Origin of the sequence: Leifsonia sp. 71-9 (genome assembly GCF_001898805.1) — a bacterium.
Classification (GTDB): Bacteria; Actinomycetota; Actinomycetes; order Actinomycetales; family Microbacteriaceae; genus Leifsonia.
The window spans coordinates 1-42,396 of record NZ_MKVJ01000014.1 but is presented as its reverse complement, the minus strand read 5'-3'; the positions used below and the strand labels follow the sequence as shown (position 1 = coordinate 42,396).

Sequence of the window (42,396 nt, the reverse complement as noted above, 5' to 3'; positions counted from 1 at the left end):
GCCCGCCTCTACCACGTGTTCACCCACCCGGGCGACTACTTCTACGCGGGTGCCAACCCGTGGAACGTCTTCGCGATCTGGGAGGGCGGCAACGCCATCTTCGGCTCGCTGATCGGCGGTGCCGTCGGTGTGCTGATCGCCGCGCGCATCACCGGCGTGCGGTTCTGGTCGTTCGCCGACGCCCTCGCCCCGGCCCTGCTGCTCGCCCAGGCGATCGGCCGCCTCGGCAACTACGTCAACCAGGAGCTGTTCGGCCTGCCGACCAACCTGCCGTGGGGCCTCCAGATCGACGCCGGCAACAAGGCGATCCCGGTGGGGCTGCCCGACGGCACGCTCTTCCAGCCGCTGTTCCTCTACGAGATCATCTGGAACGTCATCGGCGTCGTCGTGATCCTCTTCCTGGAGCGCAAGTTCCAGCTGCGCTGGGGCAAGACCCTCGCCGTCTACCTCATCTGGTACGGCCTCGGCCGCTCCTACCTGGAGTCGATCCGCATCGACCCGAGCGAGTTCAACATCCTGGGCATCCCGACCAATGTGTGGGCGGCGTTCCTGGCCGTCATCCTCGGCATCGTGATCTTCGTGGTGCAGACCCGCCGCCACCCCGGACTCGAGCCGAGCGTGTACCGCCCGGGTCGTGAATGGGTGCGACCCGATGCTGAGGTAGACTCTGACGACACGGACTCGGATGACGAGGTCCCCGACGAGGACGACGGGGTACCCGCCGGATCCTCAGGAGCCAAGGCCACAAGCCCAACGAACGGTTGAACCCCGTCGGCTCGAACCACCCGCAACGTCTGTCGAGGCAATCCCGAAAGCATCACCGACCGCACCGAGTCACCAGGCCGCACACAGCCCGGTGAGCGCGGCGGATCCACCTCCTCCCCAGGGCCGATGGCGTCCCCGCACTTACATCCCCACATCCACGACACTGTGAGGACGGTCGAAAGATGGCGTTCACGCCTCCCCGAACCCGGTTCAGCACCCTCCCTGCGAAGCAAGGTCTCTACGACCCCGCCGACGAGAAGGACGCCTGTGGCCTCGCCATGGTGGCGACCCTGCGCGGCACCGCCGGGCACGACATCATCGACGCCGCGCTGCAGGCGCTGCGCAACCTCGAGCACCGCGGCGCGGTCGGCTCCGACGCCGGCACCGGCGACGGCGCGGGCATCATCACGCAGGTGCCCGACGTCTTCCTGCGCGCCGTCTCCGGCGTGGAGCTGCCGGCCGCCGGTCGGTACGCGGTCGGCAACGCCTTCCTCCCCACGGCGGAGGGCGAGCGCGCGGCCGTCAAGGCGGCCGTCGAGACCATTGCGGCCGAGCAGGACCTGACCGTCCTCGGCTGGCGCGAGGTGCCGGTGCGCCCGGACGAGCTCGGAACGCTCGCCCGCGACGCGATGCCGGTCATCGAGCAGCTCTACGTGTCGAGCACCCGCACGGACGAGAACGGCGCCCCGCTCGCGGGGATCGCGCTCGACCGCCTGACGTTCTTCCTGCGCAAGCGGGCCGAGCGCGAGCTGGACCTCTACTTCTCGTCGCTGTCGAGCCGCACCCTGGTCTACAAGGGCATGGTCACGACGCTGCAGCTGGAGCCGTTCTACCCGGACCTCTCCGACCAGCGCTTCGCCTCCAAGCTCGCGCTGGTGCACTCGCGCTACTCCACGAACACGTTCCCCTCCTGGCCGCTCGCGCAGCCGTTCCGGATGATCGCGCACAACGGCGAGATCAATACGGTGCAGGGCAACCGCAACTGGATGCGCGCCCGCCAGTCGCAGCTCGAGAGCGAGCTGCTCGGCGACCTGTCGCCCGTCTTCCCGATCGTCACGCCGGGCGCGAGCGACTCCGCCTCGTTCGACGAGGTCGTGGAGCTCATCTCGCTCACCGGGCGTTCGCTCCCGCACGCGGTGATGATGATGGTGCCGGAGGCCTGGGAGAACCAGACCGAGATCGACCCGGTCCGCCGCGACTTCTACGAGTACCACTCGATGCTCATGGAGCCGTGGGACGGCCCGGCCGCGATCGTCTTCACCGACGGCTCGGTCGTCGGCGCGACCCTGGACCGCAACGGCCTGCGCCCCGGCCGGTACGTCGTCACGAACGACGGCCTCGTGGTGCTCGCCTCGGAGATCGGCGTGCTCGACATCGAGCCGAGCCGCGTCGTGCGCAAGGGCCGTCTGCGCCCGGGCCGTATGTTCCTGGTCGACACCGTCGCCGGGCGCCTGATCGAGGACGACGAGATCAAGTCGGAGCTCGCCGCGGGCGCGCCCTACGGCGAGTGGCTCGACGAGGGCCGCATCAACCTCAAGGATCTGCCCGAGCGCGAGCACATCGTGCACACCCCGGCCTCCATCACGCGCCGCCAGCGCACCTTCGGCTATACCGAGGAGGAGGTCCGCATCCTCCTGAAGCCGATGGCGACCACGGGTGCGGAGCCGCTCGGCGCGATGGGATCGGACACGCCGGTCGCCGTGCTCTCGGAGCGGCCGCGCCTGCTGTTCGACTACTTCACGCAGCAGTTCGCGCAGGTGACGAACCCGCCGCTGGACTCGATCCGCGAAGAGGTCGTCACCTCCCTGAAGCTGGGCCTCGGTCCGGAGCGCAACCTGCTCTCGGCCGGCCCCGAGCACGCCCGCCAGGTCGTCCTCGACTTCCCGGTGATCGACAACGACGAGCTCGCCAAGATCCAGCACATGGATCCGGCGCCCGGCAGCCGCCTGACCACGACGATCCGCGGCCTGTACCGCTTCGACGCGGGGACGGACGCCATGGAGCGCCGGCTCGCCGAGATGTGCGACGAGGTCGACGAGGCGATCGAGGCCGGCGCGCAGTTCATCGTGCTCAGCGACCGCGACTCCAACAAGGACCTCGCGCCCATCCCGTCGCTGCTGATGCTGGCGGCCGTGCACCACCACCTGATCCGGGCTGAGAACCGCATGAAGGTCGGTCTGATCGTGGAGGCGGGCGACGTCCGCGAGGTGCACCACGTCGCGCTCCTGATCGGCTACGGCGCATCCGCGATCAACCCGTACCTGGCGATGGAGACCTGCGAGGAGCTCGTCCGCTCCGGCTTCATCCCGGGCGTGACGCCCGAGAAGGCGGTCAAGAACGTGATCAAGGCGCTCGGCAAGGGCGTCCTGAAGATCATGTCGAAGATGGGCATCTCGACCGTGTCGTCGTACGCGGCGGCGCAGGCGTTCGAGGCCGTCGGCCTCAGCCAGGCCTTCGTCGACCGCTACTTCACCGGCACGACGAGCAAGCTCGGCGGCGTGGGCATCGAGGTCATCGCGGCCGAGAACCTCTCGCGCCACGAGAGCGCCTACCCGGCCGAGAGCGCCATCGTCGCGCACGAGCGCCTGGCGACCGGCGGCGAGTACCAGTGGCGCCGCGACGGAGCCCCGCACCTCTTCAACCCGGAGACGGTCTTCCGCCTCCAGCACTCGACGCGAACGCGCCGATACGACGTCTTCCGCGAGTACACGAAGCTCGTCGACGACCAGGCCGAGTCGCTCATGACGCTGCGCGGGATGTTCGCCCTCAAGACGGGCGAGCGCACCCCGGTGCCGCTCGACGAGGTCGAGTCGGTCGAGTCGATCGTGAAGCGGTTCTCCACGGGTGCGATGAGCTACGGCTCCATCTCGAAGGAGGCGCACGAGACCCTCGCGATCGCCATGAACCGGCTCGGCGCCAAGTCGAACACCGGTGAGGGCGGCGAGGACCTCGACCGGCTGCTCGACCCGGAGCGCCGCAGCGCGATCAAGCAGGTCGCGTCGGGCCGCTTCGGCGTCACGAGCATGTACCTCACGCACGCCGACGACATCCAGATCAAGCTCGCGCAGGGCGCCAAGCCCGGCGAGGGCGGTCAGCTGCCGCCGACCAAGGTCTACCCCTGGGTGGCCCGCACCCGGCACGCGACGGCCGGCGTCGGCCTCATCTCGCCGCCGCCGCACCACGACATCTACTCGATCGAGGACCTCAAGCAGCTCATCTTCGACCTGAAGCGGGCGAACCCGGGCGCACGCGTCCACGTGAAGCTCGTCTCGGAGTCGGGCATCGGCGCGGTCGCCGCCGGCACCGCGAAGGCCCTCGCCGACGTCATCCTGGTCTCCGGCCACGACGGCGGCACCGGCGCCTCCCCGGTCAACTCGCTCAAGCACGCGGGCACCCCGTGGGAGCTCGGCCTGGCCGAGACGCAGCAGACGCTGATGCTCAACGGGATGCGCGACCGCGTGGTCGTGCAGGTCGACGGCCAGCTCAAGACCGGCCGCGACGTGATCGTCGGCGCCCTGCTCGGCGCCGAGGAGTTCGGCTTCGCGACGGCGCCGCTGGTGGTCTCCGGCTGCATCATGATGCGCGTCTGCCACCTCGACACCTGCCCGGTCGGCGTCGCCACGCAGAACCCCGAGCTGCGCTCGCGCTTCTCGGGCAAGCCCGAGTTCGTCGTGAACTTCTTCGAGTTCATCGCCCAGGAGGTGCGCGAGTACCTCGCCGAGCTCGGCTTCCGCAGCCTGGACGAGGCCATCGGCCACGCCGAGCTGCTCGACGTCGACCGCGCCGTGAAGCACTGGAAGGCGTCCGGCATGGACCTGTCGCCGATCCTGAACGGCCCGGAGTTCCCGGACACCGCGCCGCGCAAGAACGGCCGCGCCCAGGACCACGAGCTCGAGCTGCACTTCGACAACCAGCTGATCGAGGCCTCCCGCGACGTGCTCGCGAACGGCGGCACCCTCGAGCTGTCCCTGCCGATCCGCAACACGGAGCGCGCGGTCGGCACCATGCTCGGCCACGCCGTCACCGTCGCACGCGGCGAGAACGGCCTCCCGAACGGCTCGATCGACATCACCCTCACGGGCTCCGCCGGCCAGTCGCTCGGCGCGTTCCTCCCGAGCGGCATCACGCTGCGGCTGGAGGGCGACTCGAACGACTACGTCGGCAAGGGCCTCTCCGGCGGTCAGATCGTCGTGCGCCCGCCGAAGGAGGCCGTGTTCGCGGCCGAGCGCAACGTGATCGCGGGCAACGTGATCGGCTACGGCGCGACGCAGGGCAGCATGTTCATCCGCGGCATCGTGGGCGAGCGCTTCCTGGTCCGCAACTCCGGGGCGACCGCGGTCGTCGAAGGGGTCGGCGACCACGCGCTCGAGTACATGACCGGTGGGCTCGCCGTCATTCTCGGCGGAACGGGGCGCAATCTCGGCGCTGGCATGTCGGGCGGCACCGCCTACGTGTACGAGCTCAAGGAGGACCGCGTCAACCGCGACTCGCTCGCCACCGGTGAGCTGGAGCTGCTGCCGCTCGGCAGCGCCGACGTGGAGATCGTGCGCGACCTGCTCGAGAAGCACCGGGCGGAGACGGGATCGGCGCTGGCCGAGCGCCTCCTCGCCGACTTCGACACGACGGTCGCGAAGTTCGTCAAGGTGCTGCCGCGCGACTACGCGGCCGTGCTGCAGATGCGTCAGGAAGCCGTCGACGAGGGCCTCGACCCCGACGGCGACATTGTGTGGAACCGAATCTTGGAGGTGACTGGTGGCTGATCCTAAGGGCTTTTTGAAGACCACGGAGCGGGAGCTCCCGAAGCGACGCCCGGTCTCCGTGCGCCTCATGGACTGGAAAGAGGTCTACGAGGCCGGCGATCCGGCGCAGCTGCGCCGGCAGGCGGGCCGCTGCATGGACTGCGGCGTGCCGTTCTGCCACCAGGGCTGCCCGCTCGGCAACCTCATCCCGGAGTGGAACGACCTGATGTGGCGCGGGGAGGGTCGCCAGGCCATCGAGCGCCTGCACGCGACCAACAACTTCCCGGAGTTCACCGGCCGCCTCTGCCCGGCCCCCTGCGAGTCCTCGTGCGTGCTCGGCATCAACCAGCCGGCCGTCACGATCAAGCAGGTCGAGGTCTCGATCATCGACCAGGCGTGGCAGAACGGCTGGGTGCAGCCGCACCCGCCGGAGCGCCTCACCGGCAAGACGGTCGCGGTCGTCGGCTCGGGCCCGGCCGGTCTGGCCGCCGCCCAGCAGCTCACCCGCGCCGGCCACACGGTCGCCGTGTACGAACGCGACGACCGCATCGGCGGTCTGCTGCGCTACGGCATCCCGGACTTCAAGATGGAGAAGAAGCACCTCGAGGCGCGTCTGAACCAGATGATGGCCGAGGGCACCCGCTTCCGCGCCGGCGTCAACATCGGCGTGGACATCACCTGGGACGACCTGCGTGCGCGCTACGACGCCGTCGTGGTCGCGACCGGTGCGATGGTGCCGCGCGACCTCCCGATCCCGGGCCGTGACCTGGCGGGGGTGCACTACGCGATGGAGTACCTCGTCCAGCAGAACAAGGCCGGCGCCGGCGACGACGTCTCCGGCCAGATCACGGCGGACGGCAAGCACGTCGTCGTCCTCGGCGGCGGCGACACCGGTGCGGACTGCATCGGCACGGCGCACCGTCAGGGCGCAGCGAGCGTGACGAACCTCGCGATCGGCGTCCAGCCGCCCGCGGAGCGTCCGGACCACCAGCCGTGGCCGACCACCCCCACCCTCTTCGAGATCCAGTCGGCGCACGAGGAGGGCGGCCAGCGCGAGTACCTCGCGTCGACCGTCGAGTTCCTCGCGAACGAGTTCGGCGAGGTCCGCGCGCTGCGCGTGGCCGAGACCGAGTACCTCGACGGCCGCCGCGTGCCGAAGGCCGGGACCGAGCGCGAGATCCCCGCGGACCTCGTGCTCCTCGCCCTCGGTTTCACGGGCCCGGAGCAGGACGACCTCTCCGCGCAGCTCAACCTCCCGTTCGACCAGCGCGGCAACGTGCAGCGCGACGGGCAGTACCAGACCAGCGAGCCGGGCGTCTTCGTCGCGGGCGACGCCGGGCGCGGCCAGTCGCTCATCGTCTGGGCGATCGCTGAGGGCCGGGCGGCGGCAGCCGCCGTCGACCGGTATCTTGAAGGAGAGACGCAGCTGCCGTCTCCGGTCCGTCCGACCGACCGGGGCATCCTCGTCTGAGGTGACCCGACCAGGGCATCACCACGAACCGCGCGCCGTCAGGGGCGCACGAACAACGGAGCGAACGAAAGCATGAGAAGGGCGAAAATCGTCTCGACCCTCGGGCCGGCGACGTCCAGCTACGACAACATCCGCGCGATCATCGACGCGGGTGTTGACGTGGCCAGGATGAATCTGAGCCACGGCAGCTACGAGGTCCACGAAGGGGTCTACGCCAACGTGCGCAAGGCCGCCGCGGACGCGGGCAAGCCGGTCGCGGTCCTGGTGGACCTGCAGGGACCGAAGATCCGCCTCGGCAAGTTCGAGGCCGGTCCCTACGAGCTCGCCGAGGGCGACATCTTCAAGATCACCACCGAGGACATCATCGGCACCAAGGAGATCTCCTCGACCACGTTCAAGGGCCTGCCCCAGGACGTCAAGCCGGGCGACTTCCTGCTGATCGACGACGGCAAGGTCCGCGTCAAGGTCCTCGAGACCGACGGCACCGTCGTGACCACCGAGGTCATCGTCGCCGGTCCGGTCTCCAACAACAAGGGCATCAACCTCCCGGGCGTCGCGGTCAACGTGCCGGCGCTCTCGGACAAGGACGAGGCCGATCTGCGCTGGGGCCTCAAGCTCGGCGCCGACATCATCGCGCTGTCGTTCGTGCGCAACGCCAGCGACATCCAGCGCGTGCACGAGATCATGGCCGAGGAGGGGCGCCGCGTCCCCGTCGTCGCCAAGATCGAGAAGCCGCAGGCCGTCGAGGCGCTCGAGGAGATCATCGAGGCGTTCGACGCCATCATGGTCGCCCGCGGCGACCTGGGCGTCGAGCTGCCGCTCGAGGCGGTCCCGATCGTGCAGAAGCGCGCCGTCGAGCTCGCCCGCCGCGCCGCGAAGCCGGTCATCGTCGCCACGCAGATGCTCGAGTCGATGATCTCCAGCCCGGTCCCGACCCGCGCGGAGACCTCCGACGTCGCCAACGCCGTCCTCGACGGCGCGGACGCGGTCATGCTCTCGGGCGAAACCAGCGTCGGCGAGTATCCGACGGTCACGGTGCAGACCATGGCCCGCATCGTGACCTCCACGGAGGAGCACGGTCTCGACCGCATCGCCCCGCTCGGCACGCGTCCCCGCACCCAGTCGGGCGCGATCACGCTGGCGGCCGTGGAGGTCGCGGACTTCGTCGAGGCGAAGTACCTCTGCGTGTTCACCGAGTCGGGCGAGTCGGCGCGTCGCATGGCGCGCCTGCGTAACAAGATCCCGATCCTGGCCTTCACGCCGGAGGAGTCGACCCGTCGCAAGATGTCGCTCTACTGGGGCGTCGAGTCCTTCGTGGTCGACCGCGTCACCCACACCGACCAGATGGTCGCCCAGGTGGACGAGGCGCTCAAGTCGACCGGCCGTGCCGTGAACGGCGACAAGGTCATCATCATCTCGGGTTCCCCTCCCGGAATCCCCGGCACCACCAACGACATCCGCGTCCACCGCGTCGGCGACGTGATCTAGGTCCGGATGGAGGTAGGCCCCGCGTCGATCGGACGCGGGGCCTTCCGCGTGCCCGGGGCGTTTTTCCCGGTGAGCTCGCAGGGTGGTTCGGAGGGCCGGAGCGTATCCTGACGGTATGAAGCACCGATGGATCCGCTGGGTTCCCGCGGTCGTCGTGCCCGCGGCGATCGCCGCCGGTGCGATCGTCGTCCCGCTCGCCGCCGGGGCCGCCGACCTCCCCGTGAAGACCCCGGAGGATGTCGTCCGGCTCGTCGCCGCGAGCGACACGAAGACGTTCTCGGGAACCGTCGAGCAGAGCTCGGAGCTCGGACTGCCGGACGTCTCCGGACTGTCGGGCGGCGGCTCCGCGAGCTCGTCGTCCTCCGACGAGCAGAGCGAGCTCGAACTCCTGACCGGCGATCACACGGCCAAGGTCTACGTCGACGGCGCGACCAAGCAGCGCGTCCAGGTCCTGGACCAGCTGGCGGAGCGCGACGCGGTGCGTGACGGCTCCGAGGTGTGGCTGTACGACTCGAAGGGGCAGAGCGCCACGCATGTCACCCTCCCGGCCCGCAGCGAGTCCGGCGGCGGCGCCGCCACGCCGACCCCGCTCGCCACGACGCCGCAGGCGCTGGCCGAGAAGCTGATCGCCGCCGCGGATCCGACCACGAAGGTCACCCTCGCGGCGGCGTCGAGCGTCGCCGGACGCGATGCGTACACCCTCGTGCTCACCCCGCGCACCGACGCGACCCTGGTCGGGTCCGTGCGGATCGCGGTGGACGGAGCGACGGGCATCCCGCTGCAGGTGCAGGTCTTCGCGCGCGGTGCCTCGGCGCCGGCGTTCGAGGCCGGCTTCACCACCTTCAGCACGGACCGGCCGGACGCGAGCGTGTTCGCCTTCACCCCGCCGAAGGGCGCGAAGGTCACGGAGCAGACCCTGCCCGAGCGCTCGGCACAGAAGGGCGCGCCCGCCGGCGACCACCCGAAGCCGCAGGTGACCGGCGAGGGCTGGGCGAGCATCGTCACTCTCCCGGCCGGCTCCGCTCCCGCCTCCCTCACGAGCGACCCGCTGTTCGCGCAGCTGACCACGAGTGTGGATGGCGGACGCGCGCTGAGCACGTCGCTGGTCTCCGTCTTCGTCACGTCCGACGGGCGCGTGCTCGCCGGTGCCGTCCCCGTCTCGGCACTGCAGGCCGCCGCGCAGTGAGCGATGCCGCCGCGATCGCGACGAGCGGCCTGACGAAGCGCTTCCGGTCGCGCGCGGTGGTCGACGGGCTCGACCTGGAGGTGCCGCGCGGCTCCGTCTTCGGCTTCCTCGGCCCCAACGGCTCCGGCAAGACGACCACCATCCGGATGCTGCTGGGCCTCGTCGCGCCGTCGGCCGGGGAAGCGCGCGTGCTGGGGGAGCGGATGCCCGACCGTGGCGCGAGCGTGCTGCCCCGGGTGGGCGCACTGGTCGAGGGGCCCGCATTCGCCCCCTACCTGTCCGGGACGGCCAACCTGGTGCGCCGGGACACCGCCGACCGGTACGCGCCCGGAGAGACCCGCACACGCCGCGTGGAGGCCGCTCTGGAGCGGGTGGGGCTGAGCCATGCCGCGGCCAAGCACGTCCGGGCGTACTCGCTCGGCATGAAGCAGCGGCTCGGCATCGCGGGCGCTCTGCTGACCGATCGGGAGCTGCTCGTGCTGGACGAGCCCACGAACGGCCTGGACCCGCAGGGGACGCGCGAGGTGCGCAACCTCGTCCGGTCGCTCGCCGCCGGCGGGACGACCGTCTTCGTCTCGAGCCATCTGCTCGCCGAGATCGAGCAGATGTGCACGCACGCCGCGATCATGCGTGCCGGCCGGCTGGTCGCGCAGGGCTCGCTGGACGAGTTGCGCGGCGGGTCCGGCCCGCGCCTGGTGGTGGAGACCCCGGATGCGTCCCTCGCCGTGGCGGTGCTGGCCGGGCTCGGGCTCGGGGCCGAGCACACGGCCGACGGGGTCGAGGCGCCGCTCTCGCCGGGAGCACCGCAGCCGGAGGAGCTGACGGCCGCGCTCGTGCGCGGCGATGTGCGGGTGCGCGGTCTCGCCGTGCGGTCGTCGAGCCTGGAGGAGCGGTTCGTGGAGCTGACCGGGGAGGGCTTCGATGTCGAGCAGTGACGCCCCTCCCGTGGCCGCCGCGCTGACCGTCCGCCGGTCCCGTGCCTCGGCCGGCTGGGCGCTCCTGGGCTCGGAGCTGGCGGTGCTGTTCCGCCGCCTCCGCACCTGGGCGATGCTCGCCGCGCTGGCGGCCGTGCCGGTGCTCATCGCGGTCGCCGTGCGGATCACGGGCGGATCGAGCCGGGGCCCGGGGTTCCTCAGCCAGATCACCGACAACGGGCTGTTCGTCGCGTTCACGGCCCTGGTCGTGTGCATGCCGCTCTTCCTCCCGCTGACGATCGGCGTCGTGGCGGGGGACACGATCGCGGGGGAGGCGAGCCACGGCACCCTGCGCTATCTGGTCATCGCGCCGGCCGGTCGCCTGCGGCTGCTGGCGGTGAAGTACGCGGGGGCGGCGGCGTTCAGCATCGCCGGCGCTCTCGTCGTGGCGCTCGCGGGCGCGGGGGTCGGTGCGGTGCTCTTCCCGATCGGTCCGGTGACCCTGCTGTCGGGGACGACGGTCGGCGTCGGGGAGGCCCTGCTGCGCCTGCTGCTGATCGCCGCGTTCGTGGTGGTCTCGCTGCTCGGCCTCTGCGCGATCGGGCTGTTCCTGTCGACGCTGACCGACGTCCCGGTCGGCGCCATGGCGGCGACCGCGGTGCTGGCGGTCGTCTCGCAGGTGCTCGACCAGCTGCCGCAGCTGTCGGCGCTGCACCCGTGGCTGTTCTCGCACTACTGGCTCGGCTTCGGCGACCTGCTGCGCGACCCGATCTCGTGGGACGCCTTCGGTCAGAACGCGCTCCTGCAGCTCGGCTACGTCGCCGTGTTCGGGGCGCTGGCGATCGGCCGCTTCACGTCGAAGGACGTCCTGTCCTAGCGCTGCCCGCCGGTCACGGGATGGACTCGGCCGCCGCCTCCAGCTCGGAGCGCGGTCGTTCGCGCTGCGTGGCGATGGCGGCACCCGCGGCGACGCACACGATCACGATGCCCACCAGCTGGACGATCGTGAACGACTCGCGCAGCACGAGCACGCCGAACACGGTCGCGACGACCGGGCCGAAGCTCGTGATGATCGCGTAGAGACGCGGCGAGATGCGCCGCAGGATGAACGTGTCGAGACTGTACGGGAGCGCCGACGACAGCACGCCCAGAGCGAGCAGGAGTCCGAGCACGCCCCAGTCGAGGCGGGCATAGTCGATGACCACGAGGGCGATCGGCACCGTGAGCACGGTGGCGACCACGCTGGCCACGCTGAGCCCCTCCAGTCCCGGCAGACGTGTCGCGACGCGCCGGGTCAGGAGGATGTACGCCGCCCAGGCCGCCGCGGCGGTCAGCGCCAGCACGACGCCGACCGGGTCGAGCGCGCCTTCGGTGATGGTGAGCAGAAGGACGCCGGCCGCGGCCGCCACCGCGCAGAGCCCGTCGAGCACCCGTCGCGAGCCCAGGAGCGCGAGCGCGAACGGGCCGAGGAACTCGATGGTCGCGGCGATGCCCAGCCCCAGCCTCCCGACGGCCTCGTAGAAGCTCAGGTTCATCGCGGCCAGCACGACGCCGAGAGCGAGCGCGGGCCAGAGCCGTCGCCACGTGAGCTCGGCGCGGCGCGGCCGGTAGAACGGGAGCACCGCGATCGCGGTGACCAGCTGGCGCGCGGCGACGACGACGATCGATCCGACGACCGGGATGAGGAGCCCGGCGATCGACGAGCCGAAGTTGATGCTGACCTCCGTCGCGACCTGGGTGCCGGCGCCGATGGCGCGATCGCGTCGGGAGTTCACTCCGTCGAGCTTAGCCCGCGCCGCATGATCGCCCGGGTCGCGGACGGGCGCCGCACCACCTCGAACCCCGCGTCGCGGAACAACGACACCGTGCCGTGGTACCGCTCCGCGGCGGAGAGCGACGGGCGCTGCTCGGGGTCGACGGGGTACCCCTCCAGCACCGTCGCGCCGCGATCGCGCGCGTGGGAGACGGCTCCCGCGAGCAGCACGCGGGCGATGCCGCGCCGGCGGTACTCCGGCCGGACCACGAAGCAGGTGACGGCCCACGGGTCGGCCGGGTCGTCGTCGCGGCGGCGCGTGATCGGCGAGCGGCCCAGGGCCGGGTAGGTCGAGTACGGTTCGACCGCCGCCCAGCCGACCGGCTCGCCGTCGAGGGCGGCCAGCACCCCGGGCGAGCCCTGTTCGACCTGGTCGCGGAGCAGCGCGGCCCTGTCGTCGCGGGTTCCGCCCTCCCACGCCGAGCGCGGGAGTTTGAACCACTGGCACCAGCACCCGCTGGGATCGCCGACCGTGCCGAAGACGGTCCTGATGTCGTCCCACGCGTCCGCGTCGACCGACCGGATGACCACGTCGTCCACCATGGGCTCGACGCTACCGCGCGTGCAGCGCTCCCGCCAGGAGGCTCGGGTGCTCGACGTGCGCGAAGTGCCCGGTCGCCGGCACGGTGATCGAGCGCAGCTGCGGGATGATCCGTGCCAGAGGCGCGTCGTCGGAGGCGGGGGAGAACAGGTCGTGGTCGCCGTGGACCGAGATCACCGGGCAGCGCACCAGACGCCAGCGCTCCGCGGCCGGGTACACGCGCGCGCAGGCGACCGCCCGCACGAACGCGGACGGGCGGAGGTCGCGCGCGAGATCGCTGACCGCCTCGGGGACGTGGCGGCCGAAGAGCGGGGCCGTGAGGAGGCCGAGGAGGCGCATCCGGTCGAGCGCCGCCACGAAGCGGGTGGCGAGACCCGGCCCGAGCGCCATCAGCACCCGCATGGCCACCACGAGCCCCATGAGCGGCGCGTAGCGGAGCAGGAGCTGGGGGAGGCCCATCCGGTCGCCGCGCCCGCCGAAGGTCGTGCCGGAGACGAGGACGACCGATTCCGTGGCCTCCGGCTCCTGCGCGGCGAGCTCCAGCGCCACGAAACCGCCCAGCGAGTGCCCGACGAGCCGCCACCGGTCGTAGCCGAGGGCCCGGACCGTCGCGACGACCGCCGCGGCCAGGCTGGCGGCATCCAGGTGCGACGCGTCGGCGGGGGAGTCGCCCCAGCCGGGGAGGTCGGGCACCACGAGATCGGAGACGTCCCCACCGCTCTCGGCGGCGGCGATGGCGGCGTTCCACGTCGTCCACGATCCGGCGGCGCCGTGCAGGAGCACGGTCGCGGTGCGGCTGTGCCGTTCCGTGTGCCGGACCGCGACCGGTCCGCACCGGGTGTTCACCATCGTCGTCTCCATGCCTGTTGTTCGGAGCGGTGCCCCCGTAGGCTTGCCGCGAGGGGAGACACCGTGAACGCATCCGCTGCATCCATCGACCGTCTCGAGCCGAGCGAGGAGACCCTGGACCGATTGGATGCGTGGTGGCGTGCCGCCAACTACCTCTCGGTCGGGCAGATCTACCTGCTGGACAACCCGCTGCTGCGGGAGCCGCTCTCGCGCGACCACATCAAGCCGCGGCTGCTGGGCCACTGGGGCACGACGCCCGGGCTCAACTTCGTCTACGCGCACCTCAACCGCGCGATCCGCGAGCGCGACCTCGACACGATCTTCATCGCGGGCCCCGGCCACGGCGGTCCGGGCGTGGTCGCCAGCGCCTACCTCGACGGCACGTACAGCGAGGTCTACAGCGCCATCGACCAGAGCGTGGACGGGATGCGCCGGTTGTTCCGGCAGTTCTCGTTCCCGGGCGGCATCCCCAGCCACGCGGCCCCGGAGACGCCGGGCTCCATCCACGAGGGCGGCGAGCTGGGGTACTCGCTCTCGCACGCGTACGGCGCGGCCTTCGACAACCCGGAGCTGCTCGTCGCGGCGGTCGTCGGGGACGGGGAGGCCGAGACCGGCCCGCTCGCCACGGCCTGGCACTCGAACAAGTTCCTCGACCCGGTGACCGACGGCGTCGTGCTGCCGATCCTGCACCTCAACGGGTACAAGATCGCCAACCCGACGGTGCTCGCGCGCATCCCCGAGTCCGAGCTGATGGACCTCATGCGCGGCTACGGCTACACGCCGCACCTGGTCTCTGGCGGCTTCGACGGGGAGGACCCGCGCGAGGTCCACAAGCGCATGGCGGTCGAGCTCGACGTCATCCTGGACGAGATCGCCGAGATCAAGCGCGCGGCCCTCGCGGGCGAGCTGGACGGGCGCCCCGCCTGGCCGATGCTCGTGCTGCGCACGCCGAAGGGCTGGACGTGTCCCGCCGTGATCGACGGCCATCCCGCCGAGAACAACTGGCGCTCCCACCAGGTGCCGCTCGCCGACGCGCGCGACACCGAGGCGCACACCCGGCTGCTGGAGAGCTGGCTCGCGTCCTACCGCCCGGAGGAGCTGTTCGACGAGTCGGGCGCCCCTGTCGCGCTCGTGACGGCCCTCGCGCCCGAGGGGGACCGCCGGATGAGCGCGAACCCCGTCGCCAACGGCGGCCTGCTCCGCAAGGATCTGCGGCTTCCCGACTTCCGCGACTACGCCGTCGACGTGCCGCGCCCCGGCGGTTCCGTGGCGGAGGCGACCCGGGTGCTCGGCGAATGGTTCCGGGATGTCATGCGCGCGAACCCGGAGGACTTCCGGCTCTTCGGCCCGGACGAGACGGCCTCCAACCGCCTGCAGGCCGTGTACGAGGTCACCGGCAAGCAGTGGAACGCCGAGTACTGGCCGATCGACGAGGACAACCACCTCGTCCCGAGCGGCCGCGTGATGGAGATGCTGAGCGAGCACCAGTGCCAGGGCTGGCTGGAGGGCTATCTGCTCAGCGGGCGGCACGGGGTGATCACGTCGTACGAGGCGTTCATCCACATCGTCGACTCGATGTTCAACCAGCACGCCAAGTGGCTCAAGTCGTCGCGCGCCATCGCGTGGCGGCGCCCGGTGGCCTCCCTCAACTACCTGCTGAGCTCGCACGTGTGGCGGCAGGACCACAACGGCGCCTCCCACCAGGACCCCGGCTTCATCGACCACGTCGTCAACAAGAAGGCGGACGTCGTGCGCGTCTACCTGCCGTTCGACGCGAACACGCTGCTGTCGACGTACGACCACTGCCTGCGCTCGACCGACTACGTGAACGTCGTGGTCGCCGGCAAGCAGCCCGCGCCGAACTGGCTGACCATGGACCAGGCGATCGCCCACTGCACGCGCGGCATCGGCGTCTTCGACTGGGCGGGCACGGAGGTCGACGGCGAGGAGCCGGACGTCGTGCTCGGCTGCGCCGGCGACATCCCGACACTGGAGGTGCTCGCCGCGGCGGACATCCTGCGCCACCGCCTCCCGTCGCTCAAGGTGCGCGTGGTGAACGTCGTCGACCTGATGCGCCTGCAGAGCGAGGGCGAGCACCCGCACGGGCTCAACGACCGCGAGTACGACGCGCTCTTCACGACCGACAAGCCGGTGATCTTCGCGTACCACGGCTACCCGTGGCTCATCCACCGCCTGACCTACCGTCGCGAGGGCCACAGCAACCTCCACGTGCGCGGCTACAAGGAGGAGGGCACCACCACCACGCCGTTCGACATGGTCATGCTCAACGACCTCGACCGGTACCACCTCGTCATCGACGTCCTCGACCGCGTGCCGGGGCTCGCCGCACGGGAGACGGTCTTCCGCCAGGAGATGCAGGACGCCCGCCTCGCCGCCCGCCAGTACACGCGCGAGCACGGCGAGGACATCCCCGTGGTCGCCGAGTGGACGTGGGGCGGAGAGACGACGGGCGTGCGGCTCGACACGACCGGCGGGGACAACGACTGAGGGCGGCTACAGCGGCTGCGCCGACGCCGGGTCGACGACGGTCAGTTCGGCGATCTTCGCCTGCCGGCCGTCGCCGGAGGAGCGGCCGGTGAGCCGGCGTCCGATCCACGGGAGCACGAACCGGCGGTAGTACTCGGCGGTGCGGCGGCTGCGCTCGCCGCCGGGGGAAGCCGCGACCTCCTCGACGCCCCACTCCTCGGGCACCGGGACGTCGAACGCGGTCAGCACGTTGCTCGCGACGCGGGCATGGCCGAGGGCGTTGAGGTGGAGGCGGTCCTCCGACCAGTAGCGGATGTCCTCCAGGCCCTCGTCGGCCCAGTTGTCCACGAAGGTGATGCCGTCGCGGGGGAGCATGGCGCGCACCTCCCGGGCGAGCTCGTTTCCGCGCTTGCGGACCAGGCCGCCGAGCGGGAGGTGGGCGGAGGGGTTCGCGCCGCTGAGGAGCAGCATGTGGCTGCCGGACGCGGTGACGCGATCGGCGGCGTCCACCAGGATGCGCGCGACATCCCGGATGGCGACCCGTGGACGCATGATGTCGTTGCCGCCGCCGTTGAGGCTCACGAGCTGGGGATGCTGGGCGATCGCGGGGTCGATCTGCTCGGCGACGATCGGGCCGAGCTTGCGGCCGCGGATCGCGAGATTTGCGTATCGGACGGGTTCGGGCGACGCCGCCGCGAGACCGAGGGCGACGAAGTCGGCCCAGCCGCGCACCCGGCCGTCGGGGAGGTCGTCGCCGACGCCCTCGGTGAAGCTGTCCCCGATCGCGATGTAGGAGGTGAACACACCGCTACGCTACCCGCCGCGCGTAGCATGGGCGGCACGCGACGCGAAGGAGCCCGCACCATGCAGAAGGTCACCACATTCCTCTGGTACGACGACGGGGCGGAGGAGGCCGCGGCACTGTACGTGTCGCTGCTGCCCGACTCCCGCATCCTCTCGGTGAACCGGGCGGCCGGCGTGACGCTCGTGCGCTTCGTCCTCGCCGGGACCGAGTACCAGTCCATGAATGCCGGGCCGCAGTTCCCCTTCACCGAGGCGGCGTCGATCATGGTGCTCTGCGACGACCAGGCCGAGGTCGACCGGCTCTGGGACGCGCTGATCGCCGACGGCGGTGAGCCCAGCCAGTGCGGCTGGCTCAAGGACCGGTGGGGGCTGAGCTGGCAGATCGTGCCCGCGCGCCTGCTCGAGCTGCAGAACGATCCCGACCCGGAGCGCGCCCGCCGCGCCAACGAGGCGATGCTGCGGATGGCGAAGATCGACATCGCCGCCCTGGAGGCCGCGGCCGACGCCTCCTGAGCAGGGGTCGGATCCTGCTACTGGGCGATCAGCTTCTGCCAGCTGAGCAGGTGCTCGACCGTGACGCCGCCGTAGCCCGGAAGCTTCGAGAAGGTCGAGCGCACGATCGCGGTCTCCGACTCGAGCAGGCTCGCGCTGTCGTCGCCGAACGTGGCGCTCGGCCCGCCGGCGACCTCGGGGGTGTCGGTCTCGACGCCGACGCTGAACGGGACCGCGGCGGCGCTCGCCGCACGGGCGGCGGGGCCGGCGAGCGCCAGGATGCCGTCGTCGCCGCGCGCGTGGTCGACGAAGGCGACGATCGCCACCGAGTCGAGGTGGGGGAGCAGGGCGTCGAAGAGGGTGCCGCCGGCGGGGCTCTGCTTGGCGGCCAGCCACCACGGGAGGTCGGCGCCGACGGGGACCGGCCCCGCGACAGCGGTGGCCGCGTCGTACAGCGCGCCGAGCTTGTCGGCGATGCCCGGGAGCTCGCTCTCCTCCGCGCCGACCCACGGCTCCACGTCGAACTGGATCGCGTCGAACGGGGCCGCAGCGAGCGCCGAGCGCGTCCAGGTGGCGGCGAGGTCGGGCTGGTCCGCCCACGCCGGGTCGCCGCCCAGGGCCGCCACGGTCTTCACCCCGGCCTTGTGCAGGGCGGTGATGGCGGCCTTCAGCCAGCTCGAGAACGGACCCTCGTCGGCCGCCCACGGCACCGAGAGGTAGACCGTCTTGAGCTTGTGCGCGCTCGCGAACGCGGCGAGCGCTTTCGGGGCGAACTCCGGGTCGCCTTCGCCGCGCGCGTCGACGGCCGGGTCGATGGGGTTGCCCCACGCCCACATCCCCGTGATCGCGGAGGAGGAGGTCGTGGTCTTCGGTGCGAGGTCGGCGGCCGCGGCGGGGGTGGCGGTCATGATCAGCGATCCTCCCAGCGCGAGCGCGACGGCGCCGCCGAGAAGAGAGGATCGGAGTCGCTCGATACGCATGGCACACCCTTCGCACGGAACACTGATGCGCTGCAGATTCGGGTGTGCAGCGATGCAATCATTTCAGTATTCGTGGGACGTGCACACCCTCTCTTCGGGGTACATCTGGCCGGGGTACAGTTCCGGGATGAGCAGTTCCGCCTCCGAGACCGACGGCGGCCTCGCCTTCGATACCGCAGCCCTGCCGGAGACGCCCGATCTGGGTGTCGCGACCTGCTGGTCCGCCGGCTCGCTGGTCGGGCTGGCGCGTGTCGTCGGTGACGGCGTGACCATCGCGTACCTCCAGGATGTGCTCGTGCACCCGCGCTTCCAGCGCCGCGGGATCGGGCGGCGCTTGGTCGAGCTGGTCTTCGCGGCCCTCGACGACGTCCGGCAGCACGTCCTGCTCACGGACGCCGAGCCGGGACAGCGCGCGTTCTACGAATCGCTCGGCTTCACCGAGGCGCACGACGTGCGTCCGGAGCCGCTACGGTCGTTCGTCCGGTTCCAGGGATGACCGCGAGCCCCGCCCGGCGAGCGCCAGGTGGAGGATCGGGTACGGCCGTCCGTCGCCGTCGAGGTCGCTGCGCCCGACCTGCTCGAACCCTCTGCTGAGGTAGAACCCGCGGGCACCGGCGTTCTGCTCGTTCACATCCACCCGCGTCACGTCGTGCTCGGACGTGGCCACATCGAGCAGGGCCGTGCCGATCCCGTGTCCGCGCGCGTCGTCCGAGACGAACAGCATCTCGAGTCCGCCCTCGGCGACGCCGGCGAATCCCACCGGCCGCCCGTCGCGTTCAGCGACGATGAGGGACACCGCGGGGAAGTAGGTCGAGGCGAGGCCGTCCTCGATCCTGCGGAAGTCCTCCTCCTGGAGGAAGTCGTGCGTGGCGCGGACGGCGCTGCGCCAGATCGCGATCAGTTCCGGGTACTCCGCGGGGCCGTGGCCCGGCCTGATCGTCGGTCCGGGGTCGATGTCGCGCATCGTCTCAGTCTTCCATCGCGAGCGGAACGCTACCGCCAGCCGAGGGCCGGCGCGATCTGCGTCACGACGGTCTCGAGCAGGTGCGCGTTGTAGTCGACGCCGAGCTGGTTCGGGACGGTGAGCAGGAGGGTGTCGGCCGCCTCCACCGCCGCGTCCGTGCGCAGCTCCTCGATGAGGGCCTCGGGCTCGCCGACGTAGCTCTTGCCGAAGCGGGCGATCCCGCCGTCGAGGTGGCCGACCTGGTCGCGGCGGTCCGCCTGGGCGGAGGCGCCGAAGTAGCGGCGGTCGAGGTCGGTCGTGATCGGCATGATGCTGCGGCTGACCGAGACGCGCGGTTCGCGCTCCCAGCCGGCGGCGGTCCAGGCGTCGCGGAAGAGCTGGATCTGCTCGGCCTGGAGGTCGGAGAACGCCGCGCCGGTGTCCTCGGTGAGCAGGGTGGAGCTCATCAGGTTCATGCCCTGCTCCGCGGCCCAGACCGCCGTCGCACGCGAGCCGGCGCCCCACCAGATGCGGTCGCCGAGGCCGGGGGACTGGGGTTCGATGGCGAGTGCCCCGGTGCGGCCGGTCATCTGCGGGTTGGCCTGGGCGATGCCCGCGCCCGCGATCGCGGCGCGGAAGAGCTCCGTGTGGCGGCGGGCCAGGTCGGCGTCGGACTCCTCGTCGTCGGGGTAGTACCCGAACGACTCGTAGCCGCGCAGGGCGGTCTCGGGTGACCCGCGGCTCACGCCGAGCTGCAGCCTCCCCTCGCTGATGAGGTCGGCCGCCGCGGCGTCCTCCGCCATGTAGAGCGGGTGCTCGTAGCGCATGTCGATCACGCCGGTGCCGATCTCGATGCGGCTGGTGCGGGCGCCGATGGCGGCCAGGAGGGGGAACGGCGAGGCCAGCTGCGGCGCGAAGTGGTGCACGCGGAAGAACGCGCCGTCGGCTCCCAGCTCCTCCGCCGCGACGGCGAGGTCGATGCTCTGCCGCAGGGCGTCGCCCGCGGTGCGCACGACCGAGCCGGGCACCTCCTGGTAGTGGCCGAACGAGAGGAATCCGATCTTCTTCACACCGGTGTGCAAGGCGTGGCGGGCCGGCGGTATTCCGGCTACAGTCCGCGGCATGGCCGATTGGTTGTGCGCCGCGTGCGCCGTGGAACAGCCCGAGGGGGAGGCGCCGCCCGCCTCCTGCCCCATCTGCGAGGACGAGCGGCAGTACGTCCCTCCCGGCGGCCAGCGCTGGACGAGCCTGCAGCAGCTGCAGCGTGCGGGCGAGCACGTGGTCGTCACCGAGCTCGAACCCGGCCTCTACGGTCTGCGCAGCGAACCGCAGGTGGGGATCGGCCAGCAGGCGCTCCTCCTGTGCACCCCGGACGGCAACCTGCTGTGGGATCCGACGGGGTACGTCGACGAGGCGGCCGCCGCGGCGGTGCAGGATCTGGGCGGCGCCGCCGTGATCGCCACCAGCCACCCGCACATGTTCGGCGCCCAGACCACGTGGTCCCGGATGCTGGGCGACGTCCCGGTGCTCGTCAACGACGCGGATCGGCACTGGGTGCAGCGGGAGTCGCCCCGCATCGAGACCTGGAGCGGCGAGCGCGAGGTCCTCCCCGGCGTGCTGCTGCGGACGATCGGCGGCCATTTCCCCGGCAGCGCCGTCGTGCACTGGGATCGTGGCGTCGTGCTCAGCGGCGACACGGTCTTCCCGGGGCCCTCGCAGCGCTGGGTCACCTTCCAGCGCAGCTTCCCCAACGACATCCCCCTGTCGGCCGCGGTGGTCCGCCGCGTGGCGGACACGGTGTGCGACCGGCCCTTCGACCGGATGTACGGCAACCTGGGCAACCGCATCCCGGAGGACGCGCGGGAGGCCGTGCTGCGCTCCGCGGAACGCTACATCGGCTGGGTGAGCGGGGCGTACGACCATCTCACCTGACCAGGAGGTCTCAGCCCAGATACGGGGCCAGCGCCATGTCCATCGCGGGCTTGGGCTTCGCCCCCACGATCGTGCCGACCGGCTCACCGTCGCGGAACACCTTCATGAACGGCAGCGCGAGCGCGTGGTACTCGGCCGCGGTGCGCGGGTTGTCGTCGGCGTTGATCTTCACGATCCTCACGGCCCCCTCGCGCTCGCGCGCGACCTGCGCGAGCACGGGGGTGAGGGCGCGGCACGGTCCGCACCACTCGGCCCAGAACTCGACGAGGGTGATGCCGGGCGCCGCGAGGACCTCGTCGGCGAAGGAGGCGTCGGTGACGCTGTCGATGATTGTCATGTCCGCACGCTAAGCCCTGCCCCCGGCGGCAAGGTCAACCTGTGCGAGCATGGAACGCGGAGGTGGACATGGAGAGCCTGACCGAAGAGCAGATCCGCGAGTCGTTCGTCAACATCACGCGCAGCGAGGCCGACGGCATGCCCCTGCCGCCCGGGATGCACGAGATCGACTGGTCGCGGCGGGAGTACCTCGGCTGGCGCGACCCGCGCCTCCCGCAGCGCGGCTACGTCGTCATCCCCACCGACGATGGACCGGTCGGCATCCTCCTGCGCGCGTCCGAGGCGTCGATGCGCTCGCACACGCCGTCGATGTGCGGGTGGTGCCAGGACATCCACTACCCCCGCGACGTCTACTTCTGGTCCGCACGCCGTGCCGGCCAGGCGGGACGCAACGGCGACACCGTCGGCACCCACGTCTGCGGCGAGTTCGAGTGCAGCGTCAACGTGCGCCGCACCCCGCCGCCGCAGTTCATCGGCTTCGACCAGGAGGCCGTGATCGCCGACCGCATCGCCGGCCTCGCCGAGCGCGCGCGCCGATTCGCAGCGACCGTGGTGGGCGCCCGCATCTGAGGTCCGCCGGCCTCCCGGCCGACCGTCGCCAGGTTTTTCGTCGTGCCGCTGGTGGGACTCGAACCCACACGCCCTTTCGGACAAAGCATTTTGAGTGCTCCGCGTCTGCCATTCCGCCACAGCGGCGCACAACAACACCTGAACAATACCGTAGGCTTTCATGCGTGACTGACCAGGAAACCACCCCAAGCGCTCCCCGTCGCGTCGTCGTCGCGGAGGACGAATCGCTGATCCGCCTCGACATCGTCGAGACCCTGCGCGACAACGGATTCGAGGTCGTGGGGGAGGCCGGCGACGGCGAGACGGCCGTCGCGCTGGCGACCGAGCTGCGCCCCGATCTGGTGATCATGGACGTCAAGATGCCGCAGCTGGACGGCATCTCGGCCGCGGAGCGCCTGTCGAAGGGCCACATCGCCCCGGTCGTGCTGCTCACCGCCTTCAGCCAGAAGGAGCTCGTCGAGCGGGCCACCGAGGCCGGCGCGCTGGCGTACGTCGTCAAGCCCTTCACCCCGAACGACCTCCTCCCCGCGATCGAGATCGCCCTCGCCCGCTACCAGCAGATCATCGCCCTTGAGGCCGAGGTCTCCGACATGGTGCAGCGGTTCGAGACGCGCAAGCTCGTCGACCGCGCCAAGGGCCTCCTCAACGAGAAGATGGGCCTCTCCGAGCCCGAGGCGTTCCGCTGGATCCAGAAGGCGTCGATGGACCGCCGCCTCACCATGCACGACGTGGCCCAGGCCATCATCGAGCAGCTCGCCTCCAAGAAGTAGGCGAGCCGCACGCGGGCGAGTCGCCCGCTCGCCTCAGCGGAGCTCTTTGATGAGGTTCGTGATGCGGATGGTGGAGCAGCGGCGGCCCTGATCGTCCGTGACGGCGATCTCGTGGGTCGTCAGCGTGCGCCCGAGGTGCACCGGCGTGCAGACCCCGGTCACGTAGCCACTGGTCGCGGAACGCGTGTGCGAGGCGTTGATCTCGATGCCGACCGCGAGGCGGTGCTCGCCGGCGTACAGGTTCGCGGACATCGAGCCGAGGGACTCGCCGAGCACCACGTACGCGCCGCCGTGCAGGAGGTCGGCGGGCTGCGTGTTGCCCGCGACGGGCATGCGCGCGACGGCACGTTCGACGGTGAACTCCACCATCTCGATGCCCATCTTCTCGGCCAGTGCGCCGAGCCCCCTCTGCTGCACGTACGCGAGCGCGTCCTCGGTCATCTCGGCCTTTCCCTCACCGTCGTCGGTCGTCGCCTGGAGTGTCACCGGCGGCTTGTAGGCTGGTCCGGTGTCAGACTCCGAAAAGCCTACCCTTCTGATCATCGACGGCCATTCGCTGGCTTTCCGGGCGTTCTACGCCCTCCCGGTGGACAGCTTCGTCAACCGCGAGGGTCAGCACACCAACGCGATCCACGGCTTCATCGCCATGCTGATCAACCTGCTCCAGCAGCAGAAGCCGACCCACATCGCCGTGGCGTTCGACATCTCCCGCTACTCGTTCCGCACCCGCGAGTACCCCGAGTACAAGGGCACCCGCGGCGAGACGCCGCCGGAGTTCGCCGGCCAGGTGCCGCTGCTCGAAGAGGCGCTCCACGCGATGAACATCACCACCATCGCCAAGGAGGACTACGAGGCCGACGACATCCTCGCGACCCTCGCCCGCCGCGGAGCCGAGGAGGGCTTCCGCGTGCTCGTCGTCTCCGGCGACCGGGACACGATCCAGCTCGTCAACGACGACGTCACGCTGCTCTATCCGAACGTGCGCGGCGTCTCCGAGCTCAAGATCTACGACCCCGCCGCCGTGCGCGAGCGCTACGGGATCGAGCCGCACCAGTACCCCGAGATCGCGGCCCTCGTCGGCGAGACCAGCGACAACCTGATCGGCATCGACAAGGTCGGCGAGAAGACCGCGGTCAAGTGGGTGCAGCAGTACGGCACCGTCGAGAACATCGTGGCGCACGCGGACGAGATCAAGGGCGTCGTGGGGCAGAACCTCCGTGATCAGCAGGAGAACGCCCTCCGCAACCGCCGCCTCAACAAGCTCCTCGACGACGTCGAGCTGCCGGTCGGCCCGGCCGACCTCGAGCGCAAGCCGCTCGACGAGGGCGCCGTGCGCGACATCTTCGCGCGCCTCCAGTTCAAGACCCTGCTCGACCGCCTGATGAAGACCGCGGCGGAAGAGGGACTGCTCGATGGGTCGACGTCGGTCGCCGATGCGGGCGACGCGGGTGCGGTCGGCGCCCCGGTCGTCCGGACACTCGTGGACGAGGAACTGGCGCACTGGCTGTCGAAGGCCTCCGCCGACGGCGCACCCGTTGCCGTCCAGCTCGAGCTCGGACCGGCGGGCATCACCGGTTTCGGGCTCGCGGCCGCCGATGACACGGTGTACGTGCCGTGGGCCGCCGACCGCAAGGACTACGAGGCCCTCGAGCAGTGGCTCGCGAGCACCGCGCCGAAGTACTTCTTCCACGCGAAGCCGCAGTACAAGGCGCTCAGCCGCGCCGGGCTCATCGTGGACGGCATCGCATTCGACACCCGCGTCGCCTCCTGGCTCGTGAAGCCGGGCGCCGCGCCGCAGTCGCTCGCCGAACAGGTGTACGAGGTGCTCGGCGAGACCCTCCCGGTCTCGGACCCGAACCAGCTCGTGCCGCTCACCGACGCGGTGAGCCCGGCGACCGAGGCCTGGTACCTGCGCCGCGTCGCCGAGGGGCAGATGATCGCCCTCGACGCCGGAACCCGCGCGGTCCTCGACGACATCGAGCTTCCCCTCGTGGCCGTGCTCGCCGAGATGGAGCTGAACGGCGTCGCCATCGACTCCACGGTCCTCGCGCGGCTGCGCGGCGAGCTCACCGACAAGGCCAACGACTACGCGGCGCAGGCGTACGCGCAGATCGGCCACGAGATCAACCTCGGTTCGCCCAAGCAGCTCCAGCAGGTGCTGTTCGAAGAGCTGCAGATGCCGAAGACGCGGTCGACGAAGACGGGGTACTCGACCGACGCCGCCTCCCTCGCCGACCTGCAGGAGAAGAACCCGCACCCGTTCCTGGGGCTCCTCCTCCAGCACCGGGACGCCACGAAGCTCAAGCAGATCGTCGAGACGCTGGAGCGCTCGGTGAACGGCGACGGCCGCATCCACACCACCTACGACCAGACCGGCACCTCCACCGGCCGCATCTCGTCCAACGACCCGAACCTGCAGAACATCCCGATCCGCTCCGAGGAGGGGCGCGAGATCCGCTCGGCGTTCGTCCGCGGCGAGGGGTTCGACACCCTGCTGACGGCCGACTACTCGCAGATCGAGATGCGGATCATGGCCCACCTCTCCGAGGACCCGGGGCTCATCGAAGCCTTCAACGCGGGGGAAGACCTGCACCGGTTCGTGGGCGCGCGCGTCTTCGGCGTCGAGCCGGCCGACGTCACGCCGCTGATGCGCACCAAGGTCAAGGCGATGTCCTACGGCCTCGCCTACGGCCTCAGCGCCTTCGGCCTCTCCAAGCAGCTCCGGATCACGACGACCGAGGCGCAGTCGCTGGTCGACGGCTACTTCGAGCGGTTCGGCGCCGTGCGCGACTACCTCATGAACGTGGTCGACCAGGCCAGGGTGGACGGCTACACGGAGACGATCTTCGGCCGCCGGCGCCCGTTCGGCGACCTAAACTCGACCAACCGCGTCCTGCGCCAGAACGCCGAACGGCAGGCGCTGAACGCCCCGATCCAGGGCTCCGCCGCCGACATCATGAAGATCGCGATGCTCGGCATCGCGGGCGACCTCATCGACCAGCAGCTGGAGTCGCGCATGCTCCTCCAGGTGCACGACGAGCTCATCTTCGAGGTGGCGCCCGGCGAATGGGACGCGCTCACGGCCGTCGTCCGCACGCGGATGTCCGGTGCGGCCGACCTCCGGGTCCCGCTCGACGTGCAGGTCGGCCGCGGCCCGAACTGGGACGCCGCCGGGCACTGACCCCGACCCGGGCCGTGGATGGCCGACGCGCGACCCGGGCTTCGGAATAGGCTCGGAGCATGACGAACGCAGAGAAGCGCGAACCCACGCCGATCGACACGATCGCTGACGCATGGGTCGACACCCAACTCGAGCTCAACCCCGAGTTCCACGTCTGGCTCGGCCGACCCGGCCGTGAGGGCGAGTACTCGGACTACTCGCCGGCCGGCTCGGAGCAGACCATCGCCGAGGTGAAGAAGGCGCTGGCCGCCATCGAGGCCGCCGAGCCCGTCGACGAGATCGACCGGATCACCAAGCTCGACCTCACCCGCGAACTGCAGCTGACGGTCGAGAAGCACGAGGCCGGCTTCGCCCAGCGCGACCTCAACGTGATCGCGTCGCCGGCCCAGGGCCTGCGCGAGATCTTCGACCTCGTGCCGACCGACACCGAGGACGACTGGGGCAACGTCGCGAAGCGGCTCCACAACCTCCCGGCCGCGATGGACGGCTACATCGAGACGCTCCGCAGCGGCATCGCCGCGGGCAACGTGCCCGCCATCCGCCAGGTGCGCGAGGTGCTCGCACAGGCCAACAAGCAGGTCGCGGACACCGGATTCTTCTTCGAGCTGGCCTCGGGTGCGAAGACGGCCGAGGGGGCCCTTCCCGACTCGCTGGCGTCCGACCTGGGCGCCGGTGCGAAGGAGTCCGCGGCCGCGTACGCGAAACTCGCCGACTTCCTCCAGAACGAGCTCGCCCCGCACGCGCCCGAGAAGGACGCGGTCGGCCGCGAGCTCTACGCCCTCGCCTCCCGCGACTTCCTCGGCGCCACCGTCGACCTCGACGAGACCTACGAGTGGGGCATCGACGAGCTCAGCCGCATGGTCGCCGAGCAGGAGGCCATCGCCAGGGAGATCAAGCCCGGCGCGAGCGTCCACGAGGCCATCGCCTTCCTCGACGGCGACCCGGCCCGCAAGCTGCACGGCACGGACGCCCTGAAGAAGTGGATGCAGGAGACCAGCGACCGCGCGATCGAGGAGCTCGGGAAGTCGCACTTCGACATCCCGACCGAGATCCGCCGCCTCGAGTGCATGATCGCCCCCACGCAGGAGGGCGGCATCTACTACACCGGCCCCAGCGACGACTTCGCCCGCGCCGGTCGGATGTGGTGGAGCGTGCCCGAGGGCGTGACCGAGTTCGACACCTGGCGCGAGCTGACGACCGTCTACCACGAGGGCGTCCCCGGCCACCACCTGCAGATCGCCCAGGCGACCTACAACAAGGCGCAGCTGAACTCGTGGCGCCGCATCGCCGGCACCTCGGGCCACGCCGAGGGCTGGGCGCTCTACGCGGAGCGGCTGATGGAGCAGCTCGGCTACCTCGACGACCCGGCCGACCGCCTGGGCATGCTCGATGGCCAGCGGATGCGTGCGGCGCGCGTCGTGCTCGACATCGGCGTGCACCTCGAGAAGCAGCTGCCCGACGGCTCGGGGCCGTGGACGGGGGAGTACGCCTTCGAGTTCCTCGGTCAGAACGTCAACATGAACGACGGCTTCGTGCGCTTCGAGGTCAACCGCTACCTCGGCTGGCCGGGTCAGGCGCCGTCGTACAAGATCGGTCAGCGCATCTGGGAGCAGCTGCGCGACGAGTACGCGCGCCGCGAGGGGGCGTCCTTCGACATCAAGGCGTTCCACAAGAAGGCGCTCGACATCGGCGGGGTCGGCCTCGACACGCTGAAGTCCGCTCTGCTCGACTGAGTGGGAGCGCGTCGAAAGGAGGGCCGGGACGTGCGCGCACGCCCCGGCCCTCCCGCGTCGAGACCGCGGGTTGCTGCACGAGGCGTCGGCTGGGTAGACTAGACCGTCACTTGTGTGACATCCACATCCACCTGCCGTTCGCGGGAAACACGACTTCGAGTTCGCGTCCGGCCTGATTTCTGTCCATTACGGAGCATCCACTACATGACAACCGCAACGACCGACAAGGCGCCGAAGCAGGTCGCCGTCAACGACATCGGGTCCGCAGAGGACTTTCTTGCCGCGGTCGAAAAGACGCTGAAGTTCTTCAACGACGGAGACCTCATCGAGGGCACCGTCGTCAAGATCGACCGCGACGAGGTCCTCCTCGACGTCGGTTACAAGACCGAGGGTGTCATCCCCTCGCGCGAGCTTTCCATCAAGCACGACGTCGACCCCACCGAGGTCGTCGAGGTCGGCGACACGGTCGAAGCCCTCGTTCTCCAGAAGGAGGACAAGGAAGGCCGCCTCATCCTGTCCAAGAAGCGTGCGCAGTACGAGCGCGCGTGGGGCGACGTGGAGAAGATCAAGGAGGCCGACGGTGTCGTCACCGGTACGGTCATCGAGGTCGTCAAGGGTGGTCTCATCGTCGACATCGGCCTGCGCGGCTTCCTCCCGGCGTCGCTCATCGAGCTGCGTCGCGTCCGCGACCTGACCCCGTACCTGGGCCAGGAGATTGAGGCCAAGATCCTCGAGCTGGACAAGAACCGCAACAACGTCGTGCTGTCGCGCCGCGCCCTGCTCGAGCAGACGCAGTCCGAGTCGCGCACCACGTTCCTCAACAACCTCCACAAGGGCCAGGTCCGCAAGGGCGTCGTCTCCTCGATCGTCAACTTCGGTGCGTTCGTGGACCTCGGCGGCGTCGACGGTCTCGTCCACGTGTCGGAGCTCTCCTGGAAGCACATCGAGCACGCCTCCGAGGTCGTCGAGGTGGGCCAGGAGGTCACCGTCGAGATCCTCGAGGTCGACCTGGACCGCGAGCGCGTCTCGCTGTCGCTGAAGGCGACCCAGGAGGACCCGTGGCAGGTCTTCGCCCGCACCCACGCGATCGGTCAGGTCGCGCCGGGCAAGGTCACGAAGCTGGTTCCGTTCGGTGCCTTCGTCCGCGTCGCGGACGGCATCGAGGGTCTGGTGCACATCTCCGAGCTCTCCGGCAAGCACGTCGAGCTCGCCGAGCAGGTCGTGTCGGTCGGCGACGAGGTCTTCGTCAAGGTCATCGACATCGACCTGGAGCGCCGCCGCATCTCGCTCAGCCTCAAGCAGGCCAACGAGGGCGTCGACCCCGAGGGCACCGAGTTCGACCCGGCCCTCTACGGCATGGTCACCGAGTACGACGACCAGGGGAACTACAAGTACCCCGAGGGCTTCGACCCGGAGACGAACGAGTGGAAGGAAGGCTTCGACACCCAGCGCGAGGAGTGGGAGCAGCAGTACGCCGCCGCTCAGGCTCGCTGGGAGGCGCACAAGCGCCAGGTCGCCAAGGGCCTGGAAGAGGCTGCTGCCGACAGCGGCACCTCGACCTACTCGAGCGAGACCGGCAACGGCGGAACCCTCGCCGACGACGAGTCCCTCGCCGCCCTGCGCGAGAAGCTCAGCTCCAACAACTGAGTCCCGTCTCCTCGGAGCACGTCTCAGCGAACGGCCGGTCCCCTCGGGGGCCGGCCGTTCGGCCGTTAAGCTGGTCGGGTGCAGCTGATCGGACTCACCGGCGGGATCGCCTCCGGCAAATCGACCATCGCGTCCCGCCTCGCCGAGCACGGCGCCGTGGTCGTGGACGCCGACCGCATCGCCCGGGAGGTCGTCGAGCCCGGCCGGCCCGCCCTGGCCGCCATCGCCGAGCGCTTCGGCCCGAACGTGATCGCGGCGGACGGGAGCCTCGACCGGCCCGCTCTCGGGGCCATCGTCTTCGCCGACGAAGAGGCCCGTCTCGCTCTCAACGCGATCACGCACCCGGCGGTGCTCGCCGAGTCGACGGCCCGTTTCGAGGCCGCGGGCGCGGCGGATCCCGACGCGATCGTCGTCTACGACGTGCCGCTCCTCGTGGAGTCGGCGAACGAGTACCCGTTCGAACTCGTGGTGGTGGCGCACGCCGCCGCGGCCACACGCGTCGAGCGCCTGGTCGCGCTCCGCGGGATGGACAGGGCGGAGGCCGAGCGCCGTATCCGCTCGCAGGCGACGGACGAGGAGCGCCTCGCCGTCGCGGACGTCGTGATCGACACCGACGGATCTCTGGAGCACACCCGGCAGCAGGTCGACCTGCTCTGGGAGCAGCTGCGCTCGCGCCGCTGACCCGCGTTCCGCTCTGAGCGAGAGCCGGTCCTGGTGTCGGTGGTCCGGCCTAGGCTTGAAGCATGGAACCCACGCGCGCCGTCCGCCCCTTCGAGGTCGTCAGCGAGTACACCCCGAGTGGTGACCAGCCGCAGGCGATCGCCGAGCTGGCGGGCCGGATCAACGCCGGCGAGACCGACGTCGTGCTGCTCGGCGCCACCGGCACCGGCAAGTCGGCGACGACCGCCTGGCTGATCGAGCAGGTGCAGCGGCCGACCCTCGTCCTCGCGCACAACAAGACGCTCGCCGCGCAGCTCGCTAACGAGTTCCGCGAGCTGCTGCCCAACAACGCGGTCGAGTACTTCGTCTCGTACTACGACTACTACCAGCCCGAGGCCTACGTGCCGCAGACGGACACCTTCATCGAGAAGGACTCGTCGATCAACTCGGAGGTGGAGCGCCTCCGCCACTCCACCACCAACTCGCTGCTGAGCCGGCGCGACGTAGTGGTCGTCTCCACCGTGTCGTGCATCTACGGACTCGGTGCGGCGGAGGAGTACCTGGAGGCCATGGTCGCGCTCCAGGTGGGCCAGACGATCGGCCGCGACGCCCTGATCCGCCGATTCGTGAACATGCAGTACGAGCGCAACGACGTCGACTTCTCCCGCGGCAAGTTCCGCGTGCGCGGCGACACCATCGAGATCATCCCGGTGTACGAGGAGCACGCGATCCGCATCGAGATGTTCGGCGACGAGATCGAGGCGCTGTACTCGCTGCACCCGCTCACCGGCAACGTCATCGCGAAGCTCGACGCCGTCTCCGTCTTCCCGGCGACGCACTACGCCGCCAGCCCGGTCACCATGCAGCGCGCCATCGGCACCATCCAGACCGAGCTCCACGACCGACTCGTCGAGCTCGAGCGCGAGGGCAAGCTCCTGGAGGCGCAGCGGCTGCGCATGCGCACCCAGTTCGACCTCGAGATGATGGAGCAGATCGGCTTCTGCTCCGGCATCGAGAACTACTCGAGGCACATCGACGGCCGGCAGGCGGGCGAAGCGCCCAACTGCCTCCTCGACTACTTCCCGGACGACTTCCTCGTCGTGATCGACGAGTCGCACGTGACGGTCCCACAGATCGGCGCGATGTACGAGGGCGACGCGTCGCGCAAGCGCACGCTCGTCGAGCACGGCTTCCGCCTGCCGAGCGCCCTGGACAACCGGCCGCTGCGCTGGAACGAGTTCAAGGACCGCGTCGGCCAGACGGTCTACCTCTCCGCGACGCCGGGACAGTACGAGATGGGGATCGCCGACGGAGTCGTGGAGCAGATCATCCGCCCGACGGGTCTCGTCGACCCCGAGATCGTCGTCAAGCCCACCAAGGGCCAGATCGACGACCTCCTCGAGGAGATCCGGGTGCGCGTGGAGCGCGACGAGCGCATCCTCGTGACGACCCTCACGAAGAAGATGGCGGAGGAGCTGACCGACTTCCTCGCCGAGGCGGGGGTGAAGGTGCGCTACCTCCACTCGGACGTCGACACCCTCCGCCGCGTCGAGCTGCTCACCGAGCTCCGCGCCGGCGTCTACGACGTGCTCGTCGGCATCAACCTGCTGCGCGAGGGCCTCGACCTGCCCGAGGTGTCGCTCGTCGCGATCCTCGATGCCGACAAGGAGGGCTTCCTGCGCTCGTCGACGTCGCTCATCCAGACGATCGGCCGCGCCGCGCGAAACGTGTCGGGGCAGGTCCACATGTACGCGGACGTGCTCACCGACTCGATGAAGCGCGCCATCGAGGAGACCGACCGGCGCCGCGAGAAGCAGGTGGAGTACAACCGGGTCAACGGGATCGACCCGCAGCCGCTGCGCAAGCGGATCGCGGACATCACGGACGTCCTCGCCCGCGAGGAGGCCGACACGGCCCGGATGCTCGCCGGCCGGGAGCAGAAGCGCAAGAGCCCGACCCCCAACCTGCGCAACGGCGGGATCGCGGCGCAGGGTGCGGCCGAACTCGAAGGGCTGATCGCCGACCTCAACCAGCAGATGCTCGCCGCGGCCGGCGAACTGAAGTTCGAGCTCGCGGCACGACTGCGCGACGAGCTCTCCGACCTCAAGCGCGACCTGCGGCAGATGGAGAAGGCCGGGCACCTGGGCTGACGCTACGGTGGCAGGGTGAGCTCGAAGAAGGCGTGGCAGCGGTGGGTCGCTCCCGCCGCGGCCGGCGCGCTGCTCGCCATCGCCGCCGTGGCGATCGCGACGCAGGGCGCGCCGACGTTCAGCCCGCCTCGCGTCCTCCTGCCGGACGTCGAGGTGACGCCGCCTCCCCAGAGCGCCGATGTCATGTCGGGGAGTCCTGAGCCCCAGGAGCCGCCCCACACCCTCCACCTGGATCTCTCGTGGTTGGCGATCGCGCTCATCGCCATCGCGGTCGCGGTCGCGCTCGCGGTGCTCTGGCGCTACATGCGCCGCCGTCTCCAGCCTCGGGCTGCTCCGCCGGTCGCCGATCTCGGCGCCGTGACGGAGGGCGACCTCCTGCCGGCCCCGGAGGAACCGCGCCCGGAATCGGTGCGGCGCGGACTCGACCGCGCACTGGACGCGCTCGATGCACCCCGTGAGCCGCGCGGCGCGATCGAGCGCGCCTGGCTCGGACTCGAGGAGGGCGCTGCCGACTCAGGTGTGCGCCGGCTCCCCGCCGAGACCCCGGGCGAATTCGTCACCCGGGTGATCGCCCGGGTCGCCCCCGACCGCACCGCCGCCCGGTCCCTTCTCGAGGTCTACCAGCGGGTCCGGTTCGGCGACGGTCCCGTGACCGCGGCCGACGTGCAGGTGGCGCGGGATGCGCTGGCCTCGCTCCGTGCGTCGTGGCGAGGCGAGCCGGCCACGAACTCGTCGGGGGAGTCGCGGTGACCCGGGGCCGGATGCTGCGGCGCCTCATCGGGAGCGCCGTGCTGGGCATCGCGGTCGCATTCCTGGCCTGGTGGCTCGGGATGGACGCGCCGCACGCGGTCGGTCTCGGCGGCGTGGTCATCGCCCTCGCGGGTTGCCTCTCCCTCGTCGGCGAGCAGGCGGACGTCGGCTGGCCGCCTCCCGACCCCGCCCTGCGACCGGGCTCGCGGCGCGACGTCGCCCAGCTCGCGTGGTCGGTCGGCGCGCGGTCACGCGGGCTCCGCGGAGGATGGGTCTCGTCGGACGCCGTCCGTCGGCTGCGGACCGCAGCGGCGGGGGCGCTCGCGGTGCGCGGGGTAGACCTCGACGATCCCGCGGCGCAGGACGACGTGCGGCGACTCCTCGGGGACGCGGCTCCCGTGCTGCTGCGCCGCGGAAGCGCCGCGTCTCCGAGCACGGCCGAGTTCGTCGCCCTGCTCGGCCGGGTGGAGGGGCTGGTCGGCGCCATCGACCGCGGCGGCGGTTGACCGGACGCCACGTCCGCCACATCCCACCCGTCCCACCCTCGATCACAGGAGCACCATGACCGCCACCCCCGCAGCACTGCCCGTCGCCGATGTGGCCCGGCTCGGCGCCGCCGTCCTCGAACGCGTCGAGTCCGTCGTCGTCGGGATGCGCGAGCCGCTCACCCTGGCGCTGGCCGCGATCCTCGCCGGCGGCCACGTGCTGTTCGAGGACGTCCCCGGTCTCGGCAAGACGCTCGCCGCGCGGTCGATCGCGTCGGCCGTCGGGCTCGGGTTCCGGCGGCTGCAGTGCACGCCGGACCTCCTGCCCTCCGACATCACGGGCTCGTTCGTCTACCTGCCCCAGACGGCGGAGTTCGAGTTCCGGCCGGGGCCGGTCTTCACGGGGCTGTTCCTCGCGGACGAGATCAACCGCACCTCGCCCAAGACCCAGTCGGCCCTGCTGGAGGCGATGGCGGAGGGGCAGGTGTCGGTGGAGGGGAGCAGTTTCGCGCTTCCGCGCCCGTTCCACGTCGTGGCGACCGCCAACCCGATCGAGTCGGAGGGCACCTACGCCCTCCCCGAAGCACAGCTCGACCGGTTCATGGTGCGGCTGAGCGTCGGCTACCCGGACCAGGCGGGGGAGCAGCGCGTGCTCCTGGCCCGCGTCGCGCGCCGTCACGAGGTCGCGACGGTGGAGGCGGCGACCGACGCGGACACGCTGCTCGCCATGCAGGCCGGGGTGGAGCAGGTGGACGTCGACCCCGACATCGTCGCGTACTGCGTCGCCCTCGCCGCCGCGACGAGGCGGCATCGGTCGGTGGAGGTCGGCGCCTCGCCGCGCGGGTCGCAGGGTCTCCTGCTGGTCGCCCGCGCCCTCGCGGTGCTCGCGGGCCGCGACTTCGTGCTCCCGGACGATGTGAAGCGGGTCGCCGTCGCCGTCCTCGCGCACCGTCTGACGCTGACGGTCGCGGCGTGGACGAGCGGTGTGAGCCCGCAGGACGTGGTGGCGGAGGTCGTCGGCGCGGTGCCGGGGCCGCCCGCGGTCGGCGCGCGCGAACGGGAGGCGGCGCAGGCGTGACGACGCCACGAGCGCAGGAGGGCGCGACGCCGTCGGCGAGCGACGCGGGCGGCGGGTGGGTGCGCAGCCCCGCCCAGGCCGCAGCGGCGCTGGTCTCCGTGGTGTGCCTGGTCGCGGCGTTCGTCTTCAGCCGGGCCGAGCTGGTCCTGATCGCGGCTCCGCTGCTGATCGCCGCGCTGGTGGACCGGTCCCGTCGGCCGTCGGCGGGCGCGGCCGTGGACCTGGCGGTCGAGATCGCGGATCCCGCGGAGGGGACCACCTCCGCCGTCACGGCGATCCTCTCGGCGGAGATCGAGCGGGAGTCGGCGGCGGACGCCCTCCACCTCCGTCTCGCCACCGTCGACCGTCCGCCGTTCGACGCGGTGCTCGCCCCGCGGAGCGCTGCGCCGCTGCGTCTCGGGATCGCCGTCGGCCATTCGGGGCCGCAGCGGATCCTGACCGCGGAGGCGCGCGCGATCGGCGCGGACGCCTCGTGGGCCGGCGATCCCGACGCGTCCGGATCGCCCACCGAGGTCCAGCGCATCGTCCGGCCGGTGCCGGTCCCGCTCCGCAGCCTCCCGCTTCCCGCCCGACTGGTCGGCTTGACCGGCCAGCATGTGTCCGTACGGCCGGGCGACGGCGGCGAGTTCCGGGATGTCGACCGGTACCGCGCGGGCGACCGCTTGCGCCGGATCGACTGGAAGGCCACGGCGCGGCGCGGACAGCGTCCGGGGGAGCTCTACGTGCGGCGCACGACGGCGACGTCGGACGCGGCGGTCCACCTCGTCCTCGATGCGCGCGACGACCTCCCGGGGGAGGTGGCCGACTGGGCGGTGCCGTACCCCCGCCCGGGGCTGCGGTCCCTCGACATCGCGCGGGAGGCCGCCGCCTCGCTGGCGGCGGCGTACGCGGGGATGGCCGACCGCGTCGGCTTCGACGACCTCGCGGACGCGGCGCGGGCGCTCCCGCCGCGCTCGGGCACTCGCCACCGCCAGGCGGTGCTGCGCGCGATCGAGACCACGGCGGCGCGCGGGTCGGTCACCGACCGGATCCGCGTCCCCCGGCTCGCCCCGGGCGCCCTCGTGTACGTGCTGTCCACCTTCCTCGACGAGCAGCCCGTGCGTCTCGCCCTCGCGTGGCGGGCGGCCGGGCACCGCGTGATCGCGGTGGACGTGCTCCCGCCGCTCGCCACCGCCGACCTGCCGTCGCGGGACCGGATCGCCCTCCGCCTCGTGCTCGCCGAGCGCGACGTGCGGTTCGAACGGCTGCGGGTGTCGGGCGCGGAGCGGCTGCAGTGGGCCTCGGCGGAGCGGGACGTCCAGCTCCGCAGGCTCGCGGCACCGCAGCGCCGCGCGACCTCGGGACGGCCGGCATGAGCCGCGCCGACGAACTACCCGGCCTGCCGTGGACCGTGCCGGGCTGGGCGCTCCACGTCGCCTTCGCGGTCGTCGCCGTCGTGCTGGCCCTGACCTCCGCGCCGAACGGTCCGTGGCCGATCCTGTGCGTCGCCCTGGCGGGCGTCTCGGTCGCCGTCCCGCGGTGGCGGACGGCGTGGGTGCTCATCGCGGTCCTCGCGTTCTCGGTGCTGCTCGAGCCCGCCGGCGGTCTCTCCGTCCGCGTGCTCGCGCTGGTCGCCGGAGCGCACGCGCTGCACATCCTGGCGGCGTGGATGCTGGCGGTCCCGGCCCGGGCGCGGCTGGAGCCCGCCGTCCTGCTCCCCGGCCTGCGGCGGTTCGTCCTGATCCAGGTGCCCGTGCAGGCGGTGGCCGTCGCGGTGCTGGCGCTGCGGCAGCCGATCGCGGGAGGGTGGCCGGCGGTCGCCTCCGGAGCCGCCGTGCTCGCGCTGGGAGCGCTCCTCGGCGTGCTCCTCCTGCGCCGTCCGCAACGCTGAACGCGAGGAGGCCGTCGACGATGTCGGTGGTCGAGCTTAGACTCGCGCGTGCGGACCGGAGTCCGTCGCGCACACGATAGAATCGAACACAGCTTCGAACGCGGGGTGCGCGTGCGCGGACGGCGAACACCGCCCGCCGCGCGAGGGATGTAGCGGAGAATGGGACGAGTGAGTATTCAGGCGCAGGGCAATCAGGGGCAGAACCTCCAGGGTCACGCGACCCACGTGCAGGGGAGCATCGCCAGAGTGACGGGGTCGCAGTTGAGCGTTCGCGGCGCGCGCGTGCACAACCTGCACGACGTCGACCTCGACATCCCGCGCGACTCGCTGGTCGTCTTCACCGGCCTCTCCGGGTCGGGCAAGTCGTCGCTCGCGTTCGACACGATCTTCGCCGAAGGCCAGCGCCGCTACGTGGAGTCGCTCTCGGCCTACGCGCGCCAGTTCCTCGGCCAGGTCGACCGCCCCGACGTCGACTTCATCGAGGGCCTGAGCCCGGCCGTCTCGATCGATCAGAAGTCGACGAACCGCAACCCGCGGTCGACGGTCGGCACGATCACGGAGATCTACGACTACATGCGCCTCCTGTGGGCGCGCATCGGCGTGCCGCACTGCCCGGTCTGCGGCGAGAAGATCCAGCGGCAGACGGTGCAGCAGATCGCCGACCAGCTCATGGAGCTCGAGGCGGGTACGCGCTACATGGTCGTCAGCCCGGTGGTGTCGCAGAAGAAGGGCGAGTTCGTCGACCTCTTCAAGGAGCTCGCGGCGAGCGGATACTCGCGCGCCCTCGTCGACGGCGAGATGATCCAGCTCTCCGAGCCGCCGACGCTCAAGAAGCAGTACAAGCACGACATCTCGGTGATCGTCGACCGCCTGGTCGCCGGGCCGGACATCCTCACCCGCCTCACGGACTCCCTGGAGACGGCGCTGCGCCTCACCGACGGGCTCGCGCAGGTCAACTTCGTCGACCGCGAGGGCACGGAGGCGTGGCAGTCGTTCAGCGAGAAGCTCTCCTGCCCGAACGGCCACCCCATCCAGCTCACCGAGATCGAGCCCCGCACGTTCTCGTTCAACGCGCCGTTCGGCGCCTGCCCGGAGTGCTCCGGTCTCGGCACGCGCATGTCCGTCGACGACGACCTGCTGCTCGGCGACGACACGCAGAGCATCGCCGAGGGCGTCATCGTGCCCTGGACCACGCAGGGCAAGGGCCTCTTCAACTACTACGAGAAGCTGCTCGCCGGCCTCGCCCGCGATCTCAAGTTCTCGCTCAACACGCCGTGGAAGAAGCTGCCGGACACCGTGAAGGAGGCCGTGCTCCACGGCGACAACTTCGAGGTCAAGGTCCGCTGGAAGAACCGCTACGGCCGCGAGATGTCCTACACCTCCGGCTTCGAGGGCGTGGTGCCGTACATCGAGCGCCAGTACCTCCAGGCCGAGACGGACACCCAGCGCGCCCGCTGGGCGGAGTACCTCCGCGAGGTGCCCTGCCCGGTCTGCAAGGGCAAGCGCCTCAAGCCCGAGGTGCTCGCCGTGCTCGTGCACGGGGCGAGCATCGCGGACGCGTCGCAGCTGAGCCTCAGCGACGCGCGCGCCTTCATGGAGAAGCTGCACCTCACCGAGCGTGAGCAGAAGATCGGCGCGCAGGTGCTGCGCGAGATCAAGATCCGCCTCGACTTCCTCATCCAGGTCGGCCTCAGCTACCTCGACCTCTCGCGCGCCGCGGCGTCGCTCTCGGGCGGCGAGGCGCAGCGTATCCGCCTGGCGACCCAGATCGGCTCCGGCCTGACGGGCGTGCTGTACGTGCTCGACGAGCCGAGCATCGGCCTGCACCAGCGCGACAACCGCCGCCTGATCGACACCCTGGTCGCCCTCCGCGACCTCGGCAACACGCTGATCGTCGTCGAGCACGACGAGGACACCATCCGCACCGCCGACTGGGTCGTGGACATCGGCCCGGGCGCCGGCGTCAACGGCGGTCACGTCGTGCACTCCGGCTCGTACGACGAGCTGCTGGCGAACACCGAGTCGCTCACGGGCGACTACCTCGCCGGCCGCCGCGAGATCCCGATCCCGGCGAAGCGTCGCAAGATCGACAAGAAGCGCGTGCTGCGCGTCGTCGACGCCGAGGCGAACAACCTCAAGAAGGTGACCGTCGACTTCCCGCTCGGCGCGTTCGTGGCGGTGACCGGCGTCTCGGGCTCGGGCAAGTCCTCGCTCGTCAACGACATCCTGTACCGGGTGCTCGCCAACAAGCTCAACGGCGCCCGCAAGCTGCCGGGCAAGCACCGCACGGTCACGGGGCTCGACAACCTGGACAAGGTCGTGCACGTCGACCAGGCGCCGATCGGCCGCACGCCGCGCTCCAACCCGGCGACCTACACCGGCGTCTTCGACCGCATCCGCAACCTCTTCGCGGAGACCACCGAGGCGAAGATGCGCGGGTACCTTCCCGGCCGCTTCAGCTTCAACGTCAAGGGCGGGCGCTGCGAGGCGTGCTCGGGCGACGGCACGATCAAGATCGAGATGAACTTCCTGCCCGACGTCTACGTCGCGTGCGAGGTGTGCGGGGGAGCGCGCTACAACCGCGACACCCTCTCCGTGCACTACAAGGGCAAGAACATCGCCGAGGTGCTCGACATGCCGATCAGCGAGGCGGCGGTGTTCTTCGAGCCGATCTCGGCCATCCACCGCTTCCTCAAGACCCTCGTCGACGTCGGCCTCGGCTACGTGCGGCTCGGTCAGAGCGCCACGACGCTGTCGGGCGGCGAGGCGCAGCGCGTCAAGCTCGCCACCGAGCTGCAGCGCCGCTCGAACGGCCGCAGCGTGTACGTGCTCGACGAGCCGACCACCGGTCTGCACTTCGAGGACGTCCGCAAGCTCCTCCTGGTGCTGAACGGCCTGCTCGACAAGGGCAACACCGTGATCGTGATCGAGCACAACCTCGACGTGATCAAGTCGGCGGACTGGCTGATCGACATGGGACCGGAAGGCGGCGCGGGCGGCGGAGAGGTCATCGCGACCGGCACGCCCGAGCAGGTCGCGGAGGCCCCGGGCAGCCACACGGGCTACTTCCTCAAGGAGATCCTGCAGGGCGAGAGCGCCCAGGGCGCCGCGTAGGGGGAGCGCGTGGCCGACACCGTCAGCTACCGGCCGAAGGCCGGCGAGATCCCGACGCAACCGGGCGTCTACCGCTTCCGCGACAAGAACCGTCGCGTGCTCTACGTGGGCAAGGCCAAGAACCTGCGCGCGCGGCTGAGCAACTACTTCCAGCCGCTCCGGAGCCTCCACGAGCGCACCCGCCGGATGGTGACGACGGCCGCGTCGGTCGAGTGGACCGTGGTGGCGAGCGAGTTCGAGGCCCTCCAGCTCGAGTACACCTGGATCAAGGAGTTCAACCCGCCGTTCAACGTGCAGTTCCGGGACGACAAGTCGTACCCGTACCTCGCCGTGACGCTCGGCGACCGCATCCCCCGGGTGATGGTCACACGCAACCGCGGGGTGAAGGACGCGCGCTACTTCGGCCCGTACACGAAGGTCTGGGCGATCCGCGACACGGTCGACCTGATGCTCAAGGCGTTCCCGATGCGCAGCTGCTCCGACGGCGTGTACCGGCGGGCGGAGCTGACCGGCCGCCCCTGCCTGTTGGGCGACATCGGCAAGTGCGCGGCCCCGTGCGTCGGGCGCATCTCGCCGGAGGACCACCGCGGCCTCGCGGAGGACTTCGTCTCCTTCATGGCCGGCAACGACACCAAGTACATCCGCGAGCTGACGGACCAGATGAAGACGGCCGCGAGCGCGATGGACTACGAGGCGGCGGCTCGGCACCGCGACGCCATCCAGGCGCTCGAGTCCGCGATGGGCAAGAGCGCCGTCGTGCTGCACGACAATGTGGACCTGGACGCGTTCGGCATCGCGCACGACGAGCTCGCGGCCGCGGTTCAGCAGTTCATCGTGCGCGGCGGCCGCATCCGTGGTGTGCGCAGCTGGGTGGTCGACAAGGAGCTCGACATGGATCTCGGCGAGCTCGTCGAGACGGTCCTGCAGAACGCGTACGAGGGCGCCGATGTCCCGCCGCGCGAGATCCTCGTGCCCGAGCTGCCGGACGACGCCACCGAGCTCGAGCAGTGGCTCACGGCCCGACGGCACGAGACCAGCGGAGGCAGCGTCAGCGACCCGTCCGCCACCCGTGGCCGCCTCAGCGGCCGGGTGGAGCTGCGGACCGCCCAGCGCGGCGAGAAGGCGGCGCTCGCGCAGACGGCGGAGATGAACGCGAAGAACGCGCTCGTGCTCTACAAGACCCGCCGCAGCGCCGACTTCGTGTCCCGGTCGAAGGCCCTCGCCGACATCCAGGAGGCCCTGGGGATGGACGAGGCGCCCCTGCGGATGGAGTGCTACGACGTCTCCCACCTGAGCGGCACGAACATCGTCGCGTCGATGGTGGTCTTCGAGGACGGCCTGCCCCGCAAGGACCAGTACCGCCGCTTCAGTATCCCGGAGTCGACGGACGACACGGAGTCGATCTACCAGGTGATCACCCGCCGTCTCGCGTACCTCCGCGAGGACCCGAGCGGCGAGGTCCCGGCCGTCGAGGGCGGCGCGCCCGTCGTCGCGCCGGCGGAGGACGGCGGCGACGATCCGACGATCGACGTCGATGCCGAGCTCGCGGAGGCGACGGAGAAGCGCCGGCGCAAGTTCTCGTATCCGCCGAATCTGCTGCTCGTCGACGGCGGCCAGCCGCAGGTGGCGGCGGCGCAGCGTGCGCTGGAGGAGTCCGGGGTGCAGGGCATCCAGCTCGCCGGAATCGCCAAGCGGCTCGAGGAGATCTGGCTGCCCGACTCGGACTTCCCGGTCATCCTGCCCCGCAACAGCGACGCCCTCTTCCTGATCCAGCGTCTCCGCGACGAGGCGCACCGGTTCGCGATCACGTATCAGCGTGCACGCCGCAAGCGGGACATCGGAACCGTGCTGGGCGAGATCCCGGGTCTGGGGCCGTCGCGCGTCAAGGAGCTGCTCAAGCACTTCGGGTCGGTGGCGCAGCTGAAGCAGGCGACCCCCGAGCAGATCGCCGAGGTGCGCGGGGTGGGGCCAACGCTCGCCACCGCGATCCACGAGCGCCTCGGGGACCGCTGAGCGCGGATCCGCCGTCGCGGGGTCTCCCTCCCCGGGATCTCCCTCCGCGGTAGGGGGCGGAAGGTACCACCGGGTGACGCGCGACCGTACCGTGCGTCCGTAGCGTCGCCGGTATGGATGCCGTGAACGAGTTCATCGCCCAGGCCGCCGCGTCGCCGTGGGTCTACCTGGTCGTCTTCGCCGTCGTGCTGGTGGACGCCTTCTTCCCGCCGGTGCCGAGCGAGTCCGTGGTGATCGCCGCGGCGGCCGCGGCCGTCGCCATCGGCACCCCGAACCTCCCGCTGGTGATCGCGTGCGCCGCAGCCGGCGCGATCGCCGGCGACAACCTCACCTACGCGATCGGGAGGCGCGTGCCGCTGGAGCGCATCCGCTTCCTCCGGGGACCGCGGATGAGCGCCGCACTGGCGCGAGCCCGGCAGGGCATCCACAAGCGGGCCGGAGTCCTCGTGCTCTCGGCGCGCTACGTCCCGGTCGGGCGGGTCGCGGTGAACCTGATGGCCGGGGCGTCCGGAGTCGCCCCGCGGCGGTTCCTGCTCCTGTCGTCGGTGGCGGGCGCCTCCTGGGCGCTCTACTCGGTTACTGTGGGTGTGATCGCGGCGCAGTGGCTGGGCGGCAACGCGCTCCTGGCGATGATC

The 42,396-nt window shown here is 71.0% G+C and carries 35 protein-coding genes and 1 tRNA gene; 26 read left to right on the top strand and 10 right to left on the bottom strand.

All coding sequences use genetic code 11. The features are described from left to right. From lgt to BGO91_RS07380, 7 genes are all read left to right on the top strand, one after another. Positions 1-765, top strand: a 765-nt coding sequence (gene lgt / locus BGO91_RS07410) for a prolipoprotein diacylglyceryl transferase (RefSeq protein WP_290472154.1), incomplete at its 5' end; no start/stop codon positions are given. Positions 766-947: 182 nt separating this feature from the next. Beyond that, entirely contained in the window at positions 948-5,525 is a 4,578-nt protein-coding gene (gene gltB, locus BGO91_RS07405; protein ID WP_290472153.1) for a glutamate synthase large subunit, read from the top strand. Further along, complete coding sequence (locus BGO91_RS07400) at positions 5,518-6,975, top strand: glutamate synthase subunit beta (protein WP_290472152.1); 1,458 nt, start codon at positions 5,518-5,520, stop codon at positions 6,973-6,975. Before gltB ends, BGO91_RS07400 begins: the two co-directional genes overlap by 8 nt. Before the next feature lie 72 nt (positions 6,976-7,047). After that, entirely contained in the window at positions 7,048-8,463 is a 1,416-nt protein-coding gene (gene pyk / locus BGO91_RS07395) for a pyruvate kinase (RefSeq protein ID WP_290472151.1), read from the top strand. 115 nt (positions 8,464-8,578) lie between these two features. Beyond that, the gene (locus BGO91_RS07390) at positions 8,579-9,649 is read left to right on the top strand and encodes a DUF2092 domain-containing protein (protein ID WP_290472150.1); all 1,071 of its coding nucleotides are present in this window, start codon (positions 8,579-8,581) and stop codon (positions 9,647-9,649) included. Next, positions 9,646-10,584 carry an ABC transporter ATP-binding protein gene (locus tag BGO91_RS07385; protein WP_290472149.1) on the top strand — a complete coding sequence of 313 codons (939 nt, stop codon included), beginning with the start codon at positions 9,646-9,648 and terminating at the stop codon, positions 10,582-10,584. The genes BGO91_RS07390 and BGO91_RS07385 overlap by 4 nt, the downstream gene beginning before the upstream one ends. Next, on the top strand, positions 10,571-11,440 hold the full coding sequence (locus BGO91_RS07380; RefSeq protein ID WP_290472148.1) for an ABC transporter permease: 870 nt from the start codon (positions 10,571-10,573) through the stop codon (positions 11,438-11,440). Before BGO91_RS07385 ends, BGO91_RS07380 begins: the two co-directional genes overlap by 14 nt. 13 nt (positions 11,441-11,453) lie before the next feature. Here the strand turns inward: BGO91_RS07380 and BGO91_RS07375 are convergent, their stop codons facing one another. Genes BGO91_RS07375 through BGO91_RS07365 form a run of 3 tightly spaced genes read right to left on the bottom strand, consistent with a single transcriptional unit; the run spans position 11,454 to position 13,766 of the window. Next, entirely contained in the window at positions 11,454-12,338 is an 885-nt protein-coding gene (locus tag BGO91_RS07375; protein ID WP_290472147.1) for an EamA family transporter, read from the bottom strand. Next, entirely contained in the window at positions 12,335-12,919 is a 585-nt protein-coding gene (locus tag BGO91_RS07370; RefSeq protein ID WP_290472146.1) for a GNAT family N-acetyltransferase, read from the bottom strand. The genes BGO91_RS07375 and BGO91_RS07370 overlap by 4 nt, the downstream gene beginning before the upstream one ends. A gap of 10 nt (positions 12,920-12,929) precedes the next feature. Next, complete coding sequence (locus BGO91_RS07365) at positions 12,930-13,766, bottom strand: alpha/beta hydrolase (RefSeq protein WP_290472145.1); 837 nt, start codon at positions 13,764-13,766, stop codon at positions 12,930-12,932. A 63-nt stretch (positions 13,767-13,829) separates the two neighbouring features. On the opposite strand from BGO91_RS07365, the gene BGO91_RS07360 reads away from it, so the two are divergent. Next, positions 13,830-16,274: a phosphoketolase gene (locus BGO91_RS07360; protein WP_290472144.1), complete on the top strand. Its 2,445-nt coding sequence runs from the start codon at positions 13,830-13,832 to the stop codon at positions 16,272-16,274. Between the two features lie 6 nt (positions 16,275-16,280). Here the strand turns inward: BGO91_RS07360 and BGO91_RS07355 are convergent, their stop codons facing one another. Next, the gene (locus BGO91_RS07355; RefSeq protein WP_290472143.1) at positions 16,281-17,057 is read right to left on the bottom strand and encodes an SGNH/GDSL hydrolase family protein; all 777 of its coding nucleotides are present in this window, start codon (positions 17,055-17,057) and stop codon (positions 16,281-16,283) included. Positions 17,058-17,117: 60 nt separating this feature from the next. Between BGO91_RS07355 and BGO91_RS07350 the strand changes: the two genes are divergently transcribed. Then, complete coding sequence (locus BGO91_RS07350; protein ID WP_290472142.1) at positions 17,118-17,570, top strand: VOC family protein; 453 nt, start codon at positions 17,118-17,120, stop codon at positions 17,568-17,570. 17 nt (positions 17,571-17,587) lie between these two features. On the opposite strand, the gene BGO91_RS07345 is transcribed toward BGO91_RS07350, so the two are convergent. Then, entirely contained in the window at positions 17,588-18,529 is a 942-nt protein-coding gene (locus BGO91_RS07345) for a hypothetical protein (RefSeq protein ID WP_290472141.1), read from the bottom strand. Between the two features lie 127 nt (positions 18,530-18,656). Here BGO91_RS07345 and BGO91_RS07340 point away from each other — a divergent pair, with 127 nt between their 5' ends. Continuing rightward, positions 18,657-19,025 carry a GNAT family N-acetyltransferase gene (locus tag BGO91_RS07340; protein ID WP_290472140.1) on the top strand — a complete coding sequence of 123 codons (369 nt, stop codon included), beginning with the start codon at positions 18,657-18,659 and terminating at the stop codon, positions 19,023-19,025. Here the strand turns inward: BGO91_RS07340 and BGO91_RS07335 are convergent. Continuing rightward, positions 18,996-19,493, bottom strand: coding sequence for a GNAT family N-acetyltransferase (locus BGO91_RS07335; protein ID WP_290472139.1), 498 nt, complete (start codon positions 19,491-19,493; stop codon positions 18,996-18,998). The two genes, BGO91_RS07340 and BGO91_RS07335, sit on opposite strands and share 30 nt — an antisense overlap. 29 nt (positions 19,494-19,522) lie before the next feature. Further along, positions 19,523-20,596 (bottom strand): LLM class flavin-dependent oxidoreductase, encoded by a 1,074-nt coding sequence (locus tag BGO91_RS07330; RefSeq protein WP_290472138.1) that lies wholly within the window; start codon positions 20,594-20,596, stop codon positions 19,523-19,525. On the opposite strand from BGO91_RS07330, the gene BGO91_RS07325 reads away from it, so the two are divergent. Beyond that, a complete protein-coding gene (locus BGO91_RS07325; RefSeq protein WP_290472137.1) occupies positions 20,595-21,404 on the top strand; it encodes a hydrolase in 810 nt (269 codons plus the stop codon). The genes BGO91_RS07330 and BGO91_RS07325 overlap by 2 nt on opposite strands. A gap of 10 nt (positions 21,405-21,414) precedes the next feature. Here BGO91_RS07325 and BGO91_RS07320 read toward each other — a convergent pair whose 3' ends face one another. Next, positions 21,415-21,741, bottom strand: a complete 327-nt coding sequence (locus BGO91_RS07320) for a thioredoxin domain-containing protein (protein WP_290472136.1) — start codon at positions 21,739-21,741, stop codon at positions 21,415-21,417. A 68-nt stretch (positions 21,742-21,809) separates the two neighbouring features. On the opposite strand from BGO91_RS07320, the gene BGO91_RS07315 reads away from it, so the two are divergent. Beyond that, on the top strand, positions 21,810-22,310 hold the full coding sequence (locus BGO91_RS07315; RefSeq protein ID WP_290472135.1) for an FBP domain-containing protein: 501 nt from the start codon (positions 21,810-21,812) through the stop codon (positions 22,308-22,310). A 43-nt stretch (positions 22,311-22,353) separates the two neighbouring features. Here BGO91_RS07315 and BGO91_RS07310 read toward each other — a convergent pair. Next, positions 22,354-22,436 (bottom strand) — tRNA-Leu (locus BGO91_RS07310). 38 nt (positions 22,437-22,474) lie between these two features. On the opposite strand from BGO91_RS07310, the gene BGO91_RS07305 reads away from it, so the two are divergent. Continuing rightward, positions 22,475-23,080, top strand: coding sequence for a response regulator (locus tag BGO91_RS07305; RefSeq protein ID WP_021764850.1), 606 nt, complete (start codon positions 22,475-22,477; stop codon positions 23,078-23,080). Positions 23,081-23,113: 33 nt separating this feature from the next. Here BGO91_RS07305 and BGO91_RS07300 read toward each other — a convergent pair whose 3' ends face one another. After that, positions 23,114-23,521, bottom strand: a complete 408-nt coding sequence (locus BGO91_RS07300; RefSeq protein ID WP_179702728.1) for a hotdog fold thioesterase — start codon at positions 23,519-23,521, stop codon at positions 23,114-23,116. Positions 23,522-23,588: 67 nt separating this feature from the next. Here BGO91_RS07300 and polA point away from each other — a divergent pair, with 67 nt between their 5' ends. The 13 genes from polA to BGO91_RS07235 form a co-directional block, all read left to right on the top strand. Next, a complete protein-coding gene (polA, locus tag BGO91_RS07295) occupies positions 23,589-26,261 on the top strand; it encodes a DNA polymerase I (RefSeq protein WP_290472134.1) in 2,673 nt (890 codons plus the stop codon). 59 nt (positions 26,262-26,320) lie between these two features. Continuing rightward, the gene (locus BGO91_RS07290; protein ID WP_290472133.1) at positions 26,321-27,994 is read left to right on the top strand and encodes a DUF885 domain-containing protein; all 1,674 of its coding nucleotides are present in this window, start codon (positions 26,321-26,323) and stop codon (positions 27,992-27,994) included. A 204-nt stretch (positions 27,995-28,198) separates the two neighbouring features. Further along, positions 28,199-29,641 (top strand): 30S ribosomal protein S1, encoded by a 1,443-nt coding sequence (gene rpsA, locus BGO91_RS07285; RefSeq protein ID WP_021764854.1) that lies wholly within the window; start codon positions 28,199-28,201, stop codon positions 29,639-29,641. A 78-nt stretch (positions 29,642-29,719) separates the two neighbouring features. After that, a complete protein-coding gene (gene coaE / locus BGO91_RS07280; RefSeq protein WP_290472132.1) occupies positions 29,720-30,322 on the top strand; it encodes a dephospho-CoA kinase in 603 nt (200 codons plus the stop codon). Positions 30,323-30,384: 62 nt separating this feature from the next. Next, entirely contained in the window at positions 30,385-32,451 is a 2,067-nt protein-coding gene (gene uvrB / locus BGO91_RS07275; protein WP_290472131.1) for an excinuclease ABC subunit UvrB, read from the top strand. Between the two features lie 15 nt (positions 32,452-32,466). Beyond that, positions 32,467-33,201, top strand: coding sequence for a DUF4129 domain-containing protein (locus tag BGO91_RS07270; RefSeq protein ID WP_290472130.1), 735 nt, complete (start codon positions 32,467-32,469; stop codon positions 33,199-33,201). Beyond that, positions 33,198-33,707, top strand: coding sequence for a hypothetical protein (locus BGO91_RS07265; protein ID WP_290472129.1), 510 nt, complete (start codon positions 33,198-33,200; stop codon positions 33,705-33,707). The genes BGO91_RS07270 and BGO91_RS07265 overlap by 4 nt, the downstream gene beginning before the upstream one ends. A 55-nt stretch (positions 33,708-33,762) precedes the next feature. Then, positions 33,763-34,764 (top strand): MoxR family ATPase, encoded by a 1,002-nt coding sequence (locus tag BGO91_RS07260; protein WP_290472128.1) that lies wholly within the window; start codon positions 33,763-33,765, stop codon positions 34,762-34,764. Beyond that, the gene (locus BGO91_RS07255; protein ID WP_290472127.1) at positions 34,761-36,119 is read left to right on the top strand and encodes a DUF58 domain-containing protein; all 1,359 of its coding nucleotides are present in this window, start codon (positions 34,761-34,763) and stop codon (positions 36,117-36,119) included. Before BGO91_RS07260 ends, BGO91_RS07255 begins: the two co-directional genes overlap by 4 nt. Then, positions 36,116-36,634, top strand: coding sequence for a hypothetical protein (locus tag BGO91_RS07250; RefSeq protein WP_290472126.1), 519 nt, complete (start codon positions 36,116-36,118; stop codon positions 36,632-36,634). Before BGO91_RS07255 ends, BGO91_RS07250 begins: the two co-directional genes overlap by 4 nt. A gap of 225 nt (positions 36,635-36,859) precedes the next feature. After that, the gene (gene uvrA / locus BGO91_RS07245) at positions 36,860-39,748 is read left to right on the top strand and encodes an excinuclease ABC subunit UvrA (RefSeq protein ID WP_290472437.1); all 2,889 of its coding nucleotides are present in this window, start codon (positions 36,860-36,862) and stop codon (positions 39,746-39,748) included. 9 nt (positions 39,749-39,757) lie between these two features. Then, a complete protein-coding gene (gene uvrC, locus BGO91_RS07240) occupies positions 39,758-41,761 on the top strand; it encodes an excinuclease ABC subunit UvrC (RefSeq protein WP_290472125.1) in 2,004 nt (667 codons plus the stop codon). 113 nt (positions 41,762-41,874) lie between these two features. Then, on the top strand, positions 41,875-42,396 hold a 522-nt coding region (locus tag BGO91_RS07235; RefSeq protein ID WP_290472124.1), incomplete at its 3' end, for a VTT domain-containing protein.

Coding starts and splice junctions, on each gene's coding strand:
- BGO91_RS07335 (WP_290472139.1), bottom strand. CDS start 19,493: ATGCGCGACATCGACCCCGGACCGACGATCAGGCCGGGCCACGGCCCC.
- BGO91_RS07340 (WP_290472140.1), top strand. CDS start 18,657: ATGAGCAGTTCCGCCTCCGAGACCGACGGCGGCCTCGCCTTCGATACC.
- BGO91_RS07320 (WP_290472136.1), bottom strand. CDS start 21,741: ATGACAATCATCGACAGCGTCACCGACGCCTCCTTCGCCGACGAGGTC.
- BGO91_RS07365 (WP_290472145.1), bottom strand. CDS start 13,766: ATGGTGAACACCCGGTGCGGACCGGTCGCGGTCCGGCACACGGAACGG.
- uvrB (WP_290472131.1), top strand. CDS start 30,385: ATGGAACCCACGCGCGCCGTCCGCCCCTTCGAGGTCGTCAGCGAGTAC.
- BGO91_RS07370 (WP_290472146.1), bottom strand. CDS start 12,919: ATGGTGGACGACGTGGTCATCCGGTCGGTCGACGCGGACGCGTGGGAC.
- rpsA (WP_021764854.1), top strand. CDS start 28,199: ATGACAACCGCAACGACCGACAAGGCGCCGAAGCAGGTCGCCGTCAAC.
- BGO91_RS07390 (WP_290472150.1), top strand. CDS start 8,579: ATGAAGCACCGATGGATCCGCTGGGTTCCCGCGGTCGTCGTGCCCGCG.
- BGO91_RS07380 (WP_290472148.1), top strand. CDS start 10,571: ATGTCGAGCAGTGACGCCCCTCCCGTGGCCGCCGCGCTGACCGTCCGC.
- BGO91_RS07350 (WP_290472142.1), top strand. CDS start 17,118: ATGCAGAAGGTCACCACATTCCTCTGGTACGACGACGGGGCGGAGGAG.
- BGO91_RS07290 (WP_290472133.1), top strand. CDS start 26,321: ATGACGAACGCAGAGAAGCGCGAACCCACGCCGATCGACACGATCGCT.
- gltB (WP_290472153.1), top strand. CDS start 948: ATGGCGTTCACGCCTCCCCGAACCCGGTTCAGCACCCTCCCTGCGAAG.
- BGO91_RS07260 (WP_290472128.1), top strand. CDS start 33,763: ATGACCGCCACCCCCGCAGCACTGCCCGTCGCCGATGTGGCCCGGCTC.
- BGO91_RS07300 (WP_179702728.1), bottom strand. CDS start 23,521: ATGACCGAGGACGCGCTCGCGTACGTGCAGCAGAGGGGGCTCGGCGCA.
- BGO91_RS07325 (WP_290472137.1), top strand. CDS start 20,595: ATGGCCGATTGGTTGTGCGCCGCGTGCGCCGTGGAACAGCCCGAGGGG.
- BGO91_RS07250 (WP_290472126.1), top strand. CDS start 36,116: ATGAGCCGCGCCGACGAACTACCCGGCCTGCCGTGGACCGTGCCGGGC.
- BGO91_RS07345 (WP_290472141.1), bottom strand. CDS start 18,529: ATGCGTATCGAGCGACTCCGATCCTCTCTTCTCGGCGGCGCCGTCGCG.
- pyk (WP_290472151.1), top strand. CDS start 7,048: ATGAGAAGGGCGAAAATCGTCTCGACCCTCGGGCCGGCGACGTCCAGC.
- BGO91_RS07330 (WP_290472138.1), bottom strand. CDS start 20,596: ATGCCGCGGACTGTAGCCGGAATACCGCCGGCCCGCCACGCCTTGCAC.
- BGO91_RS07315 (WP_290472135.1), top strand. CDS start 21,810: ATGGAGAGCCTGACCGAAGAGCAGATCCGCGAGTCGTTCGTCAACATC.